Below are 57,671 nucleotides of genomic sequence, written 5' to 3'. Positions count from 1 at the left end.
TGAAGCAATCGGGCTTGCAGCTTTCGGAAGTTCTTGCTCAGCTTGGGTGCTTTGTTGATTAAAGGTTCCTACTTCAGCTGATTTTTCCGGAGCTGCTGGAACAGATGAATTGGCTACAGTAGCTGCATTCTCATTCTCTTCGATAATCGCAATAACATCGCCTACTTCGACGATATCGCCAGGCCCTTTTAAAACCTTTGTAACTACACCTGAGTATTCGGCATTTAATTCTATATTAACTTTATCAGTTTCCAACTCAACAACACTATCCCCTTTGGTTACTTTGTCACCAATATTAATGAGCCATTGAGCAATAGTTCCTTCTGTAATGGATTCTGCCAGTTCTGGTACTTTGATTTCAATCATGTGGTGTATCCTCCTATGTTTGTTGGTAATTCCCCTATTAAGTTAGTATTTCTACTTAAATTATTTTCCTTAAATGCAATTAGTAACTAGTTCTCTTTCTTGTTTCTGAGAATCTATTAGACTCAATATAGTTCAGAGCTTGTTGGATAATCCGTTCTTGTTCTTTCTTATGAACGGCTGGATCGCCTCCTGCTGTGCTTGAACGTTCACGACGTCCAATGTAACCAACAGTCAGTCTGCCAGAAGCAAGTTCAAAGAGAGTTGGAGCGATATAATGCCACGCACCCATATTTTTCGGTTCTTCCTGCACCCAAACAATTTCTTTCAAGTTAGGATAACGCTTTATGATGGCTTCTACTTTTTCCTCAGGAAATGGATACAATTGTTCAATTCGAGCGATGTGAACCTCTTCTAGGTTTCGATTTTCTTTCTGTGAGTCTATTTCAACAGCCAGATCAATGGCCATCTTACCCGTTGTTAACACTAAACGCTTAACCTTTTCTGTCACTTTTCCGAGTTCAGGCTGTTCCAAAACCGTTTGGAAATGACCTTCGCTTAGTGCAGTACCAGTAGAAGCAACTAGCGGGTGGCGAAGCAGACTCTTTGGCGTCATAATCACCAATGGTCGAACAAACTCTGATCCTAAGATGGCAGCTTGACGGCGTAGTATATGAAAATATTGGGCCGCACTTGTCAGGTTGGCCACCGTCCAGTTGTTTTCAGCAGCTAACTGTAAAAACCGTTCAGGGCGGGCACTTGAATGCTCCGGACCTTGGCCTTCATACCCATGAGGCAGCAGGAGAATTAGGCCTGATTTTTGTCCCCATTTTGCCCTTGCAGATGAAACAAATTGATCATAGAGCGGCTGTGCAGTGTTGGCAAAGTCGCCATATTGAGCTTCCCACATGACAAGTGTTTCAGGAGCAAATACATTGTATCCATATTCAAAACCTACAACAGCTGCTTCTGACAGCGGGCTATTATGAACCGCAAACGAAGCTCGTACTTGCGGAAGATGGTGCAACGGTGAATACGTTTTGTTGGTTTCTACGTCGTGCAGAACAATGTGCCGCTGTGCAAACGTTCCACGCTCAGAATCTTGGCCGGTTAGACGAATTGGTGTACCATCTTTTAACATCGACGCAAATGCCAGCACTTCTGCTACCGCCCATTCTACTTTCCCATTCTCTTCTAATGCCTTATCACGACGCTCTAAAATCCGCTTTAATTTTGGATATACATGAAAACCTTCCGGCCATTTCAGTAAATCTTGATTTATTTCACGAAGTGTATCAAGTGGCACGCTTGTTTCCAACTGTGGAATTCCTTTGGCAATTACCATCGGAACCTCCACTTCTGCTGGAGGTTCACTTTGCGTCTTATCTGACACTTTTTCAAACTCCACTTTTAACATATCTTGCACACTGCGATTCATTTGCTCAACTTCATCTTGATTGAGAATGCCCCTATCTTGTAACTGTTTAGCATACACTGCTCTTACAGTTGGATGGTTCACAACTTTTTTATATACCTGTGGCTGAGTGACCGCTGGATCGTCCATTTCATTGTGGCCAAATCGACGATATCCAACCAAATCAATTAAAAAGTCCTTTTGGAAACGAGCGCGGTACTGATAAGCCAAACGAACAGCGGCCAGACATGCTTCAGGGTCATCCGCATTGACATGGACAATCGGAATCTCAAATCCTTTTGCTAAGTCACTCGAATATCTCGTCGAACGTGAATCGTGGCTATCGGTTGTAAAGCCTACCATGTTGTTGGCAATGATATGGATGGTTCCACCCGTTTGATATCCTTTTAACCCGCTTAAATTCAAGGTCTCCGCTACAATTCCCTGACCCGGAAAAGCTGCATCACCATGGACCAAAATCGCAAACGACCTCGTAACATCCTGCTTAGGGTAACCGGCATTTTTCCGTTCTTCTTGGGCCGCTCTCGCAAAACCTTCAACTACCGGATCAACAAACTCAAGATGACTCGGATTATTCGCTAAGGTAATCCGCGCTCGAACATTCCCGGGGCCTTCCATGAAACGATTCCGGCCTAAATGATATTTCACATCTCCTGTCCAGCCCTCACTAATATCGACTAAATCTTCTGAAGGACCTTGTTGTTTAGCGGACGAATGTAGAAATTCAGAGAACATCTTGCTGTATGGTTTGTTTAACACATGCGCAAGAACACTTAAGCGGCCGCGATGCGCCATTCCAATCACGACATTACGTGCTCCCTCCCCGACACCTTCGTGCACGGCCTCATTCAGCATCGGTACTAGCATGTCAACGCCCTCAATGGAGAATCTCTTCTGACCGACAAAGGTTTTATGCAAAAATTGTTCAAATCCCTCAACCTCTGTCAAACCCTGAAGCAAGTTTTTTTGTTCTTCTTTTGATAAGGACCGATGCAAGGAACCTGTTTCCACCATTTGAGTCAACCATGATTGTTCATCCATATGGTGCACGTGGTTAAATTCAAAGGCTAGTGTGGAGGTATAAATATTCTTTAAATGGTTGATCGCATCCCATGCCGTTTGTATGCCTGCCGGGGCCTCCTCCCAAACAAGTTTGGCTGGAATCGCTTTCAGCTCTTCCTCACTTACCCCATGTTTTTCTGGATGAAACAACTCTTGATTTTGCACATTCCCCTCTAATGGGTTCATGTTTGCAGCTAAATGACCGTTAGAACGAATGTCCTCAAGCAGCTTTACCACTTTCAGTACTACCTGTATATTTGTAGAATTATTCGGATTGAAAGAATCATGATTAGGGTGTTCTTCGGTATGTCTTGACTCAAAAGACAAAGGTGAGCCCCATTTTAGAAAAAGCTCTCTTAATTTTGGATCAATCAATTCTTCTCCGTTCGTATAACGCTCGTATTGTTCAATAACATAGCCAAGGTTTGGACCATTGAATTTCCTCCATGGATTATGCTGGTTCTTCTGTACTCCCATTCACAATTCCCCCAATGTTGTGTTACTTTATATGTTTTGTTCAGATTATTTAGTAAGTAATTTTCAATTGCTTAAGGTTAAGGATAATGTAATAATTGAAATAAATAAAATGCTAAAAAATAATATTAACTTATAAAAAATATTAATATCAGATAGATGGGTGGAAAAATGGATTACCGTGACTGGGAAATACTAAAGGTGCTTTATCATCAAAAGAATCTAACAAAAACAGCCCGCCTCTTATTTCTTACTCAACCCGCATTAACGACTCGATTAAAGCATATGCAGGAAGAACTAGGCGTAAAAATCGTAACCCGTGAAAGCAGGGGAGTGCATTTTACCCCACAAGGAGAATACCTTGTTCATTGTGCTGAGGAGGCATTAGCACATTATGAAAAAATAAAAGAAAATGTCCAAAATATGAGTAATCACGAAAGTGACCAAGTGGTAGGTACGTTGAAATTGGGGGTTTCCAACTTTTTCGCGAATTACGAACTTCCTTATATTTTGAAATTATTTAAAATGCAATATCCACATGTGGAATTCAAAGTAACGACGGGATGGAGCAGAGACGTAACTCAACTTATTCATAATAAAGACGTTCATATCAGCTTTGTTCGTGGAGATTATGGCTGGCGGGGATTATCGAAACATCAATTGTTTGAGGAAACTATTTGCATTGCTTCAAAAAATGAGTTTAATATGAAGGACCTACCTCGTCTTCCTAGAATCGAATATCGAGGGGACTACCTATTAAAATCACTCATTGATCATTGGTGGGCAGAAAATTTTGCGCAAGCCCCCTTTATAAGTATAGAAGTCGATCAAGTAGACCCCTGTAAGGAAATGGTTTTAAATGGTTTAGGATATTGCATTTTGTCTAGCAGAGTACTCAAAGGGATAGAAGACATATACAAAATCAATTTAAAAGACCAAGAAGGAAATTCGATTTTGCGAAGAACGTGGATGTATTACCATAAAGAAGCTATGGAGTGGAATGTTGTTAAGGCGTTTGTCAATTTTATCGAAAAAATCGATTGGAAACACAATTGAAAGAGGTGAAACAGGTCACGTAGTCTTCTTCTACGTGACCTGTTTCACTACCCTAATTAGGTAAAAATGTTGTTCGGAGACAAATTGTTAAGCAATTACACTATACCTAGATAGCTTCTTGTGATATTTGGAATAACTATTTGCCCATTATTGCTATATCTGGAAAATAGATTTGATAATGCTGTAAGGAAGGGATGATATTCCTCATCGGATTTTTTGGGGGAATATGAAGCCGATAAGTATCGTCCCAAAAATCCATTTAAATTAAATTGCAGGTCATTGTGAAAGAGCTTTAAATCATACTTTCCATCTTTAAAAAATTGCTGAAATGCAATTGGAGTTTCCCCCATACCACCGCTAAACCCTTTAAAATTTGGGCAGTACCTTTGGCAAACCTCTGCACTTTCCTTGTTTATATCGCTTGACCCATCCCGGCTATTCCAGACAATAGCAACTTTTCCATCTTGATGTAAAATCCGTTGACATTCTAATTTGAATGGCTCCATGTCGAACCAATGAAATGCCTGTGCTACGGTAACTAGATTTATACTATTATCAGTTAAACTTGTGGTTTCAGCAGTACCCTTAATCGAAATAAAACGGGAATTCGTCTTCAAAGCTTGTTCTGCAACTTTCCTCATATCATCATTTGGCTCCACTCCAATTACAGTAAATCCCCTATCAATAAGCTGCCCACTTAATATTCCGGTTCCCGAGCCAATATCTGCAATAATACTCTCCTCATTTAAACCAGCTTCAGAAATTATATATTCAATATATTCAGGGGGGTAGCTGGGACGATATTTTGCATATACCTCTGCTTTTCCTGTGAATTGATCATTTGATTTCATAAAGCCACCTTCTCTCTCTGTTCCAAATGAAATAGCCTTTTAAAACAGCACCCCCTACTTTACCGCATGAGTTTCGTGATATTCATTTTTTAAAGGAAAACAAATGGTGAATGTAGTTCCTTGATTTGGGATACTAGTCACCTTAATCGTTCCTCCATGATCCTGAATAATTTTCTGACAAATAGAAAGCCCTAACCCCGTTCCATCAGATTTCGTTGTATAGAAAGGACTAAAGATTTTCTCCAGATTTGAATCCTCGATACCTACACCCTTATCACTAATCTCAACTACAGCATTGTTCTCATCTTTTAATAATCGAATCGTAATATCTCCATTTTCAACCATCGATTGGATGGCATTATTTATTAAATTCACAAAAACTTGTACCATTTTATCAAAGTCCATTGGTAAAAACAGATCGGGATTGTAATCCGTGTATATGATTTGATGTCCCGAACTACGGGCTTTGGAATCTGTTAATACGATTACCCTCTTTAAACACTCATGGATGGCATATGTTTGGTATAAAGAGACATTTGGTTTTGAAAATTGTAGGAATTCAACTGTTAACTTATTCATTCTACTGACTTCACTAAGGATTAAGTCATACCAAGGTTTTATATTATAATTATGCTCTTTAGAATGTTTGAGAAATCCTTGGATAATGGTCAAAGGGTTTCTAATTTCATGTGCGAGGCCACCAGCCATTTCACCTAAAAGTTTCATTTTTTCCTCTTGATAACGTAATTCTTCCCGTTTCTTCTCTTCTTTGAGGAGATTTTTTGCTCTCTCTGTCTCAATGATGTATTGAATGATAAGCACTACAGCTAGAGATGTTAAGAAGTCCGATCCAACTGCGAGTACGCTATAGGCATCGACAGGAGTATACGAAATTCTTATTAATGTGTAAAAGGCAATCAAGACAAAACCAAGAAAAATCCCTTTAAGGACACCCCTGATTTGAAATAAGAATTTACTAAGTAAAATAATATAAATGGAGAAACACCAATTCAACTGGGTTGTAAAATGAAACAACAGTAACGAAATGATCTCAATAGCCGCTATATAAATAAAATAGCGTGGATAAATCCTTTCCAAAAAAATGCTTATTATAAAAATAATGCCTAGTAAAATCATTAAAAGGTAGTTTTGGGATTTATTCAACGTTGTAGAGGAAAAAATCACAAATACAACATAAATAGGCAAGACGACATGGTACATTAAACGAAAAAACATATATTTCTCTCCGATTCATTTATCTAAAGGTTGTCCAAATGATTATACTAGATTTTCCGGTCAAAAACCTCAGATTAATTTTACCATAATAAATAAAAAGACTGTCCTCTAATGTTAAAGGATAGTCTAAATGACAAGTTATTTCGCACTCACACACTTTTGTTGACTACAAGGATCTAAGTCCCCCCAAAAAAACCGCCATACTCTCCGTTACCTTTTTGAAACTGGGACCCCAGCTATTCCCCAATGGGATTTTGGGATTTCTGTAACGATAACTCTTATGCTCTCCTTTGGAGCGTCTAATGTTTCTGAAACAGTATTAGTAAGATTGTGAATGACTTCTTCTATTTTCTCTTTTGATCTTCCTTCTAATATTTGAACATTAATAATTGGCATTGTAGATGCTCCTTTTTTTAGGCTCTTCAGGCTGCTGCTATCTTACTATTCCTCCAATTTGAAAACAACATCCTGATATAATTCATCACGATCAATGATGCTTCCTGTAAATTCATGCGTCAGCCTTCCGTCTCCATTAAAGATAAACGTTTTGTTGTCATGTAAAACTTCAGACCCTCTTTTTTCATAATGCTCACCGAGGGTATTTGCCAAGTTTTGAATCTGATTCTTATCCCCTGTCAGCATTTTCAGGTATGTTAGATCAAAATTCATTTTCTTTGCATGTTCTTTCATGATTTCTGGTTTATCATTTTCAGGGTCAAGTGAAATGGATACAAGTAAAATATTATCTGTCTTACTTCCTTTTGATTTCAGATCCTGCTGCAAATCGCTGAAATTCCCCAATAATATGGGACATGCGTTTGGATCGGTACAATTAACATACGTAAAGGTCAGTACAACGGTTTTTCCTATAAAATCTTTTTTCGTTACTGAATTTTCATTCTGGTCCATTAACTTAAATTCAGGTAAAGTAACTTCTTTTGTCGCTTTATGAGCATTCGCTAATGTTTTTGCCTCAACAGTAAATTGCTTTTCATCCTCAACAATTTTGCCATCTTGTCCTACTTTTATTGAAGCCACCCAATCACCGTTCATCGCTAAATTAGCAGTTCCAATATATTTGCCATCCACAATTTCTTCAACAGCTACAGGGGTTGTTCCGTGGTCCATATTTTTCATATTTAATTCAGCACTCACTTTAGCCCCCTCCACCGGATTTCCCTGTTTGTCGACCACTGAAAACTGCATCGCATATATTTTTCCAGATGTAAATGTTTTTGGAGTAGAAAGTTTTATCGTTAAGTGACTTGCTGACCCACAGCCTGCAATAAATATAAACATGAGACTCAATATGAAAACAAAAGATTTTTTCATCGTGCCTAACCTCTCTGTCAGATAAATTTTAATATCACAGCTCCCTTCTTTTACTTTATAATACAATCTTCTTTAAATCTGTGAAGTTTTACACATAAACCAAAATAACGATTGTAGGCGCATGATGAATTCATACGCCTCTTCAATCATCAATATGTACTGATTCTTTCTTTCTCATCAACCTGTAGTCTTGTAAGCAATGGACGGTTTATCTTCCACTCAACCTGTACTGGAAGATTGAAAAATTCCGTTAACTTTTCACTTGTTAGCAATTTTCTTGTCTCTCCAGCTGCAAAAACTTGACCCTCTTTTAGTAAAAGGGTTTTGTTGAAAACAGGAAGGATTTCCTCGAGATGATGCGTGACATAAATCAAGCTCGGGCCATCGGGATCTTTTGCAATTTTTTCAATCGATTCTAATAGTTGTTCACGTGCAATAAAATCTAATCCATTTGTCGGTTCATCCAAAATCAGCAAAGAAGGGTCTGCCATCAGTGCACGAGCAATTAATACACGCTGCTTTTCACCCTGTGATAATTTTTCGTAATTTCGGTTTGCATATCTAATACAACCAAGTGACTCCAAAAGACCAACAGCCTTTTTCCTCATTTCATCTGTGGGTGTTTCATAGAGACCAATCGATGCAAAAGCCCCGCTTAAGACAACCTCAAATGCGTTATCTCCGGGATGAAATTTTTCCTGAAGTGAAGATGATACAAATCCAATTTGTTTGCGCAGTTTCTCACTTAGATACGTTTTCCCAAATTCCATGCCCAGTACAGTTACATTCCCTTTTGTCTGAAAATAATAGGCATTTAATAAATTTAGGATTGCAGTTTTACCCGAGCCATTTAAACCAAATAATACCCAATTTTCTCTTCTATTAATCTGCCAATTTACATTTTGCAAAATCCAATTTCCTTCTCGTCTTAATGAGACATTTTCAAGTTGTAAAACCATTGTAATATCTCCTTTCATCTTTTTTATGGTATGTATTTTATTATTATTGTATCAAATTTTCAGAAAATAAAAAAATAAGCCCTACCAAATAGGACTTATTGAATCTTTTTTACTCGTCTCGAAGCGATCGATATCTTCCACTAAAATAAATTAACGGGTCCGAATCTTCCAGGTTAATGCTAGTTACCCGGCCAATAAAAAGGGTATGATCTCCTTCAACATGCTCCGCCGATACTTCACATGTAATTTGTGCCACTGCGCCAGGTAAAACCGGGATTCCTTCAAGACGGTCAAACACTACATTTTGTTGATTTTTTAACTGTCCTGCAAATATCATTGATAATTCTTGTTGTCCCGCAGCAAGTATATTGACCGAGAACTTTTTGCTTTGTTTTATCTTTTCAAGCATTTGTGCTTTTTCAGCAATCGAAATGACAACAAGTTTTGGATTAAGCGAAACAGACATAAAGGCATTTGCAGTCATTCCATGTACATTTCCCGCAACTTCTGTTGCCACTACTGTTACTCCAGTTGCAAATTTCCCCATTGCGTTTCGAAACTGACGGTCATCCATAATAACACCTCGCTACATATTATTATTTTCTAGCCTTTCTTTTTCAAACGACGATACATCCGATATCCTTTCCGCATTGCATCAACCATTAAAAAAGGGATTGGTGGATGATATTTATATATATATGGTAAATAAATCTTATAATAAGCTTTTTTTAAATCTTTCCATTTCCTACAAAATCCTTTTTTATAAAAATCCGATATATCCACTATATAACCTCTACCCTCAAACATGACGACATTTTTCCCATGGACATCGTAGGGATTTAATCCAACTGACCTTGCATAATCTAAACCGGAATCAATATCATTTATAACTGATTCGGGAATTGGAACCCCCTTTACCAGGGCATCAAACAAAGTGATACCTTCTAACTTTTTTAAGATTAAATAATTTTCCCCATAATCATACAGAGTAGAATAACTTTTATGATTTCCTAATCTTTTATATACTTCAATTTCCTTCTTAAGTTCCTCAGGATTTCGACCATATACTTTTACAACCCATTCTGGCTTTGCATCAAGCGAAAATACCCCAGCATAATTACCACTTCCGATGGTTTTCCAGATCTGTGATTGATTTTCTACTATAATTGGGTCAAACGGACTTGTTGTCGTTAATTGTATTTTCGGGAATAGCTCTGTTTCTATTAAATTTATATACTCTGCTTTTTGCAAAATGTACACCTTCTAAACCAAAATATAATGGAAATTTCTTTTATGCCATTATACACTAATAATTAGTATTAAGATTTAGAATTCATATGGAAATTCGAAGCACTAAGGGCTAATAGAAAGGATTTGCTATGACTTTTCCCATTTTAGAAACCAAAAGACTTAAATTAATTGAAATAACCCATCAGCATGTGGACTACATATACGAAATTTTATCCTTAGAAGAAGTGACGAGGTTTTATGGGACTAATCGTTTTACTTTACCTGTTGAAGCTTCAAGATTAATTGACATGTTTTATAAGAATTTTGTTGAAAAACGCGGGATCCGTTGGGGTATAAAATTAAAAGAAAATCAGCGCTTCATCGGTACGGTGGGGCTTAACGGTTTACATTTAAAAAATAGGCGTGCTGAGATTGGCTATGAACTCCATCCAGATTATTGGAGAAGGGGACTAAGTTCCGAAGCAATAAATGAAGTAATCCGCTTTAGCTTTCAACACTTAGATTTAAATCGTCTTGGTGCCGTTGTCTTTCCGGAAAATGTAGCATCAATCAATTTACTACTGAAGATTGGTTTCACAAAGGAAGGAATTCTTCGCGGCTATATTAATCAAAATGAACAATCTTATAATACCTACGTTTTGTCGTTATTAAAAGCAGAATGGACAGAAAGCCAGGGGTAATCTCCTGGCTTTCTTATTCCTCAAAGTAATCCTTTACTTTTTTAGGGTTTTTCCCTACGGTATCATTATAGTACGGATTACATTCAGTAGCATCTTGTGGATCGAGATTGGTTTTGATCACTAACATTGGTGAGGGTGAACTCTCTGCAATTATTCGGTCATTTAATTTGTCAAAATCAGGTATATTTTTATTTCCAGGCTGTCTAGGTTCCATTTACTAACACCTCCTTATCATAGCATGCTAATTTTCCATTTAATAATTCCCATGAAAAAGAAAAAAACTAGGAAGTAAAACCTCCTAGTTACTTTTATTCTTCTTCTGAGCCGACTAAGAAATCTGGATTTAACTCTTCGAATTCTTCATCGTCTACATCCATACCCCAATCATCATCGCAGTCCTTGCATCCATCAGAGCTGACAAGAACACAAACCTTTGTTTCGCCAATCACCTCTACGAGGAATTCTCTTTCAACATGCACGATGATACGATTGCCATTCGGAGAAATGACTGCTTCAACACAATTTGGCTGCTGCAGCACTCGAGCACTAATTTCATTGTCATCGAGGCAATCATGGTCACGATACTTTAACTTAATGACGTCTGTATATTGGACACGTTCTGTGACAACTTCTGTTTTGGTATTATCATTAAATGAGTACCAAACATTGATGTCATAAGAGCCATGTATCTCTACAGTCTTGCCAACCTTTTTCGCATTATATTTATGGTTGATGATCCAACAGCCAAGTATACTTGTTGGACTATGCGCCGGGCTAATCGTATGATTGGACTGTGTAAATTTACGTCCTTTCGCTACTACGGCCTTGGTAATTATCTCTCTATATTCTCCCATTTCGCGCGAACCCTCCTCATTCATTTTCATTTCATCGTATGCAAGATATAAGACTAGTGTGAAATTTATTTTGTTGAGTACTGGATAAAAGTTTAGTCATAGTTCATTTTATGCGGGAGTTATAGGTGTGTGCCTTGTATGCATGTACTTTAAAAATGAAGAGTAATAAGATTCAGATTGGAGGGGAAAATAAATAGGAGGAAAAAAATAAAGCCAGGCTCTAGTAAGCCTGGCTGGAATCTTAATGTTCGTGATCGCAATCGTCGTGACCTTCACAAGAACCGCCGCCATTTTGCATGCTTGAACCGGTTTCTCCTAATAATACATCGCCGCCCGTTGAAATGATGATTTCATCGGTGACTGTATTTGAAATGGTTGAAGCAATAATTTGAAGCAATTCGTTTACATCTAATTGTGATTGTTTGAACTCCTGTACAACAGGAATTTCATCTAATTCTTGCTCAATCGAAGCAATCTTATCTTCAACCTTTTTCAAGGCCTCAGGTTTTCCATAATGCTGAAGATTTACAGCTTGCTTTTGTAATCCTTTTATATCTGAAATTAAAGTGTGAACTTTCTTGTTTTCATTTAATTGTGCTTCTGCACGTTTAAAGAAGTCAACCTCTTCTGTTTCTGCAATCATTCGAGCTAAGTCTGTTGCACGTGCAACGATATCATCTTTTGTATATTTCGCCACTTTACTTCACCTCTGCTGGATCTAGTTCTTTCACGATTTCTCCGTTCAATGACCATGTTCTTGCTTCTGTTATTTTGACTTTTACAATTTTTCCAATTGCAGATTTTGGTGCAACAAAGTTTACAAGCTTATTCCTAGATGTGTAACCTGCAAGGACATCAGGATTGTTCTTACTCTCCCCTTCAACCAAGACATCAACGATTTGCCCTTCATGCTTTTTCATCGCTTCTAAGGAAAGTTCATTCACAAGTGCATTTAAGCGTTGTAACCGTGCTTTCTTAACTTCCATTGGAACATTATCTTCCATTTTTGCAGCTGGAGTACCTTCACGTGGAGAATAAATAAAGGTATATGCTAGTTCATAACCGACTTCACGATAGAGAGACATTGTTTCTTCAAACTGCTCATCCGTTTCATTCGGGTAACCCACAATAATATCTGTGGTTAGAGCTACATTAGGAATTGCCGCTTTAATTTTTCTTACTAATTCTAAATATTGTTCTCTAGTATACTTACGTGCCATAATTTTTAATACATCAGTAGAACCTGATTGAACCGGTAAATGAATATGGTCCATTAAGTTTCCACCTTTGGCCAGCACATTAATTAAACGATCATCAAAGTCACGCGGATGGCTTGTGGTGAAGCGGATTCTTGGAATATCAATTTTTCGTAATTCATCCATCAATTCCCCAAGACCATACGAACCTTCTTCTAAATCTTTTCCATAAGCATTTACATTTTGACCAAGCAAGGTAACTTCTTGGTAACCCTGTGCGGCAAGATGACGTACTTCTTGAATGATTTCTTCCGGCCTGCGGCTTCTTTCTTTCCCACGAGTGAATGGTACGATACAATACGTACAGAATTTATCACAGCCATACATGATGTTAACCCAAGCTTTAATATTTCCACGACGGACTTTTGGAAGGTTTTCAATGACATCCCCTTCTTTTGACCATACTTCTACAACCATCTCTTTTGACATGTATGCCTCATTCAATATATGTGGTAAACGGTGAATATTATGGGTACCAAAAATCATATCAACCTGATGGTAGGTTTTTAGAATTTTGTTAACAACAGATTCTTCTTGTGACATACATCCACAAACACCTAAAAGTAAGTCAGGCTTTTCCAATTTTAATGACTTTAAATGACCTAGTTCACCAAACACTTTATTTTCAGCATTTTCCCTAATTGCACATGTATTTAATAAAATGACATTTGCATCTTCAGTACTGTCAGTGGGTTCATAACCTAAAGCTAAAAATATCCCTGCCATAACTTCCGTATCATGCTCATTCATCTGACACCCATAGGTACGGATATAAAACTTTCGACCCTCGCCCATTCCACGGAACTCCTCTGGAATCGCAAAGTCATTATGGTACTTTACTTCTTCTTTTCCACGCTTTTTAGCATCCTTCAAGGATGGTGCAGTAATTACTTGTTCAAAGTACTTGCTGTAATCCTTGGCGGATTTTTTGTCCGAAGAATTAACAGACTCGACTTGCGTACCTTCTAAACGTTGTTTTTCATTCATTTGTTCAAATGCCCCTTTCAGACATAGTCCACACATTATTATAGTATAAAGGTTAACGGACTTGAAAACAATAGAAAATCCCGTGGGCTATAGCCCCGGGATTTTCTATTTGCCATTAAATAAATTCAGAAACTAATTTATCAAAATAATTTTGATCCAAATTAAGGTCTGCTTTAGATAATGGTGTTTCAGAGAAGCCAGTTATTAATTCTTGATAAGACTTACGTTCAGTATTTTGATAAATTAGCCCTGTAACAAGACCATTATGCTTCATTAATGTCTGCATTGCTTCTTCGCGATTTGAAGGATCATAACCTTCGATATCACTAAGTTTAGTTAGATTTTCTTTAAACCAATCGTATGTGTTTACCTTATTATAAGTAACACATGGACTGAACACATTGATTAATGAAAATCCTTTGTGATTAATACCTGCTTCAATTAAAGCAGTTAAATCTTTTAAGTCTGTAGAGAAACTTTGTGCTACAAATGTTGCTCCTACAGTTAACGCCATTTCCATTGGAGAAATTGATTGCTCAATCGATCCAAGCGGAGATGACTTTGTTTTAAAGCCTGCTGCTGAACGTGGTGATGTTTGACCCTTTGTTAAACCATAAATTTGGTTATCCATTACGATATAAGTAATGTCGAGATTACGACGAATAGCATGAATCGTATGACCCATTCCAATTGCATATCCATCTCCGTCTCCGCCAGAAGCGATAACAGTTAGGTCACGATTTGCCATTTTCACACCTTGTGCAATTGGAAGTGAACGGCCATGAATTCCATGGAAACCATAGGAATTAATATAACCTGAAATCCGGCCAGAACAGCCGATTCCAGAAATTACAGCAAGATTTTCGGGTTCTAAACCAACATTCGCTGCCGCACGTTGCATTGCCGCTTGTACAGAGAAGTCGCCACAGCCAGGGCACCAGTTCGGTTTTACATTGTTACGAAAGTCTTTAAAAGTGGCCATTTAGAACAACTCCTTACATTTTGTATAAACTTCGTGTGGTAAGAATGGATTTCCATCATATTTAAGATGCTTAGTAATCTTTTCAGCATGTCCGACATTCATTTTCATAATATTTGCTAATTGCCCGGTTGCATTGTTTTCTAAAACAATCACTTTCTTAGCAGCACGAACTAACGGAAGAACTTCGTCTGTTGGGAATGGGTGAATTAAGCGAATCTGAGCATGATTTACTTTTAAGCCATCATTCTCTAAACGTGTCATCGCTTCTTCAATAACACCGCGTGTTGAATTAAAACCGACAAATAATACATCTGGATCTTCGTGCTTAGTATTTTTATATACAGGTGTATTAAAGCGAATATTTTCGATTTTACGGAAACGCTTATCCATTTGTGCAATTCGATTTGCAGCAGATTCAGATGGTTTACCTGTTTCATCATGCTCAACACCTGTTACATGGTGGATACCATTTTTCATACCAGGAATTACACGTGGTGAAACACCATCTTCTGTAACTTCATACCGTTTAAAATATGCATTATTTTCGTTAGCTGGGATTTCATCAGCTACCAATTTTCCACGTCTGATTTCAACTTTGTCATAATTTAATGGTTCAACGGTCTGTTTTCCTAAAGATAATTGAAGATCAGATAAAATAATGACAGGGCATTGATATTCTTCTGCTAAATTGAATGCTTCCGCTGTATCATAAAAAGCTTCCTCAACCGTACTTGGAGCCATAACAATTTTTGGGATTTCACCATGTGTACCATAAATCATTGCCATAAGATCCGATTGTTCTTGCTTTGTTGGTAATCCTGTTGAAGGACCTCCACGTTGCGTATCCACAATTACCAGCGGTGTTTCAGTGATACCAGAAAGTCCAATTGCTTCCATTTTTAATGATAACCCAGGTCCAGCTGAAGCAGTAATTGCACGTACACCGCCGTAGTTAGCTCCAATGGCCATCGTACAAGCAGCAATTTCATCTTCTGTTTGAATAACTGTTCCACCTAAAGCAGGTAATTTTTTAATCAAATACTCCATTATTTCAGATGCTGGTGTAATAGGATAAGCTGCCATAAATCGGCATCCGCCTGCAATAGCACCAAGTGCGATCGCATCGTTACCAATCATAAACATCCTTTTTTGGCCGTCAGCCTTTTCAAGTTCCATTGTTGGGACACCTGAAGCTAGATTTTCTTTCACTTTTTCAAAGCCGGCTTTGATTGCATCCATATTCTTCGCAACAACTTGGTCGCCTTTTTTGCCAAAAATCTCACGAACTACTACTTCAAATACATTAATATCTAAGTCTAAAATAGCAGATGTTGCACCGATTGCTACCATGTTCTTCATTAAAGAAGTTCCAAGTTCAGTGGCAATTTCAGTAAATGGTACCGCATACAATGATGCTTGTGTATCATCAGGCTTCTTTGGTGAAAATTTTGCATCAGCAAGGATTACACCATTACTGTGTAGTTCTTTGTAATTTAAATCAATCGTTTCTTGGTCAAATGCTACTAGGATATCTAGGTCATCAGAAATTGAACGCACTTCTGTCGTACTTACTCTGATTTTATTGTTGGTATGACCACCCTTAATCCGTGAAGAAAAGTGACGATAACCATACAAGTAATAGCCCAGGCGATTCAGTGCAATTGCAAAAATTTCCCCAGTACTTTCAATACCTTCCCCTTGTTGTCCTCCAACTTTCCATGAAAGTTGATTGATCATGACTTACACCCCTTTGGATATGTAAAAATTAATTAGAATAAATTGATTCATTTATTAGTTTAGCACTATTCCGAGTATTTCACTAGAATTTAGCCTATAATAGCAAGACTAAATAATGTAACTTAAGATATGTACTAAACGCTTACAATTCTAGACCTATGCACTAAAAATTGCAACCCTTTAAAGCGAAATATTGTCTAAAATATGAATATTTTTTTATTATTTGAAATATACTCGGATTCGATTATGTCGACTGCGATAAAAACAAAATCCACCTCATTATATGGCAGTTTTTCTAACATTTATTCTTCAAACAAATATCTATTATTTATATTCTAGAAATGATCATTGTCTATCTTAGAATAATGTTTTATCGATATTTTTGATTTTTGACCTAAAACTAAAAAATACCTGCTTGATTATACAAGCAGGTAGTATCAATCATTATTTGTTTTTACTTGTCAAAAGTCTATCTCTTTCAACGCGGTTCTACAATTAGTTTGATAGCTGTGCGTTCTTCCCCGTCAATTAAAATATCGGTAAACGCAGGGATACAAATTAAATCAACTCCGCTAGGTGCTACAAATCCTCGAGCAATCGCTACTGCCTTAACGGCTTGATTCAATGCACCCGCCCCAATTGCCTGTATTTCCGCTGCACCTCTTTCACGCAGAACCCCGGCAAGCGCACCAGCTACAGAATTAGGATTAGATTTTGCTGAAACTTTTAATATATCCATTTCTAGCTCCTCCTTAGAAAATCCCGATCCCGCATGAGCAGTTTCATGAACAAATCAGGTTATAACATTCCACTGCTACTATATTCAGTTGTCAAAAAACATATTCCGGCTTGGACAAAAAAAATGCGCCAGTCTCTAGGCTCTGGAGCTTTTGGAGCTATAAAAAAAAGAGCAAAACCAATTTGCTCTTTAAGTATAAAACGGATGATCATCATTTATTAAGATAGGTTGAATTTTTTTTGTAAAGCCGGATTTCCGATCCAATTCAATATAGACGGCACTAAGCTGATTTCTCTGATTTCTTCCGCCTGTCGCCACCTCAAACCGGACAGGAAGGCTCGTCAGAAACCTTTTAAGAACAGCATCTCTCTCCACCCCTAAAATACCGTCATACGGACCCGTCATGCCCACATCGGATAAATACCCTGTGCCATTAGGCAGAATGCGGCTATCAGCCGTCTGAACATGTGTATGTGTCCCTACAACCGCAGATACTCTCCCATCCAGGTACCATCCCATTGCCTGCTTCTCACTGGTTACTTCGGCATGAAAATCCACAAAAATATATGGAGTTCTTTCTCTGGCAATTTCAATTAATTCGTCTGCCTTTTTAAATGGACAATCCAACGGTGCCATGAAAGTTCTCCCTTGCAGATTAATGACGGCAACTTCTAAATCATTTACTTTAAAAAATGCCATCCCTTTACCTGGTGTTCCTTCAGGAAAATTCGCTGGTCTAACCATATTTTTGGCTGAACCGATAAACTCAAAGATCTCACGGTTGTCCCATGAGTGATTACCAAGGGTTACAGCTTGTGCGCCATAACCTAAAAATTCACGATATATCTTTTCTGTAATTCCTTTACCGCCTGCAGCATTTTCCCCATTAATAATGGTAAAATGCGGACGATATTTTTCTTTTAATTTTGGCAAATATTCCTTTACCATGTCTCGGCCTGGTGACCCGACAACATCACCTATAAAAAGTAGATTCATTTTTAATCCTCTCATCAAGAAAAATTGTTAATGTTTCAATTGTATCACATTCAGACTTCATTTAATCGGATAAGCACTTTCATAAAAAAAAGCGGTGCATGTGCACCGCTTTATTTCGCATATTCAACAGCCCGTGTTTCTCGGATAACTGTCACTTTAATGTGTCCAGGATAATCAAGTTCTTCTTCAATGCGCTTACGAATATCACGAGCTAATCGATGCGCAGCAAGATCATCAACCGAATCAGGTCTTACAATAATACGAACTTCACGTCCAGCTTGAATAGCAAAAGATTTCTCTACACCTTCATAAGACTCAGAGATTTCCTCTAACTTTTCAAGACGTCGGATATAGTTTTCAAGAGTCTCACTACGGGCACCAGGTCTTGCAGCTGATAATGCATCCGCAGCGGCAACTAAAACAGCAATGATAGACGTTGGCTCTGTATCCCCATGATGTGATGCTATACTATTAATTACTACAGGGTGTTCCTTGTATTTAGTTGCAAGTTCAACACCAATTTCTACGTGACTGCCTTCTACTTCATGGTCAATTGCCTTTCCAATATCATGAAGCAAGCCCGCACGACGTGCTAAGGTTTCATCTTGACCCAATTCAGCAGCAAGTAATCCAGAAAGCTGTGCTACTTCCATTGAATGTTTTAAGACGTTTTGACCATAGCTTGTACGGAATTTCAAGCGGCCAAGAATTTTGATAAGATCTGGATGAAGTCCATGAACCCCCACTTCAAAGGTGGTTTGCTCACCAACCTCGCGGATATATTCATCCACTTCACGACGAGACTTTTCAACCATTTCCTCAATTCGTGCTGGATGGATACGCCCGTCTTGAACTAATTTCTCCAATGCCAGGCGAGCCGTTTCGCGACGAATAGGATCAAAACCTGATAGAATTACAGCTTCAGGAGTATCATCAATAATTAAATCAATTCCTGTTAATGTTTCTAGCGTACGAATATTTCTTCCTTCACGGCCAATAATACGGCCCTTCATTTCGTCATTTGGCAGGTTGACGACAGAGACAGTCGTTTCCGCAACATGGTCAGCAGCGCAACGCTGGATTGCTAGCGAAAGAATTTCCTTCGCTTTCTTGTCTGCTTCCTCTTTCGCACGATTCTCACTTTCCTTAATCATTATGGCAGTGTCATGGGTTAATTCCTGCTCCATTCTGTCGATAATGATAGCTTTTGCTTCCTCGCGCGTTAAGCTTGAAATTCGTTCGAGTTCAGTTTGTTGTTTTCGTACCAACTCGTCCACTTTGCTTTCCATCTCTTCAATATGCTGTTGTCTTTGGTTTAGAGAATCATCCTTCTTTTCTAAAAGATTTTCACGCTTGTTTAACGTTTCCTCTTTTCGATCTAAATTCTCTTCTCTTTGCAGTAAACGGTTTTCTTGTTTTTGCATTTCATTTCTTCGTTCACGAACCTCACGTTCTGCTTCTGTACGCAGCTTGTGAATTTCATCCTTTGCTTCTAGCAAAGCTTCTTTTTTCAGTGAATCAGCATCACGTTTCGCATCTTCAAGAATCTGCTCTGCAGCATTCTTTGCACCTGCTACTTTTGCTTCAGCAATGGACTTATGAACAAAATAGCCAACAACGGCACCGACGATAAGGCCAAGCAAAATGGAGATGATAGTAATTAAATCCAATCGTTACACCTCCTCTTGCTATGAACTTTTGTTACATTTTTTAAGTGTCGGCATGTACATTGTTTAGACTCAACATACAGCAAGCACCAAGGCTTTTTTCGGATTGTAATAATACCAAAAATGTAAAATATACATGTTAATTGTAAAGGTGGGAATATTCATTGTCAAGGCTTAGTCCTATTGGCTTTTTGAAATATTTAGAATAGGACATCATTTTATGACCGATAGGCTAAAATCTTTATCAACTTATGACTATATTATTGTAATTAAAATATATTTTGTGAAGCTCTGTTATACTTGGCTGTTGATTTCCGCTCCAGGCACTTTGCTTTCCGCGGGAGTCTTCGTGCCTTCCGCTCCAATCAACTTGCTATTAAATCAAAAGTGCCCTTTTAACACAGCCTTTGTAAAAAAAGAGCAAAACCATATAAATAGCTTTGCTCTTTTACATTAATCAATTAGTTCAAATTGTTCATCATCATCTGTTTCAGTTACAAACTTCTCACCGTCTAAGCCATAATGTTCACGTATTTGCGTTTGAATCTGGAGACGAATATCAGGGTTTTCCTTTAAATACAGTTTTGCATTTTCACGGCCTTGACCAATTCTAATGTCGTTATAGGAATACCATGAACCGCTTTTTTGGACGATATCTAATTCAGAACCTAAATCAACAATCTCGCCTTCCTTAGATATCCCTTCGCCATACATAATATCTACTTCTGCTGTACGGAAAGGCGGAGCAACCTTATTCTTAACGATTTTTATTTTGGTTTTATTCCCGACAATGTCAGTCCCTTGCTTCAACGCTTCCGCACGGCGCACTTCAAGACGGACTGTTGAATAAAACTTTAACGCACGACCACCAGGTGTGGTTTCAGGATTCCCGAACATAACGCCAATTTTTTCACGGATTTGGTTAATAAAGATTGCGATCGTCTTAGATTTGTTAATGGCTCCAGATAGTTTACGAAGTGCCTGTGACATTAGACGTGCTTGTAAACCAACGTGAGAATCTCCCATTTCCCCTTCAATTTCCGCTTTTGGAACCAATGCGGCTACAGAGTCAACGATAAGAATATCAATGGCACCGCTTCGTACTAATGCTTCCGCGATTTCAAGCGCTTGTTCACCCGTATCAGGTTGTGATAATAATAACTCATCAATGTTAACACCTAATTTTTGGGCATACGTTGGGTCAAGCGCATGTTCAGCATCGATAAATGCAGCTTGTCCACCGTTTGCTTGAACTTCAGCAATTGCATGTAATGCAACCGTTGTTTTACCAGAGCTCTCAGGGCCATATACTTCAATAATACGTCCTCTAGGATATCCACCTACCCCAAGTGCTGCATCAAGTGCTAATGAGCCACTTGGACTCGTTAAAATCTTTGTATCCGTTTTTTCTCCCATCTTCATGACGGAACCTTTACCAAATTGCTTTTCTATTTGCTTTAACGCCATTTCTAAGGCCGCTTTACGATCATTACTCACGAATCATTTCCTCCCTTATATATAAACACATGCTAATTGCTATAATCTATTAAATTAATTCCTATTAATAATATAACTTCTTTTCGAATATTTGTCGAGCAAAAAAACGAACATTCATTCGTTTATTTTCAAAGCAACTTTGATGTAATTTTAGGTAATTCTCTATGCTTTTTGTATTTTTTTGCAACTTTAGCAGGCAGATAAAGTTAGTTTCATCCATTGTCTGATTTTTCCGCTAACTAATCTATTCAAAAAAAATCACAGAATACTATTAAGCATTCTGTGACTCTTTTAACAATTGAAGGAGAAAATGACACCCATATTTTACGGCACGCCCTCGATTGGCTTCTCTTGTACCGCCAAGGATAAGTTTTTCAACAACGGTTGGCTTTCCCTTTATTGAAATCCCAATAAATACAGTACCAACCGGCTTGCCTTCAAGCTCTTCAGGACCTGCTACACCAGTAAAACTAATTCCAATATCCGTTTTAAATAATTGGGCAGCATTTTCAGCCAGTTCCCTAGCACATTGTTCACTAACTGCACCTTCTGTTTCTAGTGTTTCTTGCCGCACTTTTAAAATCTGCTGTTTTACTTGATTTGAATAGCAGACAACTCCACCAGTAAACACCGAACTTGCACCCGAAATGGCGGTCAGCCCTTGTTGGAACAGTCCACCGGTTAAACTCTCAGCCGCAGTAATTGTAAGTTTTCGTGTCTGTAAGGTCTTTCTTACTTCTTCCATTAGTGACGTATGGTCATATCCATAAAAAAACTCACCTACACGCTGGTTAATGGTATTTTCTAGATTATCGAGAAGTGACTGAGCTAGTTTTCCGTCTACATGTTTTGCAGTCAGCCTCAATGTAACCTCCCCATCCCCAGCAAGCGGGGCGATCGTTGGGTTGCTCTGTGCGTCAATTAAATCCATAATCTCGGTTTCCAAGGCAGCCTCACCAATTCCAAAAAACCTTAACACCCTTGAAACAATTACCTCTTTGGACAGGTTTTCTTTAGAGAGTGCCTGACACCCATATTGACTAAACATCGGCTCAAGTTCCTTAGGTGGGCCAGGGAGCAGCATATAGGTGTGATCGTTAGATTTAACAACCATTCCTGGAGCCATTCCATGATCATTTGGAAGAATATGTGCACCACTTAATACAAGTGCCTGTTTTCGGTTATTTTCGGTCATTGGGCGATGGGTCCGTTTAAAGTATAATTCTATCGAAGTTAATGCATCCTCATCGGTCACAAGTTCTTTTCCAAGGTGGCGTGCAATTGTTTCCTTCGTTAAATCATCCTTTGTTGGTCCAAGGCCACCCGTAAAGATAATAAGTTCTGCACGCTTCTCAGCTATTTCAATTGCCGATTCTAATCTATCAGGATTATCACCAACTACCGTATGATAAAAGACATTAATCCCAAGGTCCGCCAATTGCTGGGACAAAAAACGTGCATTCGTATTCACAATTTGACCGAGCAATAACTCCGAACCAACTGCAATAATCTCAGCATTCATCGTAATCAACATCCTTTACTCCTAAGTTGGTAAAACTTACTTTGAATTTTTAAGGACATGACTATTTTTTGCAAAATAATCCCATCCAGACCAAATCGTAAAAATTAATGCAACCCACAATGCCACGATATCAAAACGAAATGGAATCATTGCAAAAATAATATTATGTAATAAAAGTGCTGAAATAGCGACAATTTGCGCCCAGGTTTTAATTTTCCCAAGCATGTTAGCCGCAACCACTTCTCCTTCTCCTGCAAGTAAGAGACGTAATCCTGTTACCGCAAACTCCCTGCTAATAATAACAATCACAATCCATGAAGGTGCATAAACATCATTCAATTCAACGAGAACAATCAATGCAGCCGAGACCAATAATTTGTCAGCAAGCGGGTCGAGAAATTTCCCCATATTAGTCACCAGGTTATACTTTCGGGCATAATGCCCATCAACCCAGTCAGTGGATGAGGCTAAAATAAAAATCAATGCACCGACAAAATGGGTCACGGGAAGGTCTGTCCCCAGCAGATGCATATCGCCCCATTCAAAAGGAGCAAGCATAATAATCAAGAATATTGGAATTAATAATATTCTTGATACAGTGATTCTATTCGGAATATTCATAGTTTTCCTCCGTTTTAATATTAAAAGCGAAAAATAGTCATCAACAGATGACTATTCGTTTTTCAGAACATATTGGATCGTTATGTTCTGAACATTTGCAGTCGCTGGCACTGCATACTCGAGCTTTTGGTCATTAACATAGATTTCTGTATCAGCGGCATTTCCCACTCGAATAACGGCCGCACTCTCTGCTGATAAGTCTTCTGTTTGACTTTCAGTACCGCCTGTTTTTAATAATCCTTGGAAAAAGGATTTCCCTTTTCCATTTTTAATACTAACCCAAGTCTGCCCTTTAGAAACCAACTTCACAACAAACTTGTCTGCATTTTTTAATTCATAGGTTGAATTCCTGCCGCTGCTTTGAACGGCTGTAATTTCTTGTTTTGGTGATTCTTCTACAGTTGTTTGCTGCTCTTCCTGCTCTGTATTATCTGTCTTTTCTTGGATGTCATCCTTCTTATTCACTTCTGCTTTTTCTTTTTCAAGATTCTCCGATTTCACAATTTTAACCGGTTCATTTTCTTTATTAATTGATTCATTCGTATTATCACCCGCATGTTTATATACAAAATAATATAACAGGCTGGCAACTCCAATTACAAAAACACCGATTAAAACCTTTGGTAATATATCAAAAATTTTAGAATTGCTTTCTGAAATTGATTTATGTGTTTTCACTCTGGACAATTGCTGTGGCAATTCGTCATTTAAGCTTGCAGGAATTTCACCTTTATAGGTTTCAAAAATTTCATCAGGATCAAGACTTAGTGCCTCTGCATACTGCTTAATAAATGCGCGAACATAAAAATTCCCGGGCATGCTCGCATAATTCCCTTCTTCAATACCAATTAAATACCTCTTTTGAATTTTCGTCATGGATTGTAAATCATCCAAGCTTAATCCATTAGCTAATCGGGCTTCTTTTAGTCGATTCCCTAATTCAGTCAACTGTTAACACCTTCCAATTTATTAAAAATCAAAATCTCCAAAATCAGATCCGGAGAACATACTATGCTGATCAACGACCTCATATGTAATCTCTTCTTCCGCGTCATTCCTAAGCTCAATAATGTAATCAAAATCGTCGAGTGTATATTCTGAGTTTTGAACAAAAATATCAGGATGCTCGATGACTTTTACAGACGGAAGTCTCATGATTTCACGAACAAGCTGCCAATGACGCTCATTAGCACGTCTGGTAGAAACAATTCCATCCAGTATAAATAGATTGTTTTCGTTATATTCATCTTCAATTAATTGATTACGGATTGTTTGTTTTAACAAAGTGGAAGACACAAATAACCAGCGTTTATTTGCACAAACACTTGCAGCCACCAATGATTCTGTTTTTCCTACACGAGGCATTCCGCGAATACCAATCAACTTATGGCCTTCCTGCTTAAATAATTCTGCCATAAAATCAACTAATAAGCCAAGTTCATCCCTTACAAAACGGAAGGTTTTTTTATCGTCCGCATCTCTTTGAATATAACGTCCATGTCTTACCGCAAGCCTGTCACGCAGTTTGGGTTCTCTAAGTTTAATTAGTTTTATTGTGTCCATCGTATGTAAAATTGACTCAAGGCGTTTAATTTGGTCATCATCTTTTGCTAAAATGAGTAATCCTCGTCGTCCTTCATCTACACCATTTATTGTAACAATGTTAATAGAGAGCATTCCTAATAGGGATGAAATGTCCCCTAATAGGCCTGGTCGGTTCTTCTGAATCTCATATTCTAAATACCATTCTTTTTTCAAGTAATAAACCTCCTCAAAAGAAGTTTCGACATTTTTTTTACAATTTCTTATCTAACCCCTATAATAAATGATTTTGGATGAAGATGAAAGTAAAAACAAAGATATTCCGCTCGTTAACAGTGATTCTCCAAGAATGCATACAAAAAGAGAGGAGAAAGTCCTCCTCTCTTTTAACGACTGCCGTTATTTTGAATCAATTTAACCATTATATTTGCAATTGCCTGTTGTTCTTCTTTATCTGCAACTGACCAAAGATCAGCAAGAATTCTTTCCTGTTCATTTTTTGGTTCTACTTGGTTTGATAAATAATCACCAATTTGAAAAGCAAGGTTACTAATGGCTCCATCGCTCATACCTTCATTTTGTGCATGATGAAGACGATCGGCTAAGAAGTCCTCCCATTGTTTCCAGTTATCTAAAACAGACATGGTTATTTCCCTCCTCTTTTATTAGTACAAGATTATTTTGTGACGAAGAGGAGGGAACTATACATTGATTACATTGAAATTTTAGGTATACCACCCGCCATTTATTGCTAGGATTTGTCCTGTCATGTAGGATGAATCTTCGGAAAGTAAATATGCTACACCCTTCGCTATATCCTCCGGCTGCCCCAATCTGCCCATTGGTATTTCGTATGAAAGCTGATCTACTTCTTCTGGTGTAAATCCTTCCATCATTGGTGTCAATATAGCTCCAGGGGCAATGGCATTTACACGAATTCCATTCATGGCTACTTCTTTACTCAATGCCTTAACGAATGCTATTTGCGCTCCCTTAACCGTAGAATATGCAACTTCACAAGCCGCTCCTGTTTGCCCCCAAATCGAAGTAATCACCACAATATTTCCGTTTCCTTTAGCAAGCAATTTCGGAAGGAGCTCTTTTGTCAGCATTAATGGCGTTAACACATGAACATTTAATAATTCTTCTGCTTCAGATTGTTGTAAATCAACAAGAAGCCCATATTGACTTTGGCCTCCGCAATGGATAATCGCATCTAATGAAAATATTTCTGAATTGACCTTTTTATATCCACTTGGATCAGCTAAATTTGCTTGAATCGGAATATACTCCCCACCGTATGACTCCAGATTATTTATTAATTCCTTTATTGCTTGTGTATTTTTATGGTAATGCAGATACAAATGATAGCCTTTTTCTGCCAGGTTATATGCAATCGCTTGGCCGATTCCACCACTTGCACCCGTTATTAATACATATTTCATTTTGTTCCCACTCTCTTTTACTGTGACTAATACGAAGAAAAAGCGCCGGTTAATCGACGCTTTCATGTATTTATTTTTTCTTAGGAATTACCTGACATACTGAAAACCGGTCTTCTGATATGACTTCTGACGCTAGTGACTGAACATCGTTTAGGGTGATTTTTTCAAGTGTTGGAACCACATCAAACAAATTCATATCATTAAATGCGTAGCGCGTAAACTGATTGGCGATATACTCTGGTGAGTTTACCGCCCGCAAAAATGCACCAATCTTTTTCCTCTTCGCTCTTTCTAGTTGATCCTCATTAAAGACATTTTGATTTTTAGCATCTAGAAGCATTTTTTGAAGAGTTTCTGCTAATTTATCAGGTTCTCCAGTGTCTCCGCCGATCATGGCAAACCCAAAGCCCTGCTCTTGGGTATAATCGAAAGAAAAGGTTTCATCAATTAGTCCATCATTATAGAGTTGATTGTAATTTTCCGAACTTTTCCCAAACAATAAATCCAATAGGACATTCATGGTTAATTCATTTTTTAACATTTCATTTCCGCTTTGATCGACATGTAGTGCTTTTATTCCAAGTAAGCATTTTGATGTTTGGACATTCATTTCAAGCACTTGTCTTTTTTCAGCTGCCTCTGTCGGCTCATTTTCAAATTTTCGCTGAATCTCAGGCATATCTTTGTATTCCTTTTTCGCTTGATTCTCTTTAACTTGATTCATGAAACTTTCTGGGTTTACTGGGCCAACAATAAATAATAGCATGTTACTCGGATGATAGAAGGTGTTATAGCATTCATAGAGCCAATCTTTAGTAATATGGGAAATCGATTCAATTGTTCCAGCAATATCAATCTTTACCGGATGGTTTTGGTAAAGATTTTGAATCAATCCAAAATATAAACGCCAATCTGCATTATCATCGTACATGGTAATTTCCTGCCCAATTATCCCTTTTTCTTTTTCAACTGTTTTTTCTGAAAAATATGGTTCCTGAACAAAATCGATGAGGGTTTCTAGATTTTTTTCTACGTCTGACGTGCTTGAAAATAAATAGGCTGTTCGAGTAAAGGAGGTAAACGCATTAGCCGATGCTCCCTGGCGGCTAAATTGTTGAAATACATCACCATCTTCTTTTTCAAACAGCTTATGCTCTAAAAAGTGAGCAATTCCATCAGGAACTTTAACATACTCTTCTTTTCCAAATGGAATAAATGTATTATCCACAGAACCATACTTTGTCGTAAAGGTAGCAAAGGTTTTATTAAATCCTTTTTTCGGTAAAATATACACATTTAGACCATTGGCCAGTTTTTCATGGTAAAGTTCTTCCTGAAGTTGGTCGAAACTAATTTTCTCCATTTATTTGCCCGCCTCCGTTCCTGTTAAGAAGTAGATGGTATCGATTTCAATTTTTTTAGCGACTGCGATGATTTCTTCTTTTGTTACATTTTGCATTTCTTTCAGCCATGTATCAAGATTAATATTTGCATCGGCCACAACATTATGATAAAGAATTTCAGTTAACCCTCTTGATGTATCTATAGTCTCTAGGATTTGATTTTGAATAACTGCTTTTGTTTGGACGAGTTCTTGGTCTGTAAAATCACCATTTCTCATCGCCTCTAATTGATCATGTATAATTCCAACTGCCTGATCATAATTTTTTAAATCAATTCCTGACATAACCATCATTAAGCCTTTATGACTCTCAAGACGGCTTGCTGCATAATAGGCAAGACTTGCTTTTTCACGTACATTTATAAATAATTTAGAATGTGAGAACCCGCCAAATATGCCATTGAACACTTGCAAGGCAAAATAATCCGAATCACCATAGACGATGTTTGTGCGATAGCCAATGTTTAATTTCCCTTGTTTTACATCTTGCTGCTCTTTCACTTCATTAACTTGTCTATTCAAGGTTACCTTTTCTTGTACTAATTTTTTCGGTGTTCTATCCTCAAACTTTAGTAGATCTGATGCAAATTGCTTCACTTCTTCTTCATCAACATCACCAATAATATATAAATCCATTTCATCAGATAAAAAGGCTTCTTGATAATATTCATATAAATTCTCTGGAGTTATAGCATCTACATCGGCAGCATCCCCGTTTACTTCTAAAGCATAGGGTTCCCCCTTACACATTTCTTGAATCAGGCGTACATTTGAGTAGCGCATCTTATCATCAAAAACGGATTGAATCCTTTGTTTTTGTGTCCGCTTTTCTTTTTCTACAGTGCCTGGATCAAAAGCATTACCTTTAAGGTTTGGATTTGTTAATATTTCTGCTAATAATTCAAACCCTTTTCTTAATAATGGACTTGGATCACTTAAGAATTTTTCATTGGCAATTTCGATTGAAAAACTCATGATATGGTATTCACCTTTTTTAGATAGATCAACGAAAAGTGTCGCTCCATATAACTCATCAAGATAGGACCGAAGTGCAGTAGTTGAAGAATATTTTGCTGAACTGCTTTGCAATACTTGTGGAAGAAGTGCTCGTTTGGTTACATCTTCTTTTGTAAGCGGGGCTTTCATTTTCCAAATTAAAGTATTCGTTTTATATTTTTCAGTTGGGATCACATGAAGTCTATATCCATTAAGCTCTGTTATTTTTTCTGCAGCTGTTGCCACATCCATTCCTCCTTAACTGTTAAAGGTTATACATTACAATATGTAAGCATTTTTCTTTATATCATTTCCTTTGAAAGAAAACCTATACTTATTACTATAATTTGGCAGGGTCGGTCAATACAAGCAATATCACTTTTTCTCTCATAAAAAAAGAACCCCTGGCAAGATAACCAAGGATTCCGTCCGTATAGTAGATGAATTATCTACTACCTTTAATATAATGAGTACCAGATGCTTTAGGTGCATCTGCACGACCGATGAAGCCAGTTAAAGCTAATATTGTTAAAACATAAGGAGCAATTAACAGGTACACATTCGGAATTTCTTTTAAGAAAGGTAAGCTTGATCCAATGATACTAATACTTTGTGCAAAACCAAAGAATATTGCAGCACCAAGTGCGCCAAGTGGATGCCATTTCCCGAAAATCATTGCCGCTAATGCCATGAAACCTTGACCACTGATTGTTGAGTGGCTGAAGTTAGATGTAATGGATTGTGCATATACTCCACCACCCAGACCACCAAAAGCACCTGAAAGAATAACACCTAAATAACGCATTTTTGTAACATTAATCCCCATTGTATCAGCAGCCATTGGATGTTCACCAACAGAACGGAGGCGCAGTCCAAATGGTGTTTTAAATACAATGTACCAAACGATAATTGCAACAATGATTGCTAAGAATGAAGTCCAATACGTGTTTTGGAAAAATATTTTCCCAATAACTGGAATATCTTTTAAAACCGGGATATCAATTTTATTGAATCCTTTGCTGATAATATCTGTTTCACCTTTATCATAGATTAGTTTTACTAGAAACAATGTTAAGCCTGATGCAAGTAAGTTAATAGCAACACCAGAAACAGTATGGTCAGCACGGAATGTAATCGCAGCTACCGCATGTAACATTGAAAATATCGCACCCGCAACCATTGCAACTACAATTGCAATCCAAGGTGTCCAACTTCCGAACGAATTAACGAAGGTAAGGTTAAAGACAATAGCTGTAAATGCACCTATAACCATTAATCCTTCAAGACCAATATTTACAACTCCCGAACGCTCAGAGAAAATACCGCCTAATGCAGTGAAGACAAGTGGAGCTGCCCATAACAAAGTGGATGGAACAACAATCATTAATATTTCCATTAAGCTCAACTTACTTCACCTCCTTTTTACTAAATCGGTCAAGAAATATTCTAATAATATAACTTGATGCAACAAAGAATACAATCAAGGCAATAATGATATCAACTAATTCATTCGGAACACCCGCTTCGAGAGGCATATTTAATGCTCCCACTTTTAGTGCACCAAATAATATAGCTGAGAAAAATACACCTATTGATGTATTCCCACCTAGCAGGGCAACAGCAATCCCATCAAATCCAACACCTGTAAAACCGCCTTTAACGGTGGCGTAGCCGAAAGTTCCTAATCCTTCCATCGATCCTGCTAAACCAGCAAAAGCACCAGCAATAACCATAGAGAGGATAATATTTTTATTAACATTCATCCCAGCATAATGGGCAGCATGTTGGTTAAAACCTACTGATCTTAATTCAAATCCTCTAGTTGTCCGTTCTAATAAGAACCACATAACAAAGCAGGATAAAATGGCAAGGATAATACCCCAGTGAAGTCTTGAATAATCAGTTAAACTCTCTAACCAGGGAGACCTTAATGTGGCAGATTCTTTAATCATATCTGTTTTATCTTTATTATCTGTAATGATATTTTTTATAAAATAATTTGAAACATGTAAGGCAACATAATTCATCATAATGGTAACAATTACTTCATGAACGCGAAAACGAGCTTTTAAGAAGCCAGGGATGAACGCCCACAAGGCTCCAGCTACCATAGCTGCTATAATAGCTAATGGTAAATGGATAATTTTCGGGAGATCGAAGGCAACTCCCACCCATACTGCGGCTAGCCAGCCAACTAAAAATTGTCCCTCTACTCCAATATTAAACAGGCCGACACGAAAAGCAAATGCTACAGCTAATCCTGCAAGAATATAAGGAGTAAACTGTCTAATTACTTCTCCTAGATAATAAGAATCACCAAAAGCCCCGTTCCATAATGCTGTGAATGCTGCGAGTGCATCATAACCGCTGATGATCATAATAATAGTTCCAACAATTATCCCCAATAAAACGGCAATAATAGGTGTTAAGATACTTTTAAAGCTTTTAAGCATTGGCGTGTTCACCCGCTTCCTTTCTATTTGACCCAGCCATCAATAAGCCAAGTTCTTGTTCTGAAGTTTCTCTTGGGTTAACTACCGCAACAATTTTCCCCTCATATATAACAGCAATTCGGTCACTCACGTTTAATATTTCATCCAATTCAAATGAAATAAGTAAAACAGCTTTTCCATTATCACGCTGCTCTATAAGACGCTTATGAATAAATTCAATCGCACCAACATCTAATCCACGTGTAGGCTGTGCTGCAATTAATAAATCCGGATTACGGTCAACCTCACGTCCAATAATGGCCTTTTGCTGGTTACCACCAGAAAGAGCGCGAGCCAAGGTGTACTCACTTGGAGTCCTGACATCAAATTCACTAATTAAAGTTTTTGCCTTTTTATAAATCTCTTTAAAATTTAGAATCCCATTTTTTGAATATGGCTTTTTATTATACGTTTGTAAGACCATGTTCTCACCGATTGGGAAATTTAACACAAGTCCGTGTTTATGGCGGTCCTGAGGAATATGACCAACACCCGCCTCAGTTATTTTTCTAGGAGTATGATTAATAAGTTCATTTCCATTTAACTTCACGCTGCCACTTTCTGCCTTACGTAAACCAGTAATAGCCTCAATGAATTCTGATTGTCCATTGCCATCAACACCAGCAATCCCAACAATCTCCCCGGCTTTTACGGTTAGATTAAGACCATTTACAACATTAATTCCGCGAGCATCTTTTACTAGTAAGTCTTGAATCTGTAATACATCCTGTTTGGGTTTTGCTTCTGTTTTCTCGGTTTTGAAGACGACTTCACGCCCAACCATTAAGCTCGCAAGTTCATTAGGGTTTGTTTCACTAATATTTACTGTCCCAATTCCTTTACCTTTGCGTATGACGGTACACCGATCGGCAACTTCCATAATCTCTTTTAACTTATGGGTGATTAAAATAATCGACTTTCCTTCTTTTATAAGCGTTTTCATAATCTGCATAAGTTCTTTTATTTCTTGTGGGGTTAGTACGGCTGATGGTTCATCAAAAATGACAATTTCAGCACCTCGGTACAACGTTTTTAAAATTTCTACCCTTTGCTGCATTCCAACTGATATATCGGAAATTTTTGCTTGAGGGTCAACGGCCAAACCATATCGTTCTGAAATTTCACGAACCTCTTTTTCTGCCTTTTTAAGATCAATTCGACCGCCTGTGGTGATTTCTCTGCCGAGAATAATATTTTCCGTTACAGTAAAAGTATCAACAAGCATAAAGTGTTGGTGAACCATTCCGATCCCTAGATCATTAGCAATATTTGGGTTAGAAATATTAACTGGTTTCCCTTTTACCCGAATTTCTCCTTGTTCCGGCTGGTATAAACCAAAAAGTACATTCATTAAAGTGGATTTGCCTGCACCATTTTCACCAAGTAATGCATGAATTTCGCCCTTCTTCAATTGAAGGGTAATGTTATCATTCGCAACGAAACCGCCAAATTCCTTTCGAATGTTGAGCATTTCAATTACAAAATCCATCTTTCTCACTCCCTGTGTTAAGATAAAAGGAAAATTTGACCAATAGTAGTAAGAGGTCAGACCTTTAAGGATTTTTAAAAAACAGGGATTAACTCCCTAATAAAATCTTAAATGAAAGGTAGAACATTTATTCCACGCTTCAGTTAGGATTCCATAGTTTGGAATAAGCGAGAATTCTCCCGCTTATTCCACAAAAATTATTTTGCGCTAAAAGTCTTTAATTCTGCACGAGTACCAGGAACTTTCACTGAACCTGATTTAATTTTGTCAGTCCAATCTTTAACAGATGTTTCAATCGCAGCCTTGTTCGGTGCTTTGCTATTGATTGGAGCTAACCCAACACCGTCTTCAGCAAGACCGTATAATGCCACTTCCCCACCAGGGAAGTTACCATCTTTCGTTTTTGTAGAAACGTCATAAACCGCATTATCTACGCGTTTAAGAGCGGAAGTTAAAACAATATCTGGACCCATGTTTGCTTGGTCACTGTCAACCCCGATAGCCCAAATTTCACGAGATGGATCTTTTTTCTTAAGGTCATTAGCTTCTTTAAATAACCCTACACCTGTACCACCAGCAGCGTGGAAAACTACATCATCGCCTGAAGAATACATTTTCGAAGCAATCGATTGTCCAAGCTCTGCTTTATCAAATGCACCAGCATATTGAATGTCAACAGTCGCTTCAGGTTTTGCAGCTTTAACACCAGCTACAAAGCCTGCTTCAAAACGTTCAATAACTGCCCCTTCAATACCACCAATAAATCCAATTTTATTGGATTTAGTTGTCATTGCTGCTGCAACTCCTGCAAGGAATGATGCTTCTTGTTCTTTAAATAGAATGCTTGCAACATTTGGTTGTTTGACTTCAGAGTCAACAATTGCAAAGTGATGATCCTTTTGTTGCTTAGAAATTTCTTCCACAGCACCTTGCATCAAAAATCCAATACCGAATACTAAATCAAAATCTTGACGGGCAAGAGTGTTTAAGTTGGTAGCGTAATCTGCATCTGATTTTGATTGAACGTAATCATATCCGCCTTTACCTTTTGATAATCCGTTATCTTTACCAAATTTCTGAAGACCTTCCCAAGCAGATTGGTTAAATGATTTGTCATCAACACCACCAACATCAGTAACCATTGCTACAGAGAATTCATTTTTCTTTTCTCCGCCTTTTGATGTATCTTTGTTTGTATTATCACTTTTTCCACATGCTCCTAATAGTGTACCAGCAGCAAGAACAAGTGATAATGCCGTTCCAATTTTACGCTTTTTCATGGTATTGACCCCCTATGAATATGGATTGATTAAGTAAAAATTTTTGAATAGCATGACTGATTGCGTTTTCAAGATGGATGAAAAAAATTTAAATTCTTTTCCTTAAAACATGAAAACTAAACTTGTCCGCTTTAAAATAGTTTACCGAAAAAAGAATAGGTTCATCCATTTCATCGAAATGCATTTGCTTTAAGACTAACAATGCAGTTTCTGGTTCGCATTCTAGAATTGGGGAAATTTTCTCATGATAGCCTAAGGGCTCAATTTGAGCAACCGCGTATGTAATTCTTCTGTTAGCTTTTTCTTCCAAAATATGAAAGATCGATTCTTCTGCATGTGAAAATGTTTCCGGCAGAATACGTTTGGGTACCTTGTCGACACAATAAACGACTGGCTCCCCATTGGCGGTTCTAACCCTCTCCATCACGAAAATCTCCTCATCAATAGAACAGGAAAAACGGCGAATATCCTCTTCGGTAGCATCTTGTGTTGATGAACTAAGGAAAATTGTTCCAGGAGTCATTCCAGCTTGTTTAATCATGGCTGTTACACTATTAAGTTGTTCTATACCTGATGTAAACAAGGGCTTTACATTAACAAAAGTACCCACGCCATGTCGTCTAATGATGACATTTTCTTCTTCGAGGATCCGTAATGCTTCTCGAAGAGTTGCTCTGCTCACACCAAGATGTTTGGCAAGATCAAACTCAGAAGGTAATTTCTCTTTTTCTTTATATACTCCATCTGCTATATCTTGCTTTAGACGATCGATAACTTGTAGGTATAAATGCCGGTTATCTGATTTTATAGACATCCTGTATCCTCCAGCCTTTTCCTTAGACATCAGACATCTGATATCATTTCTACTAATCGAAATTTATATTAACACTTTTTTGGGTATAAATAAATAGCTATTTATAAATTTTGTCGATAATGGGGAAGGTTATGTCACAAATGTATCAAGGAAATTTTTCCTATATATTATTTTGGATTTTGCGGGTAATTTCACCCACAAAAAACAGCCCTTATTATGATAATTTTCCCATCATAATAAAGGCACTATATTTTCTAGTCTACCTTTTACAGTTTCTGCTAATTTCACCAACTAATTTATGAACTTTGTTCTTCTTTATCTATTGGTTTCGCCTGCAAGACAGCTCGTGGCTTACTGCCTTCATAAGGTCCAACGATCCCACGTGCCTCCATTTCGTCTATTAATCTTGCTGCTCTTGTATACCCAATACGAAAACGTCTTTGTAACATAGAAACAGATGCTGTTTGCATTTCAATAATTAAGTCAACTGCCTCTTCATAAATATCATCATCGACCGCACCCGTTACTTCTGGGATATCATCTGGTATCATTTCATCCTGATATTGAGCTTTTTGCTGTCCAATTACAAATTCTACCGTATCCTCCACTTCTTGGTCCGAAAGAAAAGCACCTTGAACTCGAACTGGCTTTGATTCTCCAACTGGAAGGAATAACATATCGCCTCTGCCTAACAGTTTTTCTGCACCACCCATATCCAAAATTGTCCTGGAATCGGTAGCACTGGATACGGCAAAGGCAATTCTTGATGGAATATTTGCTTTAATTACCCCAGTAATGACATCAACAGATGGCCGTTGGGTTGCAATAATCAAGTGAATTCCTGCCGCACGGGCCATTTGTGCAAGGCGGGTAATCGAATCCTCCACATCTGAAGAGGCAACCATCATTAAGTCTGCTAACTCATCAACAATAACGACAATAAATGGCAGCAATGGCTGTTTATCATTTTCTTCTAAGTTATGCCTTCTTACATGTTCATTATAGCCCTCAATATTACGCGTTCCCGTATGTGAGAACAAATCATAACGTCGTTCCATTTCGCTTACTACTTTTTGCAATGCTTGTGAGGCTTTTTTGGGATTCGTTACTACCGGTGCTAATAGGTGTGGAATCCCATTATAAACATTCAATTCAACCATTTTCGGGTCAATCATCATTAATTTTACTTCATGAGGCTTTGCTCGCATCAATATACTAGTGATAATTCCGTTTATACATACACTTTTACCGCTTCCAGTTGCACCAGCAACCAACAAATGGGGCATTTTATTTAATTCCGCCAAAACAGCCTCACCCGTAATGTCTCTGCCTAAACCAATTAACAGTTTTGAGTCGGGCTTGTCATTTTGGGTTGCTTCTAATACCTCACGAAGTGAAACCATTGCCACCTCTGAATTAGGTACCTCTATTCCAATCGCTGATTTACCAGGGATTGGCGCTTCAATTCGAATTCCTTTAGCAGCTAGTGCTAATGCTAAGTCATCACTTAGACTGACAATTTTACTTACCTTTACACCTACATCGGGATGAACTTCATATTTTGTAACAGCTGGTCCTAAATGTACTTGAGTAACTCTCGCCTTTACTCCAAAGCTTTGAAATGTTCTCTCGAGCTTTGCCGCATTCGCATGGATTTGTTCATATTCTCCACTTTGGTCTGCTTTTCTTGGCAAACTTAACAATCTAAGCGGGGGTAACTCATAGTCGATATTCTCGACTTCTGTAAAAGTGATTGGCGGTATTGGATCTTCATTTTCTTCCGGCTTGCTTTTAGTTTGCTTCGTTTCTGCAGGCTGATTTGTTTCAATTACCTCTTCAACATAGGCCCTATCTGCAAAGCTAGAAATAATTGGCTCTGGAGAACTGATTTCTTCCTGAGGTGATTGTGATTCTGTAGTTGATCTTGTCTGGCGATTCTGTTCACTGATCTCCTGCACTTGTCTTCTTTGTGTAGTTCTTTCTGCTTTTTTCTCCTGTTGTTTTTGTTTCCATTCTGTCATATCGGTTTTAAATGCATCCCATTGACTTTTTGAGAAATCAACAAGAACCATCATGATTTTCGCAACAAAATCTCCAAAAGATTTTCCAGTTAGTAAAATAACTCCAATTAGGATGAAAATAAAAGCAATAATTTTCGTCCCGGTCTCTGCAAATAAATAATGAAATAAAGCAAATAATACTGCCCCAAGCATTCCCCCACCTAAATCGGTTGTGCTTGTTTCACCTCTTAGTTCCATCATAAATAATTCCCATGTATTGCTGATCACACTGGGGTCTTTAAATTTCCCATCATTGGTTAGCAAATGAAAAAGCGTGACATGACTTAGGAGCAGAATCGCTGAAGTAATAAAGTACACTCCAACTAATTTAATATGGAAGAAAAAAGGAATAATTCGTTTCCACATTAAATAAACGCTTAATACAACTAGTCCAATTAAACTGAGCATATACCATTCTCCCATCCAAAATCGGAAGAAAATCACGGTTGCTTTTCCTACTGCACCAAGTTTTGCTATCGATATGATTGCAATTGCTAAAATGGCCAATGCGGATAATTCAAATTGAACAGTCTTTTTCAAATGGTTATCTCTTTTTTTAGGTTGTCTTCTCTTTTTCTTTGCCATCTAATCACCCTGTGTTTATTATGGTATATTATTCCTTTAGTATATAACATCCCTGTATAAGAGGGTAAAAAGGAAGAAAGCAGCCTTACTGGCTGCTCTAGTGTCTTCCCTTGATTATACCATAATCTTCTATTACATAGCGGACAATCCGTCCAGGTTCGCGAAAGAAATTTTTGCTCCCGGACATAGTTGGTCATCCAAGTAATGCTGGGGATCTGTACTTAGATTCCGGATGACTTGAACATTTTGACCATCTACAAACTCTACCATGAGGGGTATGCCCTGGTAACTGACCATTTGTGGTTGTCTGGGTGATTCCGCCTCATAAGGAAAAATTAATTCGGGTGGCACCATAGTATAAAGTATCATTGGATCATCCCCTCATCCTTTTCTCTATGTAGGTCAATCATTTCATTTAACTTTTTCATTGCCTGTCCAAGCCCACCTACTTCATCAATTAAACCTGTCTTAACAGCATCAACACCAATTACATTCGTTCCAATATCCCTAGTTAAATTTCCTTTTGCAAACATTAAATCTTTAAATGTTTCTTCACTAATTTTTGAATGCTTGGTTACAAAGTTAATGACCCGGTCTTGCATTTTATCCAAATATTCGAAGGTTTGCGGCACACCAATTACAAGACCCGTTAATCGAATAGGGTGGATCGTCATGGTTGCGGTTTCAGCAATAAAGGAGTAGTCACAGGAAACAGCAATTGGAACTCCAATGGAGTGGCCTCCTCCTAATACAATGGAAACCGTCGGCTTTGACAGAGTCGCAAGCATTTCAGATATAGCTAGGCCTGCCTCAACATCCCCGCCAACCGTATTTAAAATAATGAGAACACCCTCTATTTTAGGGTTTTGTTCTATTGCTACAAGTTGAGGAATGATATGCTCATATTTTGTTGTTTTGTTTTGTGGTGGCAGTGCCAAATGCCCTTCAATTTGACCAATAATTGTCAAACAATGAATTTTAGAATCTGTTGACAGCTGCGGGACATTTGTTTGTCCTAGCTGCTGAATTTTTTCTATTAATGCAGAAGATGGTTTATCCTCTTTTTGAGGTTCGCCGCCTTCTTGACTCGCAGTTTTATCCTTTTGAAAATCGTTATTCATCCTTAATACTCCCTTCAAGCATGATATAGGTTAGTATTATCTTATAAGGTAAAATCATGCCAAAAATAAAAAGCACTGGATGTCCAGTGCTTTCATTCTAGATTTCCATAATGATTGGGAGAATCATCGGTCTTCTTTTTGTCTTTTCATATAAATTTCGATTTAATTCTTCTCTTATCTCTTGCTTTAAACTAGACCATTCAAATGTTTCTTTGGCAATATTTCTTTCTACAATGTCACGAACTAGTTTTGTTGACTCCTCCATCAACTTCTCCGATTCGCGAACATAAACAAATCCTCTAGAAATAATTTCAGGACCAGCTGCTATACTCTTGTCTTGTTTTTTCAATGTCACTACGACAATTAGGATTCCATCCTGCGATAAGAGCCTTCGGTCACGTAGGACGATATTCCCGACATCACCAACACCAATGCCATCAATTAGAATATTCCCAGAAGGAACCTTACCCGAAATGGCTAGTCTGCCTTCCTTCCATTCTAGAATATCTCCACGGTCAGGGATAATAATTTGTTCATCTGTGAGACCACATTCCAAAGCTAATTTTCGGTGCGCTTTAAGCATCCGATATTCACCATGTACAGGAACGAGATATTTCGGCTTCATTAAGTTAATCATAAATTTTAATTCTTCTTGACTGCCATGACTTGATACATGGATCGTCCTTTTACCCGATATAACATTAGCACCAGCTCTAAAGAGCAAGTCGATTGTTTTAAATAAAAATACTTCACTGCCTCTAAGCGGGGAAGCGGCAATCAAAACCGTATCTCCTTTTTGGATGTTAACCACTTTATCCATTTGCTTTGCCATTCTCTGCAAAGCCTCGATCGGTTCACCCTGACTCCCAGTCATTAATACGACAATTTCATGATCCTGATATTCTTTTAACTGACTGACAGGAATAATTAGATCTTCTTCTACTTCTAAATATCCTAAATCAAGGGCAATATGATAGATCCGCTCCAAGCTCTTACCGACCACAGCCACTTTACGTCCGTTTTCCTTTGCTGCGTTAAAAATATGCTGAATTCTATTTATATCCGAGGCAAAACATGCTGCAATAATCCTCCCAGGTGCATTATAGAAGGTATTGGACATTTCCCGTTCCACAATTGCTTCTGATGCAGTATAACCAGGCTTTTCAGCTTCCGTACTATCAGACAATAAACATAAAACCCCTTGTTCTCCAATAGCTGCCATCTTTCCAATTTCAGGTTTATAAAGCTGTGTAGCCGCCTGATCAAATTTAAAATCACCTGTATAAACAATGGAACCTTCAGAGGTATGAATGCAAATCCCCACAGAATCTGGAATACTATGATTGGTTTTAAAGAAACTAACATCAACTGCATCTAAGTTAACAATCGTATCTGACTGCACTTCAATAAAATTTGTCTTACTAAAATAATCCTGTTCTCTAAGCTTTGCACTTGCAAGTGCCAGTGTGAGCTTAGTTCCATAAACAGGCACATCAATATGGGTAAGAACATATGACAATGCCCCAATATGATCTTCATGTCCATGAGTAAGGAAAATTGCCTTTACCCGTTCCTTATTTTCTTTTAAATATGTAATATCCGGAATGACAATATCTATGCCTAGCATTTCTTCCTCGGGGAACATTAAGCCGGCATCAATAATAAATATATCCTTGTCCACTTCGACAAGATACATATTTTTTCCGATTTCTCCTACGCCACCAAGTGAGATTACCTTAATGGAGTTATTAATTTTGTTTATCAATTTGTAAATCCTCCTATGTTGTAACTAAATTTATTTAATTGAACTCCGAAAAATGTCTAGCTGCAGCTCCGCTCTATAGGGTGCATCCGCCTTTCTTATTTCCGATCCAAATCAGTTATAATTATTATACTTGATTTTTGAAAACCTTTCCAATAAAAATGCAATAATGACTTTTTCTGATGGCTTTGTTAAAGTTGCCTGTTGATTTCCGCTCCAATCAACAGGGTGCCAAAATATACAATAAGCCTTAACACAGCCTTTTAAATCAAAAAGCCAACCGGCTTTTTGATCCGGTTGGCTTTGACTATTCATTTTATTTGTTTTAATAGAGTAATTAATGTTGTTCGTTCTTGTTCTGTCAGCCCAACGAGTGGGAGCCTTACTGACCCGACATCTAATCCTGATACCTGTAAAGCCGTTTTTACAGGAGCAGGACTCGGAGCAGCAAATAACCCTTGCATAATTGGGAGAAGCTGTTGATGCATTTTAGCAGCCTTTTCATTTTCACCATTAAAAAAAGCTTTAACCATTTCCTGCAGTTGATTCCCAATAACGTGAGATGCAACCGAAATTACACCTACCCCGCCAATAGAAAGCACAGGGATTGTCATACTGTCATCCCCACTATATAAAACAAAATCATCATCTGTATTAGCAACGATATGTGTCATTGCATTAAGATCACCGCTTGCTTCCTTAACTGCAACAATATTTGCTATCTTTGATAATCGAATAATCGTATCAGGCTGGATATTAACTGCAGAACGGCCTGGTATGTTGTAAACCATTACCGGCAAGGAGGTTGCTTCTGCAACAGCCTTGAAATGCTGATAAAGGCCTTCTTGATTTGGTTTATTATAATAAGGAGCAACAATCATTATTGCATCCACTCCAAGCTGCTCAGCTTTTTTTGTTAATTCAATAGATGCATAAGTATTATTGCTTCCTGTTCCAGCTATTACTGGAATGCGCTTATTTACTACTTTAACAACATGATCAAATAATGCAAGTTTTTCTTCCTTAGACAAGGTTGGAGATTCACCAGTGGTCCCAGCAATTACAAGGGATTCTGTTCCATTTTCAATTAAATAATTCACTAATTGCGTGGTTTTAGCAAAGTCAATATGTCCTTTTTTATCAAAGGGAGTTACCATTGCCGTCGAAACTCGCCCGAAATGAACCATATTTCTACTCCTCTCAATACCATCAAGCATAATTAAATCCACAATTCATCTTAGGGATTTACTATTCATTTGAAGATAACTTTTATAAATCAGTAATATTAAATTCTACTGATTCATCTTCTAACTGAAAGGCATCATGAAGGGCATTAACCGATTTAACTAAATCATCCTGCTTTACAAGTACCCAAATCGTAGTATGACTATCAGCAGATTGTAATATACGAATCCCATAATCCGATAAAGCCGTCACGATTTTGGAGGTAACACCAGGGACACCGGCAATTCCTGCACCAACAACAGAAACCTTAGCACAATGACGCTCAACGACGGGGTCATTGCCTAATTCATTTAGAACTGTAATTGCACGATCCGTCATTTCTTCCGTAACTGTATAGATTACACCATTAGGAGAAATATTGATAAAATCTACACTGATGCCTTCATTGGCCATCGCCTTAAATACTTCAGCCTGCAAGTAATATTGATCCTTTTTTGCAAAGACTTTAATTTGGGTAACATTTGAAACATGAGCGATTCCGGTAACAACACGTTCCTTTATATCACTGCCACGATTATTTTTATTTATGGATGTGACCAATGTTCCTAAATTATCTGAATAGGTTGAACGAATCCGGATTGGCACTTTTGCCTGCATAGCGATTTCAACCGCCCTAGGGTGAATGACCTTTGCACCTTGATAAGCCATATTACACACTTCTGTGTAAGTTACAACAGATAGTGGTCTTGCATTTTCAGCAATACGCGGGTCTGCTGTCATAATTCCTTCCACATCTGTAAATATATCAATATACTCAGCATTTAGGGCAGCTCCTAAGGCAGCCGCTGAAGTGTCACTTCCACCCCGGCCAATGGTTGTCATATCACCATTATTTGCCGCACCTTGAAAGCCAGCTACCACGACAACATCATTACTTTCTAACTCACTAAGCAACCGATCACATTGCATATCAATAATTTTTGCATTTGTATGGTCATTGTTTGTACGGAAACCTGCTTGTGCACCAGTTAATGATACAGCACTAATTCCGCTCTCAAGCAGCATATTCACAAACACAACACTAGATATAACTTCACCACATGACAATAATAAATCATGTTCGCGTTTTGAAATTTTACTTAAATTTCCACCGACTAAAGAAAGTAATGAATCTGTTGCATAAGGGTCACCTTTTCTTCCCATCGCGGAAACTACAACTACCACTTTATAGCCATCAGCTAAAGCTTTTTCGATATGGCTCTGAGCATATTTTCTGCTTTCTTCATCTTTTACAGATGTACCGCCAAATTTTTGAACAATAATTTTCATGGTGACACAAAAACCTGCCTTTGTGATGTAACTTTATTTTACAATACCTAATTTCACTAAACTTTCTGCGATTTGGACAGAGTTCCAAGCTGCTCCTTTAAGCAAGTTATCAGAGACAACCCACATATGAAAACCACGAGATTCATCGAGGTCCTTTCTAATTCGACCGACAAAAACATCATTTTTCCCAACGCAATTTGCAGGCATTGGATATAGTTGATTTTCTGGATCATCTTGTAAAATAATACCTGGAGCATCCTTTAATAATGCTTTAATGTCATCCGCACTAACATCATCCGCTTCAATTTCAAAATAAACTGATTCAGAATGACCAACTGCTACAGGAAGTCGAACGCAAGTTGCAGAAACCTGTAACTCTGGTAAGTGCATGATTTTTTTAGTTTCATTAATCATTTTCATCTCTTCAAATGTATATCCGTTATCTTGAAATTTATCGATTTGTGGAATCGCGTTAAAAGCAATTTGATAGTGATTTTTATCTGATTTCACTGGTAAAATCTTTGGTTCATATGCTTCTTCGTTTAAGATTGACTGAGTTTGCTGCATTAATTCCTCGACAGCTGCTGCACCTGAGCCGGAGACAGCTTGATAAGTGGAGACGATAACTTTCTTTAAACCAAATTGTTGACGAATTGGCTCAAGGGCAACAACCATTTGAATGGTGGAACAATTTGGGTTAGCAATAATCCCATTATGTTGATGAAGGTCTTCTTCGTTCACTTCTGGTACAACTAAAGGTGTATTCTCATCCATTCTAAAAGCGCTAGTGTTGTCCACCACGATCGCACCACGCTTAACTGCTTCTGGACCAAGCTCCTTTGATACACTACCGCCTGCACTAAAAAGGGCTATCTCAACGCCTTCAAAACTCTCAGGCTTTGCTTCTTCAATCGTATATTCTTGACCATTAACATCTACTTTTTTACCTGCTGAACGTGCTGAAGATAATAGGGTAAGTTTTCTGATTGGGAAGTTTTCTTTCATTAATGTTTGTATCATTTGTTGTCCGACTGCTCCTGTTGCTCCAACAACAGCAACGTGATATCCATTTTGTTGAGTCATTACTAGTTTTCCCCTTCCATACTCATCGTTGTACATAACTGGTTATATACTTTAAAAGGAAATCGCCTGTATAAAGCATCCAGCATGTTATTAATAATTTTTTATTTCTCATCAGTGGGTTGAATCTTCCCACTGATGATAGAATAATTTATTTTAACATATTCCTTAAAAGAAATAACCTATTTTGATGAATGAAGGAATTATTAGTCAGAATCTTTATACCTTTCTACTAATACAGGTTGAATTTGTTTCCCTTCGATAGCTGCTTCAACTGTTTCTGTGAGCAATGTCATTCTTGCAACCATTGAATTTGGTTTTTTAATTGGATCATCCTGCCCATATGGAATAAAGTATATATTCTTGGTAGCCATTAGTCTCATTAAATTTACTCCATTTAAACCGAGTGCATCATTTGTTGAAATCCCCAGCACCACTGGTTTTAAGTTACGCAGTGTTGCTTTTGCTGCCATTAATACTGGACTATCATTCATGGCATTCGCAAATTTACTCATTGATACCCCTGTTAATGGAGCAATTACCATACAATCCAAAGGAATTTTTGGTCCGAGCGGCTCTGCTTTTACAATGGAGTCGATCACTTTGTTTCCTGTTAAATCTTCAATTCTTTGGATCCAATCTTCTCCTTTTCCAAAGCGGGTATCTGTATTTTTAACCGTAAAAGTAACGACAGGCATTACCTCTGCACCGGCTTGAACTAACTTTTCAATTTCTGGGAATACTGCATCATACGTACAATGAGAGCCGGTTAAGCCAAAGCCAATTCTTTTACCTTTTAAACTCATTTCACTTTCCCCTTTCGCTTTCTTAAATCATCTTGAAGCAGTTGGGCAAGAACATTGGCCAAAATTTGACCCGCCGTTTTTGGAGCGACAATCCCAGGCAGCCCCGGTGCAAGCAATGCTTTAATCCCTCTTTTTTCAGCATAACGAAAATCAGTACCTCCTGGCTTGGAGGCCAAGTCAATAATGAGCGTATGTGAAGGCATTTTTGAGATAACCATCGCTGTCACGATCAAATGTGGTGCTGTGTTTATTAAAATATCAGTGTCTTTTACTTCATTAACTAGATTATTTAAATGGAATGGTGTCAATCCCATCTCAGTTATCCGAGCTATATGCTCACTTTTCCTTGCTCCCACCTTAACTTTTGCTCCTAGTGCAGCAAAGGTTCTTGCCACACTCATCCCCACTCTCCCTAAGCCTAGAACCGCAATATTTGACCCATGTATGGTAAAGTCGGTATGTTGAATCGCCATCATTATTGTCCCTTCAACCGTTGGAATTGAATTGTAGATGGCCACATCATCCCTTTCAAATAATTGTATAAGAGTTCGTTTAGCTTCCTTAGTAATTCCATTTAAGTAGGGATTGCTAATTCCGGAATAAACCGTACAATGCTCGGGGGTCTTTGCAAGCAAATCCCCTGTCAAAATAACCTTTTCATTAGAAAAGATTGTTTCTACCTGACCTTCTAAATTTGTACCGGGTACTGGCAGGATAAGGTTATCCATATTTGAAAAATCTACTTCATCCAACTTTTCCTTGACCGCACCTGTAAATGCGTGATCAAGTTGCTCAAAACCAATAAGCGATAATCTCGCATCTAATTCGGTTAACTTGCGGATGATTTCCAGCTGTCTGGCATCCCCGCCAATCACGGCAATCTGCATCCCTGTCAGCATGAAAACATTCACCTTCTTTTTTTAAAAATCCTACTAAGAGAATCCTTTTCTATATATCACTCCACCATCTTATGTCGGTTCTCTTCATTCGGTGAGTTTTCCATACGTACTAAATAAAAAAGCCCAAGCAAGATGAATCTTGCTTGGGCCTCCATGGGCTTGCGTGTATTAATCCTCGTCTGGTACATCGATAATGATCATATCAGAGCCTATTTTTTTTATATGATGCCACGGAACCCTAATTTCTTCCCCTTGTTTTCGAAAACCAAACCATTTTATAGAAGGAATAAGCAGTGCCTGAATTTGGCCTGTCCCTTCATTAATTTCTAAATCAGTTTGTCCGAGTACTCCCATTCGTTCGGCCTTTTTTACATCAACAATTTCTTTCCCGCTTAATTCACTCAATCTCAATGCAAATGCCCCCCTTCCTTTCCACCTTACTAATAGTCTATAGGAGGAAGTCCTTATTTAGACTAAAGAAAAGATTTCAGAACTTAGTGGTGAAGTTTTCCTATATAAAAAGAGGTATCCATCTAAATGGAATACCTCTTCTTTTCATGCAAGTTTATTAGGAAATTCTCCGTCTGGGCTTATCAAAGTGACAGAATATTTATCTGTAAAGATATTTCTTGCCATTTCATCGACTCCGTTTTTTGTAACCGAATCAATCTGTTCAATTATTTCATCAAGTGAACGATGACGTTTTAATAAAAGTTCATTTTTTCCATTCCGGCTCATCCGGCTATTTGTGCTCTCAAGACTTAGCATCAAGCTGCCTTTTAGCTGCTCTTTGCTATTCGTTAATTCCTTTTCAGTAATTCCATCTCGCTTCAATGTATTAAGTGTTTCTTGAATGGTATCAAATAATACATTCAGCTGCTTCGCACCAGTTCCACCGTATACTGTTACAATACCACTATCTTGGTAAGCAGAATGGTATGAGAATACTGAATACGCTAAGCCCCGTTGTTCGCGAACCTCTTGGAACAATCTTGAGCTCATACTGCCGCCTAAAATATTATTTAAAGTAATTAGGCTGTAAATATCTTCATGGCCGACCTTTAATCCTTCATAACCTATACATAAATGGGCCTGTTCTGTTTCTTTTTTCCGCGAGATTTGATTCGAATGAAAAGTAGGAATATTTTCAGTAACTTGACTGTTACCACCTTTATAGGAACCAAAATACTTTTCAACTTCTTTAATAAATGCATCAGTAACATTTCCTGCAATTGAGATGACCACATTTTCTGGAGTATATCTCTCATGAATGTATTCTTTAAGAGTTTCTCCAGTAAATGTATTAAGTATTTCTTCAGTCCCTAGAATCGGATAGCCTAATGGATGGTCTCCAAAAACAGCCCTGCTCAATAAATCATGAACGATATCATCAGGGGTATCTTCATACATTTTTATTTCTTCTAAAACTACATTTCTCTCTTTGTTTAATTCCTCTTCCACAAATGTGGAATTGAAGAACATATCTGCGAGCACATCTAGTGCAAATTGGGAATGTGTATCAAGAACTTTAGCATAATAGCATGTATATTCCTTAGATGTAAATGCATTCACCTGTCCGCCAATGCTATCAAAGGATTCAGCTATTTCCTTTGCAGATCTCGTGGTGGTGCCTTTAAAGAACATATGCTCAAGAAAATGGGATATCCCATTGTTCTCGGGGTTCTCATCTCTTGAACCAGTACCAATCCAAACACCAATTGCAACCGAACGTACGGTAGGAATATTTTCTAAAACAATTCTTACGCCATTTTGGCAAGTGTATTTATTAATCATCGACTTCCTCCAGTCTATAAACAAACGCAGCTACTTCTCCATCTTACATTATACTTATAATGTTGTATTTTCTCCAATTTCCAGTATTTCTTACGTTAAAATTACTCCACTCTTTCTTCGCTCATCAACTCAGAAACTGTTCCGATTTTTAAATCCTTTTGTTTAATTTGAGTGATTAAGCGATCAAGTGATTTTGCAGTAGACTCAGTTGGATGCATAAGAACCATTGAACCATTATCAATTTTTGACATGACACGGGAAATCAGCTGATCTGGAGATGGTTTTCTCCAATCAACCGTATCAACCGTCCACATAACCGTCTTCATTTTAAATTCAGCAGCCACTTTTATTGTTTCATCCCGATAACTGCCACTAGGCGGGGCAAACCAAATACATTTCTTACCGGTAGCAGCTTCAATAATTTCGTTGGTTTTTTGAATTTGTTCTCTGGCCCTGCTAGCTGTTAATTGCTTCATATCAGGGTGAGAATAAGAATGATTACCGACTTCATGGCCAGAAGTAACGATCAATTTAGCGAGTTCAGGGTTTTTCTTAGTCCAATTTCCTTCCAGAAAAAAACTAACCGAAACATTTTGCCTTTTTAATGTAGCAAGCATTTCTGATAAATATTCATTGCCCCAGGCCACATTAATAATAAAAGCTACCATTGGTTTATCAGGATTCCCTTTATAAATAGGGGATGGCGGTAAATCATTAAGGTGCACCTTAGGCTTAATCTCGGTGAAGACGAGTTTCTTTTCATTAAAAACACCTTTGCTTTTCATATTTTTATATGATGCAGCAATGTCAACCTCACGTCCATTATAGCCTGGAATTGCTTTCCAGACCCTGTCTATAGTTGCATCTTTAGGCGATATTTCATATGTAGGAGCATTTTTAATAATGCTTTGATAAAGAGGGTCTGATTCTTTTACTGCTGGCAAAGATGATTCCATTTTAAAAGATAAATATTTGCTAACAAATGGATTACTTACCGCGATCCATCCGGCTACACATATGATTATAATGAAATAAACCTTTTTCATCTAACTTTCCCCCTTTCCATAAAGATTATGTAAAGAAAGGACAAGGTAGAACTGTCGGTTTAATACAACTAATGCTATTATAAGAAGAAAAAAGGAACAAGTTTAACAAATTGAAAAAGCCAGGGTAAGGACCCTGACTCATCATTCTAAACTCTTACTATTTGTTTTCTTCTGCCTTTTCACGTTGTTCTTTTAAAACAGCTTTTCGGGAAAGGTTCACACGACCTTGTTTATCAATTTCAGTTACCTTAACTAAAAGTTCGTCCCCTATTTTTACAACATCCTCGACCTTACCAACACGTTCTTCGGCAAGTTCAGATATATGCACAAGACCATCTTTCCCAGCAAAGATTTCTACGAAAGCTCCAAATTTTTCAATTCGTTTCACCTTACCAAGATACAATTCACCTACTTGGACCTCACGAACAATATCTTCGATGATCTTCTTGGCTTTTTGGTTCATTTCTTGATTTGTTGAGGCGATAAATACTGTACCATCTTGCTCAATATCAATCTTAACACCAGTTTCCTCAATAATCTTATTGATTTGTTTTCCACTTGGTCCAATAACATCACGAATTTTATCTGGATTGATTTTCATCGTCAAGATTTTTGGTGCAAATTGTGAAAGCTCTGCTTTTGGTTCAGAAATAGTGGCTAACATTGAATCCAAAATATGCATTCTGCCAACTTTTGCTTGTTGAAGTGCTTCTTCTAATATCTCACGGGATAGTCCTTCAATCTTAATATCCATTTGAAGGGCAGTAACCCCTTTAGCTGTACCTGCCACCTTAAAATCCATATCTCCAAGATGATCTTCCATTCCTTGGATATCTGATAATACGGTATAGTGTTCACCTGATTTAACGAGACCCATTGCAATTCCGGCAACAGGTGCTTTAATCGGCACTCCAGCATCCATCATCGCTAATGTACTTGCACAAATACTTGCCTGTGACGTAGAACCATTGGATTCAAGCACTTCAGATACAAGACGAATGGTGTATGGGAAATCCTTCTCAGACGGTACAATTGGTTCAAGCGCACGCTCTCCAAGTGCACCATGACCAATTTCACGACGACCCGGACCACGAATTGGACCTGTTTCACCAACACTGAAGGAAGGGAAGTTATAATGGTGCATAAAGCGTTTCTCTTCTTCAATACCGAGACCATCAAGAATTTGTACGTCACCCATTGCCCCAAGAGTACAAATGCTGAGCGCTTGAGTTTGACCACGTGTGAACAGACCAGAACCATGTGTACGAGGTAAAATACTAATCTGTGAAGAAAGCGGACGGATTTCATCGATTTTACGGCCATCAGGACGAACCTTTTCAACTGTAATTAAACGGCGGACTTCACCTTTAACAATCTTGTCCAATATTTGCTTAACTTGTTTCAGATCTTCATCTGTTGCTTCTTGTTCTTCAAATTTAGCAATTACTCGGTTTTTCACCTCTTTAATGGCATCTTCACGGGCATGCTTCTCTTGAACCTGAATAGCATTTACCATATCAGCTTCACACATTTCCCTCACTTCAGCCTCGAGGTCCTTATCAATCTCATAAAGAGTTATTTCTCTTTTTGGCTTGCCTATTTCAGCGACAATTTTCTCTTGGAATTCAATGAGGCGCTTAATCTCATCATGACCAAACATAATCGCTTCAAGCATGGTTTCCTCAGGAACCTCTAATGCCCCTGCTTCAACCATATTAATGGCATCTTTCGTACCGGCTACTGTTAAATGTATATCACTTTTTTCAGCTTGCTCAACGGTTGGATTAATGACAAATTCATTATTCACCCGACCAACAACCACGCCAGCAATCGGTCCTTCAAATGGGATATCCGAAGTACTTAGTGCTAATGAAGAACCAAACATTGCAGCCATTTCTGTTGAACAGTCTTGATCCACACTCATGACAATACTAATAACCTGAACATCATTACGGAACCCATCAGCAAATAGTGGACGAATAGGTCTGTCAATCAGTCGGCTTGCTAAGATTGCCTTTTCACTTGGACGGCCTTCACGTTTAATGAAGCCCCCTGGAATTTTACCAACTGCATACAAACGTTCTTCATAGTTAACAGTTAATGGGAAAAAGTCTAAGTTTTTAGGTTCTTTTGATGCTGTTGCCGTACTCAATACTGCTGTGTCCCCATAACGAACTAGGACAGCACCGTTTGCCTGTTTGGCTAATTGTCCAATTTCGACGGTTAATTTACGACCTGCCCAAACAATGGAATACTCATGTTTCAATTGTTCCATATTTTTACCCCTCTCTATCTAAATCACTTAGGAGGATGAAGCGAAAATTTCTACCCTCGCTGTAATCATCATTCTAAACTAATATTAAAAAGCTTAAAAAGCTTATATTATCAATGCAAATCACCTTATTAGTATGCACAAAAAAGTCCTGACTTAAAAATATGTATAAAAAATTCTTTTTTTTAGCTGTAAGCTTTTTTAGCCTAATAAAAAAGCGGGAATAATCCCGCTTCTGTAAACTAACGACGTAGACCAAGCTTATTAATTAACACACGGTAACGTTGAACATCTTTGTTACGTAGGAATGTTAAAAGATTACGACGTTTACCAACCATTTTCAAAAGACCGCGACGTGAGTGGTGATCTTTCTTATGAGTACGTAAGTGCTCATTCAAATTGTTGATTGATTCTGTAAGGACAGCGATTTGAACTTCTGCAGATCCAGTGTCGCTTTCATGAGTTTTAAACTCATTGATAAGTTCATTTTTACGTTCTTGAGTGATTGCCATCCGAATTCACCTCCTAAATTTTACAAATCCCCTGATACCGAGCAAGCGTTGGTGATTCGTCTTGCCAAGTAGAGGTTATTTTTAATACGTTAATAAGAATACAACTTTTTACGCCAAAAAGCAAGGATATAACGAAGTTTATTGTAGGAAAAACACCTTTTAAGACGATAATTAAGAAGAATGTCTGATTTCCTCTTCAGGCGCGAGCGGATCACGGGCACTCCCGGGAGCCTCCTGCTCCAATCAACTTGGCTATAGTAACCGATAACCTAGCTTATTTGTTAAAGTAATTGAGTGAATTTTGCTTATCTCGTTCAATTTGCGCGACCAGCTCTTGAATTCCTGAAAATTTTTGTTCATTACGTAAGTGGAGATGCCATTCAATAATCACTTCTTCACCATAGATATTTTCATTAAAATCAAATAAGTGGACTTCCACGGAAGGTAGGAGTGCATCCTTATTAAATGTAGGTTTATAGCCAATATTACATACGCCAGCATACCAATTTGAATGTACCTTCATTCGAACGGCATAAACACCAACAGGCGGCATAATATAATCATCATTTAAATCTACATTCGCAGTAGGAAAACCAATCGTCCGGCCTCGTTTATCACCATGGATGACGATGCCTGATGTTGTATAATATCGGCCTAAAAGTGAATAGAGTTCATTGGTCCTGCCTTCTTTAAGCAGTTTGCGAATTCTAGTTGAACTTACCTTTTCATCACCTTGTGTAAATTTTGGAACAACCGAAAAAGAAAATTTATCTCTAGAATGAAAGGGTAATGTTTCCATTGTTCCTTTTCCCATTCGTCCATAGGTAAAGTCAAAGCCAGCGACCACATGCCTTACGTTCAGGCTAATCACACATTGGTCAATAAATTCCTGTGGCAGCAGATTAGCAAATTCCACACTAAAATGAATAATAAATAAATAATCAATTCCTAGCTCTTCAATTATCTTTATTTTTTCAGTTAATGGGGAAATATACTTAATTTGATTATCTGTTTTTCCTAATACTACAGAAGGATGCGGGTCAAATGTCATCACCGCACTGCATATTCCTTTTTCTTTAGCTTGCTTTTTAGCCTCGAGAATTACCTGTTGATGTCCACGGTGAACACCATCAAAGTAGCCTAACGCCATTGAGAGAGGCGGATATTCATCTATTGCATTATTAAATGGGAATCTAAGCCTAATTACTTCCAAAAGAAACTCACCTTTTCTATACCGTACCTTTTAATCTAAATCATTTCGTAGCACTTTAACTGGTTTAAAGAGGTCAGGCTTGTTAGGATGCTTTGAATAAATAGCAAGAGCCAGTCCAACTACAGTTTCAACGATAATCGGTCCGTTACTAGTTTTTAAATGTTCAGGCATTTGTAATAATGCGCCATTTTTCACTTTCTCTGCTACTTTATCATTAATTTGGAGTTTCGGCAAATGAGAAAGTGCAGTTTCTAGAGGCCTTAATACACTCGAAATCGTTCCAGCTTCCATATGTTTTTCAATCTCTTCAAACGTTAAGCAGTCCTCTAAGGAATAAGAAGCTGATTGAACTCTTTCCAGGTAGGACATATGTGCTGGATAGCCAAGCATTTCACCAATCATTACGGCTAAGGTCCGAATATACGTTCCTTTACTACAACTGACTCTAAACTTAAATTTTATCGTTTCACCGATATATTCAGATCGATCGTCTAATAGGTCGATTGAATAAATCGTTACCTTTCGAGTTGGCCTTTCGACCTCGATTCCTTTTCGCGCGTATTCATACAGTCGGACACCACCAACTTTTACTGCCGAGAACATTGGCGGTGTTTGTTCAATTTCACCAGTTAGTGACTTTAAAACTTTAAGAATTTCTTCCCGTTGAATAACCCTGGTTACTGGCTTTTGGGCAACTGTTTCTCCTGACGCATCTTCCGTTGTTGTTGAATAACCAATAGTGACTTCTCCCTCGTATGCTTTACCTGCATCCGTAATATATTCGGCCACTTTAGTTGCTTTTCCAATACATATCGGAAGTACACCTGTGACGTCGGGATCTAATGTGCCCGTATGCCCCACTTTTTTTGTTTTTAATATCTTCCGTAACCGAAAGACACAATCATGGGATGTTAGTCCCGCTGGTTTAAATAAAGGTAGAATTCCTTCCACTGTAAAACCTCCAATCAAAAAAAGGATAGACATATGTCTATCCAGTTATTCTTCTTCCCTATTTTCTAAAGGCTTTTCATCCTTATGCAGTTGGTGAAGAAGTGTATCAATTCGATTCCCGTAATCGATTGATTCATCCCATTCAAAGATAATCTCAGGGGTTTTTCGAAGGCGGATTCGGTGGCCAATTTCGGTCCGAATAAAGCCTTTCGCTTTAGCTAGGCCCTTTAAAGTATTTTCCCTTTGTTCTTCATCACCTAATACGGAAATATATACTTTAGCCTGTTGTAGATCACCTGTTACTTCGACATCGGTAACCGTAACAAAACCAATCCGTGGGTCTTTTATTTTACGACCGATGATGTCACCAAGTTCTTTCTTCATTTGTTCTCCAACACGATTTGCTCTGTGGCTCATCACATTCACCTCTTAACTTAAAGCCATTCAATCTCGGTGATCGTTCTCTCTATTTCTGGAAAGGAGTCAATTAATTTTAACGCGTTATTCAACTCATGTTCCGTGTTTACACGAGTGGAAGTGACGACAACGATCGCAATTTTCGTTCGCTGCCACACATCCTGAAAACCTACTTCAGCTACAGAAACATTAAATTTCTGTTTTAAGCGAGTTAGGATTCTTTGCAAAACCGCTCGTTTCTCTTTTAAAGAATGCGCATCATAAATTATACATTCGCATTCAGCAGCACCGATGATCATTTACGTTCAATTTCTTCCATTACATAAGCTTCAATGATGTCTCCTTCTTTCACATCATTAAAGTTTTTAATGGTAATTCCACATTCGTACCCTTGTGATACTTCTTTTACGTCATCCTTAAATCGTTTTAACGCATCAATATTACCTTCAAAGGTTACAACACCGTTACGAATTAGACGAATTCCACTGTCACGGGTAATTTTACCATCTGTAACATATGAACCAGCAATCGTCCCAACTTTTGAAACCTTGAAAGTTTGACGAATCTCTGCTTGACCAATAATCTTCTCTTGGAATTCAGGATCAAGCATACCTTTCATAGCCGCTTCAATCTCTTCGATAACTTTATAAATAATACGGTGAAGACGAACGTCTACTTTCTCAGCCTCTGCTGCCCGTTTGGCATTAACATCTGGACGAACATTAAAACCAATAACAATGGCATTTGAAGCTGCAGCAAGGGTAATATCAGATTCATTAATGGCACCCGCACCACTATGAATAATTTTAATGTTTACTCCCTCAACATCTATTTTTTGCAATGAAGCAGCAACAGCCTCCGCAGAGCCTTGAACATCTGCTTTCAGGATGATGTTTAAGTCCTTCATTTCGCCCTGTTTCAATTGATCAAAAAGAGTTTCTAAGCTAACAATGGATTTTTCTCCACGTTGAGCAGCTAATGCAGATTGAGCACGAGCTTCCCCGACTTGTCGTGCAGTTTTCTCATCTTCAAATACGACAAAACGGTCCCCTGCCTGCGGCACATCATTAAGTCCAGTTATTTCAACTGGTGTGGATGGACCTGCTTCTTTCACACGGCGGCCTTTGTCATTTACCATCGCACGTACACGACCGAACGTGTTACCAACTACGATTGGATCACCGATTTTTAATGTACCGTTTTGGACTAATAATGTGGCTACAGATCCACGCCCTTTATCCAATTGTGCCTCGATGACTGTTCCGACTGCTTTTCTATCTGGATTAGCTTTATACTCTTCTACTTCACTAACGAGAAGAATCATCTCTAATAGGTTATCGATACCTTCACCTGTTTTTGCAGATAGGGGAACAAAGATAGTATCCCCGCCCCAAGCCTCAGAAACTAACCCATGTTCTGTTAATTCCTGCATTACACGGTCCGCATTGGCAGCTTCTTTGTCCATTTTATTCACTGCGACAATAATTGGAACCTCAGCAGCTTTTGCATGGTTAATCGCTTCAACCGTTTGTGGCATTACACCATCATCAGCAGCTACGACAAGAATGGTAATATCCGTAATTTTAGCTCCACGTGCACGCATTGTCGTAAAGGCAGCGTGTCCTGGAGTATCAAGGAAGGTAATTTTTTTGCCGTTTTCAACAACTTGGTACGCACCAATATGTTGAGTAATTCCCCCGGCTTCTCCTTCTGTTACCTTTGTGTTACGAATGGAGTCAAGCAAGGTTGTTTTCCCATGGTCGACGTGACCCATAATTGTTACGACAGAAGGTCTTTCTACAAGAGAATCCTCTAAATCCTCAGTAAAGTATACTTCAAGGTCTGTTGTATCCACTTTAATTTCTTCTTCAACCTCAACACCATACTCGCTTGCAATTAATTCAATCGCATCTTTATCTAATACCTGGTTAATTGTTGCCATTACTCCAAGTAAAAAGAGCTTTTTAATAATTTCCGAAGGCTCACGATAGATCTTTTTCGCTAACTCGCCAACTGTTAGAGATTCACTAAAAGTAATTTTAGCTGGAAGTTCCTTCTCTTTTTTCTTCTGTGGCTGTGTTTGTTGAACTGGCGTATGATTTTTCTTTTTATTTTTATTATTATTATTATTATTGCGGTTTTGGTTGTTATTATAAGGCTTAGACTTTGCTTTATCAGCATTATTAAAGACCTTATTTTCTTTTGATTGATATTCCTGATTTTGTTTCTTTCCATCTCCTGATTTTGGAGGAGAGACCACTTTAACTTTTGTTGGAGCAACATTATTATCTGCCGCTTCCTCAAATGCTTTAGCCGTTTTGGTTTGTACTTGTGGTCGCTGTGTGGATTGAGCAGGTCTTTGGTTTTGACGTTGCTGCCCTTGAACTGGACGTGAATTAGTTCGTTGCGACTGTTGTCCATTTTGTTTATTTTCTTGTTGTTGTGATGTCTTGTTCTCTTTTTTGCTGAATGTTTCATCAAGCTTTTTAACGTCTGCGTCTTCTATTGTTGCCATATGATTAGAGACCTCTATATTCATTTCTTTTAGTTTAGTGATGATTTCTTTACTTGAAATGTTGTGTTTTTTTGCGTATTCATATACACGTATTTTACTCATCTTTTCACCCCCGCTAGATTTAATCGAGCAACGTTACCATTTTTTTTGCAAAGCCATCATCCAGTACAGCTACAACAACGCGGGCTTCCTTGCCAATCGCTTGGCCAAGAAGATGACGATTTTCCACAAATTTATATGGAACCTCATACGAATTACACTTATCAGTAATTTTTTTTGTCGTATTTGCAGAAGCATCTGCTGATAATAAAATGAGTCGTGCTTTTCCGCTTTGAATCTGCTTCACGGTTAGCTCCTCACCTGATATGATTTTACGTGCTCGATTGGCCAAGCCAAGCAATGACATCCATTGATTATCTTTCATTTGGATTGTCAATTCTCCTTCTCTATAAGCTCAAGTAGCTCTTCGTATAACGAATCATTTATAGAAACCTGTAAGTGATTAGATAGGGTATTTTTTTTCTTGGCAAGTAAGATTGCTTCCTTGTCCTTTGAAAGGTAGGCACCCCTTCCGGATTTCTTTCCCGTCAGATCGATGGATACATCCCCTTCTTTTGAGCGAACGATGCGAACTAGTTCTTTTTTCGGCTTCATTTCACCGGTTGCTACACACTTACGCAAAGGAACTTTTTTCTTTTGGTTCACTCATCATTCACCTCACTTTTTAATCAAGCTCTTCTTCATAATCGAAGTCATTTTCAACATGATCATCAAAAAGCCTAATGGTTTCTTCACGCGGATAGATACCAATTTCGCGTGCTTCTGTTTCAGATTTAATATCAATTTTCCAGCCTGTTAATTTTGCTGCCAAGCGGGCGTTTTGTCCCCGTTTACCAATTGCTAATGAAAGTTGATAATCAGGAACAACAACAGTAGTTGCTTTTTCATTTTCATTCACCATAACATCTAAAACTTTAGACGGGCTAAGAGAATTTGCCACAAAAACAACAGGATCCGCTGACCACTTAACAATATCGATTTTCTCACCTTTTAATTCATTAACAACCGCTTGAACCCTTGCTCCTTTTGGTCCAACACAAGAACCAA

55 protein-coding genes and 1 pseudogene (2 of these 56 running past the window's edge) are annotated in these 57,671 nt (G+C 38.0%); 2 read left to right on the top strand and 54 right to left on the bottom strand.

Features of this window, described 5'->3' with window-relative positions:
- Positions 1-366, bottom strand: partial view of a 2-oxoglutarate dehydrogenase complex dihydrolipoyllysine-residue succinyltransferase gene (odhB, locus tag AC4QJR_RS09235; protein WP_496525943.1) — the start only. It extends 891 nt beyond the left edge of the window; the window shows 366 of its 1,257 coding nt (coding positions 1-366); it begins with the start codon at positions 364-366; the stop codon falls past the left edge of the window.
- A 69-nt stretch (positions 367-435) separates the two neighbouring features.
- Positions 436-3,337, bottom strand: a pseudogene (locus tag AC4QJR_RS09230) (2-oxoglutarate dehydrogenase E1 component).
- 168 nt (positions 3,338-3,505) lie between these two features.
- Between AC4QJR_RS09230 and AC4QJR_RS09225 the strand changes: the two are divergent.
- The gene (locus AC4QJR_RS09225; protein ID WP_098571741.1) at positions 3,506-4,390 is read left to right on the top strand and encodes a LysR family transcriptional regulator; all 885 of its coding nucleotides are present in this window, start codon (positions 3,506-3,508) and stop codon (positions 4,388-4,390) included.
- Positions 4,391-4,485: 95 nt separating this feature from the next.
- On the opposite strand, the gene AC4QJR_RS09220 is transcribed toward AC4QJR_RS09225, so the two are convergent.
- The 7 genes from AC4QJR_RS09220 to AC4QJR_RS09190 all read right to left on the bottom strand — a co-directional run bounded on the left by AC4QJR_RS09220 (position 4,486) and on the right by AC4QJR_RS09190 (position 10,019).
- Positions 4,486-5,241 carry a class I SAM-dependent methyltransferase gene (locus tag AC4QJR_RS09220; protein WP_496525942.1) on the bottom strand — a complete coding sequence of 252 codons (756 nt, stop codon included), beginning with the start codon at positions 5,239-5,241 and terminating at the stop codon, positions 4,486-4,488.
- 54 nt (positions 5,242-5,295) lie between these two features.
- The gene (locus AC4QJR_RS09215) at positions 5,296-6,477 is read right to left on the bottom strand and encodes a two-component system sensor histidine kinase NtrB (RefSeq protein ID WP_496525941.1); all 1,182 of its coding nucleotides are present in this window, start codon (positions 6,475-6,477) and stop codon (positions 5,296-5,298) included.
- Between the two features lie 210 nt (positions 6,478-6,687).
- Positions 6,688-6,873 carry a 4-oxalocrotonate tautomerase gene (locus AC4QJR_RS09210; protein ID WP_496525940.1) on the bottom strand — a complete coding sequence of 62 codons (186 nt, stop codon included), beginning with the start codon at positions 6,871-6,873 and terminating at the stop codon, positions 6,688-6,690.
- Positions 6,874-6,918: 45 nt separating this feature from the next.
- Positions 6,919-7,809, bottom strand: coding sequence for an SCO family protein (locus AC4QJR_RS09205; RefSeq protein ID WP_496525939.1), 891 nt, complete (start codon positions 7,807-7,809; stop codon positions 6,919-6,921).
- A 149-nt stretch (positions 7,810-7,958) separates the two neighbouring features.
- Positions 7,959-8,768 (bottom strand): ABC transporter ATP-binding protein, encoded by an 810-nt coding sequence (locus tag AC4QJR_RS09200; RefSeq protein ID WP_496525938.1) that lies wholly within the window; start codon positions 8,766-8,768, stop codon positions 7,959-7,961.
- A gap of 109 nt (positions 8,769-8,877) precedes the next feature.
- Positions 8,878-9,342 (bottom strand): flavin reductase family protein, encoded by a 465-nt coding sequence (locus AC4QJR_RS09195; RefSeq protein ID WP_098571735.1) that lies wholly within the window; start codon positions 9,340-9,342, stop codon positions 8,878-8,880.
- Between the two features lie 29 nt (positions 9,343-9,371).
- Positions 9,372-10,019 carry a protein kinase family protein gene (locus tag AC4QJR_RS09190; protein ID WP_098571734.1) on the bottom strand — a complete coding sequence of 216 codons (648 nt, stop codon included), beginning with the start codon at positions 10,017-10,019 and terminating at the stop codon, positions 9,372-9,374.
- A 128-nt stretch (positions 10,020-10,147) separates the two neighbouring features.
- Between AC4QJR_RS09190 and AC4QJR_RS09185 the strand changes: the two genes are divergently transcribed.
- A complete protein-coding gene (locus tag AC4QJR_RS09185) occupies positions 10,148-10,699 on the top strand; it encodes a GNAT family N-acetyltransferase (RefSeq protein ID WP_496525937.1) in 552 nt (183 codons plus the stop codon).
- Between the two features lie 13 nt (positions 10,700-10,712).
- Here AC4QJR_RS09185 and AC4QJR_RS09180 read toward each other — a convergent pair whose 3' ends face one another.
- The 45 genes from AC4QJR_RS09180 to nusA form a co-directional block, all read right to left on the bottom strand.
- Positions 10,713-10,913 carry a hypothetical protein gene (locus tag AC4QJR_RS09180; RefSeq protein WP_098571732.1) on the bottom strand — a complete coding sequence of 67 codons (201 nt, stop codon included), beginning with the start codon at positions 10,911-10,913 and terminating at the stop codon, positions 10,713-10,715.
- Between the two features lie 94 nt (positions 10,914-11,007).
- On the bottom strand, positions 11,008-11,553 hold the full coding sequence (locus AC4QJR_RS09175; RefSeq protein ID WP_026566510.1) for an outer spore coat protein CotE: 546 nt from the start codon (positions 11,551-11,553) through the stop codon (positions 11,008-11,010).
- A gap of 241 nt (positions 11,554-11,794) precedes the next feature.
- Positions 11,795-12,250, bottom strand: coding sequence for a YlbF/YmcA family competence regulator (locus tag AC4QJR_RS09170; protein WP_144549129.1), 456 nt, complete (start codon positions 12,248-12,250; stop codon positions 11,795-11,797).
- Between the two features lies 1 nt (position 12,251).
- Positions 12,252-13,796: a tRNA (N6-isopentenyl adenosine(37)-C2)-methylthiotransferase MiaB gene (miaB, locus tag AC4QJR_RS09165; RefSeq protein WP_098571730.1), complete on the bottom strand. Its 1,545-nt coding sequence runs from the start codon at positions 13,794-13,796 to the stop codon at positions 12,252-12,254.
- 115 nt (positions 13,797-13,911) lie between these two features.
- Positions 13,912-14,778 carry a 2-oxoacid:ferredoxin oxidoreductase subunit beta gene (locus AC4QJR_RS09160; RefSeq protein ID WP_098571729.1) on the bottom strand — a complete coding sequence of 289 codons (867 nt, stop codon included), beginning with the start codon at positions 14,776-14,778 and terminating at the stop codon, positions 13,912-13,914.
- Positions 14,779-16,515, bottom strand: coding sequence for a 2-oxoacid:acceptor oxidoreductase subunit alpha (locus tag AC4QJR_RS09155; RefSeq protein WP_142332956.1), 1,737 nt, complete (start codon positions 16,513-16,515; stop codon positions 14,779-14,781).
- 478 nt (positions 16,516-16,993) lie between these two features.
- Complete coding sequence (spoVS, locus tag AC4QJR_RS09150) at positions 16,994-17,254, bottom strand: stage V sporulation protein SpoVS (RefSeq protein WP_026566505.1); 261 nt, start codon at positions 17,252-17,254, stop codon at positions 16,994-16,996.
- A 189-nt stretch (positions 17,255-17,443) separates the two neighbouring features.
- A complete protein-coding gene (locus tag AC4QJR_RS09145) occupies positions 17,444-18,250 on the bottom strand; it encodes a TIGR00282 family metallophosphoesterase (RefSeq protein ID WP_496525936.1) in 807 nt (268 codons plus the stop codon).
- 110 nt (positions 18,251-18,360) lie between these two features.
- Positions 18,361-19,920: a ribonuclease Y gene (gene rny / locus AC4QJR_RS09140; protein ID WP_098571727.1), complete on the bottom strand. Its 1,560-nt coding sequence runs from the start codon at positions 19,918-19,920 to the stop codon at positions 18,361-18,363.
- Between the two features lie 450 nt (positions 19,921-20,370).
- On the bottom strand, positions 20,371-21,414 hold the full coding sequence (gene recA, locus AC4QJR_RS09135) for a recombinase RecA (protein WP_098571726.1): 1,044 nt from the start codon (positions 21,412-21,414) through the stop codon (positions 20,371-20,373).
- Between the two features lie 271 nt (positions 21,415-21,685).
- Positions 21,686-22,936, bottom strand: a complete 1,251-nt coding sequence (locus AC4QJR_RS09130; RefSeq protein WP_496526645.1) for a competence/damage-inducible protein A — start codon at positions 22,934-22,936, stop codon at positions 21,686-21,688.
- Between the two features lie 36 nt (positions 22,937-22,972).
- On the bottom strand, positions 22,973-23,557 hold the full coding sequence (gene pgsA / locus AC4QJR_RS09125) for a CDP-diacylglycerol--glycerol-3-phosphate 3-phosphatidyltransferase (RefSeq protein ID WP_098571725.1): 585 nt from the start codon (positions 23,555-23,557) through the stop codon (positions 22,973-22,975).
- Positions 23,558-23,608: 51 nt separating this feature from the next.
- A complete protein-coding gene (locus AC4QJR_RS09120; RefSeq protein WP_496525935.1) occupies positions 23,609-24,505 on the bottom strand; it encodes a RodZ domain-containing protein in 897 nt (298 codons plus the stop codon).
- A 21-nt stretch (positions 24,506-24,526) separates the two neighbouring features.
- Positions 24,527-25,315 (bottom strand): DUF3388 domain-containing protein, encoded by a 789-nt coding sequence (locus AC4QJR_RS09115; RefSeq protein WP_098571723.1) that lies wholly within the window; start codon positions 25,313-25,315, stop codon positions 24,527-24,529.
- 170 nt (positions 25,316-25,485) lie between these two features.
- On the bottom strand, positions 25,486-25,743 hold the full coding sequence (locus AC4QJR_RS09110; RefSeq protein ID WP_098571722.1) for a DUF3243 domain-containing protein: 258 nt from the start codon (positions 25,741-25,743) through the stop codon (positions 25,486-25,488).
- Positions 25,744-25,824: 81 nt separating this feature from the next.
- Positions 25,825-26,544, bottom strand: a complete 720-nt coding sequence (gene ymfI / locus AC4QJR_RS09105) for an elongation factor P 5-aminopentanone reductase (RefSeq protein ID WP_496525934.1) — start codon at positions 26,542-26,544, stop codon at positions 25,825-25,827.
- Positions 26,545-26,614: 70 nt separating this feature from the next.
- Positions 26,615-27,907 carry an EF-P 5-aminopentanol modification-associated protein YfmH gene (gene yfmH, locus AC4QJR_RS09100; RefSeq protein WP_496525933.1) on the bottom strand — a complete coding sequence of 431 codons (1,293 nt, stop codon included), beginning with the start codon at positions 27,905-27,907 and terminating at the stop codon, positions 26,615-26,617.
- Positions 27,908-29,194 carry an EF-P 5-aminopentanol modification-associated protein YfmF gene (gene yfmF / locus AC4QJR_RS09095; protein WP_496525932.1) on the bottom strand — a complete coding sequence of 429 codons (1,287 nt, stop codon included), beginning with the start codon at positions 29,192-29,194 and terminating at the stop codon, positions 27,908-27,910.
- A 193-nt stretch (positions 29,195-29,387) separates the two neighbouring features.
- A complete protein-coding gene (locus tag AC4QJR_RS09090) occupies positions 29,388-30,347 on the bottom strand; it encodes an ABC transporter permease (protein ID WP_251456062.1) in 960 nt (319 codons plus the stop codon).
- 1 nt (position 30,348) lies between these two features.
- Positions 30,349-31,395: an ABC transporter permease gene (locus AC4QJR_RS09085; RefSeq protein WP_098571717.1), complete on the bottom strand. Its 1,047-nt coding sequence runs from the start codon at positions 31,393-31,395 to the stop codon at positions 30,349-30,351.
- On the bottom strand, positions 31,388-32,923 hold the full coding sequence (locus tag AC4QJR_RS09080; RefSeq protein WP_251456063.1) for an ABC transporter ATP-binding protein: 1,536 nt from the start codon (positions 32,921-32,923) through the stop codon (positions 31,388-31,390). Before AC4QJR_RS09080 ends, AC4QJR_RS09085 begins: the two co-directional genes overlap by 8 nt.
- Before the next feature lie 197 nt (positions 32,924-33,120).
- A complete protein-coding gene (locus AC4QJR_RS09075; RefSeq protein WP_251456064.1) occupies positions 33,121-34,203 on the bottom strand; it encodes a BMP family lipoprotein in 1,083 nt (360 codons plus the stop codon).
- Between the two features lie 88 nt (positions 34,204-34,291).
- Positions 34,292-35,017 carry a GntR family transcriptional regulator gene (locus AC4QJR_RS09070; RefSeq protein WP_098571714.1) on the bottom strand — a complete coding sequence of 242 codons (726 nt, stop codon included), beginning with the start codon at positions 35,015-35,017 and terminating at the stop codon, positions 34,292-34,294.
- A 296-nt stretch (positions 35,018-35,313) separates the two neighbouring features.
- Entirely contained in the window at positions 35,314-37,662 is a 2,349-nt protein-coding gene (locus AC4QJR_RS09065) for an FtsK/SpoIIIE family DNA translocase (RefSeq protein WP_496525931.1), read from the bottom strand.
- 132 nt (positions 37,663-37,794) lie between these two features.
- On the bottom strand, positions 37,795-38,031 hold the full coding sequence (locus AC4QJR_RS09060; protein ID WP_098571712.1) for a YlzJ-like family protein: 237 nt from the start codon (positions 38,029-38,031) through the stop codon (positions 37,795-37,797).
- Positions 38,028-38,783, bottom strand: a complete 756-nt coding sequence (locus AC4QJR_RS09055; protein WP_496525930.1) for a ClpP family protease — start codon at positions 38,781-38,783, stop codon at positions 38,028-38,030. Before AC4QJR_RS09055 ends, AC4QJR_RS09060 begins: the two co-directional genes overlap by 4 nt.
- Before the next feature lie 97 nt (positions 38,784-38,880).
- Entirely contained in the window at positions 38,881-40,548 is a 1,668-nt protein-coding gene (locus AC4QJR_RS09050) for a ribonuclease J (protein ID WP_496525929.1), read from the bottom strand.
- Between the two features lie 308 nt (positions 40,549-40,856).
- On the bottom strand, positions 40,857-41,732 hold the full coding sequence (dapA, locus tag AC4QJR_RS09045; RefSeq protein ID WP_496525928.1) for a 4-hydroxy-tetrahydrodipicolinate synthase: 876 nt from the start codon (positions 41,730-41,732) through the stop codon (positions 40,857-40,859).
- 82 nt (positions 41,733-41,814) lie between these two features.
- Positions 41,815-43,059: an aspartate kinase gene (gene dapG, locus AC4QJR_RS09040; protein ID WP_098571707.1), complete on the bottom strand. Its 1,245-nt coding sequence runs from the start codon at positions 43,057-43,059 to the stop codon at positions 41,815-41,817.
- 33 nt (positions 43,060-43,092) lie between these two features.
- Entirely contained in the window at positions 43,093-44,142 is a 1,050-nt protein-coding gene (asd, locus tag AC4QJR_RS09035; RefSeq protein ID WP_496525927.1) for an aspartate-semialdehyde dehydrogenase, read from the bottom strand.
- A gap of 203 nt (positions 44,143-44,345) precedes the next feature.
- The gene (gene dpaB, locus AC4QJR_RS09030; protein WP_026566481.1) at positions 44,346-44,945 is read right to left on the bottom strand and encodes a dipicolinate synthase subunit B; all 600 of its coding nucleotides are present in this window, start codon (positions 44,943-44,945) and stop codon (positions 44,346-44,348) included.
- Positions 44,942-45,844, bottom strand: coding sequence for a dipicolinic acid synthetase subunit A (gene dpaA, locus AC4QJR_RS09025; RefSeq protein WP_098571705.1), 903 nt, complete (start codon positions 45,842-45,844; stop codon positions 44,942-44,944). Before dpaA ends, dpaB begins: the two co-directional genes overlap by 4 nt.
- Positions 45,845-46,012: 168 nt before the next feature.
- Positions 46,013-46,255: a YlmC/YmxH family sporulation protein gene (locus AC4QJR_RS09020; protein ID WP_098571704.1), complete on the bottom strand. Its 243-nt coding sequence runs from the start codon at positions 46,253-46,255 to the stop codon at positions 46,013-46,015.
- Positions 46,256-46,399: 144 nt separating this feature from the next.
- Positions 46,400-47,638 (bottom strand): M16 family metallopeptidase, encoded by a 1,239-nt coding sequence (locus AC4QJR_RS09015; protein ID WP_098571703.1) that lies wholly within the window; start codon positions 47,636-47,638, stop codon positions 46,400-46,402.
- A 101-nt stretch (positions 47,639-47,739) separates the two neighbouring features.
- Positions 47,740-48,684 carry a polysaccharide deacetylase family protein gene (locus AC4QJR_RS09010; RefSeq protein ID WP_496525926.1) on the bottom strand — a complete coding sequence of 315 codons (945 nt, stop codon included), beginning with the start codon at positions 48,682-48,684 and terminating at the stop codon, positions 47,740-47,742.
- Positions 48,685-48,841: 157 nt separating this feature from the next.
- Complete coding sequence (gene pnp, locus AC4QJR_RS09005) at positions 48,842-50,959, bottom strand: polyribonucleotide nucleotidyltransferase (RefSeq protein WP_496525925.1); 2,118 nt, start codon at positions 50,957-50,959, stop codon at positions 48,842-48,844.
- A gap of 239 nt (positions 50,960-51,198) precedes the next feature.
- Positions 51,199-51,468, bottom strand: a complete 270-nt coding sequence (gene rpsO, locus AC4QJR_RS09000; RefSeq protein WP_026566475.1) for a 30S ribosomal protein S15 — start codon at positions 51,466-51,468, stop codon at positions 51,199-51,201.
- A 274-nt stretch (positions 51,469-51,742) separates the two neighbouring features.
- On the bottom strand, positions 51,743-52,681 hold the full coding sequence (ribF, locus tag AC4QJR_RS08995) for a bifunctional riboflavin kinase/FAD synthetase (RefSeq protein WP_496525924.1): 939 nt from the start codon (positions 52,679-52,681) through the stop codon (positions 51,743-51,745).
- Positions 52,682-52,711: 30 nt separating this feature from the next.
- Positions 52,712-53,632, bottom strand: coding sequence for a tRNA pseudouridine(55) synthase TruB (gene truB / locus AC4QJR_RS08990; protein WP_496525923.1), 921 nt, complete (start codon positions 53,630-53,632; stop codon positions 52,712-52,714).
- Between the two features lie 45 nt (positions 53,633-53,677).
- Positions 53,678-54,049, bottom strand: a complete 372-nt coding sequence (rbfA, locus tag AC4QJR_RS08985; RefSeq protein WP_375374799.1) for a 30S ribosome-binding factor RbfA — start codon at positions 54,047-54,049, stop codon at positions 53,678-53,680.
- Between the two features lie 17 nt (positions 54,050-54,066).
- The gene (locus tag AC4QJR_RS08980; protein WP_098571697.1) at positions 54,067-54,348 is read right to left on the bottom strand and encodes a DUF503 domain-containing protein; all 282 of its coding nucleotides are present in this window, start codon (positions 54,346-54,348) and stop codon (positions 54,067-54,069) included.
- On the bottom strand, positions 54,345-56,666 hold the full coding sequence (infB, locus tag AC4QJR_RS08975) for a translation initiation factor IF-2 (protein WP_496525922.1): 2,322 nt from the start codon (positions 56,664-56,666) through the stop codon (positions 54,345-54,347). Before infB ends, AC4QJR_RS08980 begins: the two co-directional genes overlap by 4 nt.
- A gap of 19 nt (positions 56,667-56,685) precedes the next feature.
- A complete protein-coding gene (locus tag AC4QJR_RS08970; RefSeq protein ID WP_098571750.1) occupies positions 56,686-56,988 on the bottom strand; it encodes a YlxQ family RNA-binding protein in 303 nt (100 codons plus the stop codon).
- 8 nt (positions 56,989-56,996) lie between these two features.
- Positions 56,997-57,269 (bottom strand): RNase P modulator RnpM, encoded by a 273-nt coding sequence (rnpM, locus tag AC4QJR_RS08965; protein ID WP_098571695.1) that lies wholly within the window; start codon positions 57,267-57,269, stop codon positions 56,997-56,999.
- Between the two features lie 19 nt (positions 57,270-57,288).
- A protein-coding gene (gene nusA / locus AC4QJR_RS08960; RefSeq protein WP_098571694.1) for a transcription termination factor NusA crosses the window boundary here: on the bottom strand, positions 57,289-57,671 show its 3' portion. It continues 739 nt past the right edge of the window; the window shows 383 of its 1,122 coding nt (coding positions 740-1,122); its start codon lies off the right edge, out of view — the gene reads right to left on this strand; the stop codon is at positions 57,289-57,291.

The sequence above is a fragment of the Neobacillus sp. BP17 genome (assembly GCF_059579525.1).
Note: the sequence above shows the minus strand (reverse complement) of the source record. Positions and strands in the feature narration are given on the sequence as shown.

Bases quoted from the DNA above. Each gene is read 5' to 3' on its own strand.
- AC4QJR_RS09175 (WP_026566510.1), bottom strand. From the start codon at position 11,553: ATGGGAGAATATAGAGAGATAATTACCAAGGCCGTAGTAGCGAAAGGA.
- pgsA (WP_098571725.1), bottom strand. From the start codon at position 23,557: ATGAATATTCCGAATAGAATCACTGTATCAAGAATATTATTAATTCCA.
- AC4QJR_RS09210 (WP_496525940.1), bottom strand. From the start codon at position 6,873: ATGCCAATTATTAATGTTCAAATATTAGAAGGAAGATCAAAAGAGAAA.
- AC4QJR_RS09225 (WP_098571741.1), top strand. From the start codon at position 3,506: ATGGATTACCGTGACTGGGAAATACTAAAGGTGCTTTATCATCAAAAG.
- yfmF (WP_496525932.1), bottom strand. From the start codon at position 29,194: ATGGATGTGGCAACAGCTGCAGAAAAAATAACAGAGCTTAATGGATAT.
- dpaB (WP_026566481.1), bottom strand. From the start codon at position 44,945: ATGAGTTTAAAAGGTAAAAGAATTGGCTTTGGCTTAACCGGCTCTCAT.
- AC4QJR_RS09200 (WP_496525938.1), bottom strand. From the start codon at position 8,768: ATGGTTTTACAACTTGAAAATGTCTCATTAAGACGAGAAGGAAATTGG.
- AC4QJR_RS09110 (WP_098571722.1), bottom strand. From the start codon at position 25,743: ATGTCTGTTTTAGATAACTGGAAACAATGGGAGGACTTCTTAGCCGAT.
- dpaA (WP_098571705.1), bottom strand. From the start codon at position 45,844: ATGCTGACAGGGATGCAGATTGCCGTGATTGGCGGGGATGCCAGACAG.
- AC4QJR_RS09055 (WP_496525930.1), bottom strand. From the start codon at position 38,783: ATGAATAACGATTTTCAAAAGGATAAAACTGCGAGTCAAGAAGGCGGC.
- AC4QJR_RS09070 (WP_098571714.1), bottom strand. From the start codon at position 35,017: ATGTCTATAAAATCAGATAACCGGCATTTATACCTACAAGTTATCGAT.
- infB (WP_496525922.1), bottom strand. From the start codon at position 56,666: ATGAGTAAAATACGTGTATATGAATACGCAAAAAAACACAACATTTCA.
- AC4QJR_RS09075 (WP_251456064.1), bottom strand. From the start codon at position 34,203: ATGAAAAAGCGTAAAATTGGAACGGCATTATCACTTGTTCTTGCTGCT.
- AC4QJR_RS09145 (WP_496525936.1), bottom strand. From the start codon at position 18,250: ATGAATCTACTTTTTATAGGTGATGTTGTCGGGTCACCAGGCCGAGAC.
- AC4QJR_RS09065 (WP_496525931.1), bottom strand. From the start codon at position 37,662: ATGGCAAAGAAAAAGAGAAGACAACCTAAAAAAAGAGATAACCATTTG.
- AC4QJR_RS09130 (WP_496526645.1), bottom strand. From the start codon at position 22,936: ATGAATGCTGAGATTATTGCAGTTGGTTCGGAGTTATTGCTCGGTCAA.
- AC4QJR_RS09185 (WP_496525937.1), top strand. From the start codon at position 10,148: ATGACTTTTCCCATTTTAGAAACCAAAAGACTTAAATTAATTGAAATA.
- AC4QJR_RS08980 (WP_098571697.1), bottom strand. From the start codon at position 54,348: ATGATCATCGGTGCTGCTGAATGCGAATGTATAATTTATGATGCGCAT.
- AC4QJR_RS09220 (WP_496525942.1), bottom strand. From the start codon at position 5,241: ATGAAATCAAATGATCAATTCACAGGAAAAGCAGAGGTATATGCAAAA.
- AC4QJR_RS09155 (WP_142332956.1), bottom strand. From the start codon at position 16,515: ATGATCAATCAACTTTCATGGAAAGTTGGAGGACAACAAGGGGAAGGT.
- AC4QJR_RS09195 (WP_098571735.1), bottom strand. From the start codon at position 9,342: ATGGATGACCGTCAGTTTCGAAACGCAATGGGGAAATTTGCAACTGGA.
- AC4QJR_RS08970 (WP_098571750.1), bottom strand. From the start codon at position 56,988: ATGAAAGATAATCAATGGATGTCATTGCTTGGCTTGGCCAATCGAGCA.
- dapG (WP_098571707.1), bottom strand. From the start codon at position 43,059: ATGAAAATTATTGTTCAAAAATTTGGCGGTACATCTGTAAAAGATGAA.
- AC4QJR_RS09205 (WP_496525939.1), bottom strand. From the start codon at position 7,809: ATGAAAAAATCTTTTGTTTTCATATTGAGTCTCATGTTTATATTTATT.
- AC4QJR_RS09085 (WP_098571717.1), bottom strand. From the start codon at position 31,395: ATGCTTAAAAGCTTTAAAAGTATCTTAACACCTATTATTGCCGTTTTA.
- spoVS (WP_026566505.1), bottom strand. From the start codon at position 17,254: ATGGATATATTAAAAGTTTCAGCAAAATCTAATCCTAATTCTGTAGCT.
- rbfA (WP_375374799.1), bottom strand. From the start codon at position 54,049: ATGAGCCACAGAGCAAATCGTGTTGGAGAACAAATGAAGAAAGAACTT.
- AC4QJR_RS09180 (WP_098571732.1), bottom strand. From the start codon at position 10,913: ATGGAACCTAGACAGCCTGGAAATAAAAATATACCTGATTTTGACAAA.
- AC4QJR_RS09010 (WP_496525926.1), bottom strand. From the start codon at position 48,684: ATGAAAAAGGTTTATTTCATTATAATCATATGTGTAGCCGGATGGATC.
- yfmH (WP_496525933.1), bottom strand. From the start codon at position 27,907: ATGGAGAAAATTAGTTTCGACCAACTTCAGGAAGAACTTTACCATGAA.
- AC4QJR_RS09060 (WP_098571712.1), bottom strand. From the start codon at position 38,031: ATGATACTTTATACTATGGTGCCACCCGAATTAATTTTTCCTTATGAG.
- asd (WP_496525927.1), bottom strand. From the start codon at position 44,142: ATGACTCAACAAAATGGATATCACGTTGCTGTTGTTGGAGCAACAGGA.
- AC4QJR_RS09080 (WP_251456063.1), bottom strand. From the start codon at position 32,923: ATGGATTTTGTAATTGAAATGCTCAACATTCGAAAGGAATTTGGCGGT.
- miaB (WP_098571730.1), bottom strand. From the start codon at position 13,796: ATGAATGAAAAACAACGTTTAGAAGGTACGCAAGTCGAGTCTGTTAAT.
- pnp (WP_496525925.1), bottom strand. From the start codon at position 50,959: ATGGAACAATTGAAACATGAGTATTCCATTGTTTGGGCAGGTCGTAAA.
- rpsO (WP_026566475.1), bottom strand. From the start codon at position 51,468: ATGGCAATCACTCAAGAACGTAAAAATGAACTTATCAATGAGTTTAAA.
- AC4QJR_RS09015 (WP_098571703.1), bottom strand. From the start codon at position 47,638: ATGATTAATAAATACACTTGCCAAAATGGCGTAAGAATTGTTTTAGAA.
- AC4QJR_RS09215 (WP_496525941.1), bottom strand. From the start codon at position 6,477: ATGTTTTTTCGTTTAATGTACCATGTCGTCTTGCCTATTTATGTTGTA.
- AC4QJR_RS09160 (WP_098571729.1), bottom strand. From the start codon at position 14,778: ATGGCCACTTTTAAAGACTTTCGTAACAATGTAAAACCGAACTGGTGC.
- dapA (WP_496525928.1), bottom strand. From the start codon at position 41,732: ATGGTTCATTTCGGGCGAGTTTCGACGGCAATGGTAACTCCCTTTGAT.
- ymfI (WP_496525934.1), bottom strand. From the start codon at position 26,544: ATGAAATATGTATTAATAACGGGTGCAAGTGGTGGAATCGGCCAAGCG.